The organism is Candidatus Nitrosocosmicus sp. R (genome assembly GCF_054408505.1).
Genome location: NZ_CP167090.1, coordinates 3065445 through 3123115 on the forward strand (window position 1 = coordinate 3065445; position 57671 = coordinate 3123115).

The 57671-nt window shown below is 33.1% G+C and carries 56 protein-coding genes and 1 pseudogene (2 of these 57 cut by a window edge); 32 read left to right on the forward strand and 25 right to left on the reverse strand.

Annotation, left to right across the window (positions count from 1 at the left end; genetic code table 11):
• Positions 1-177 carry the 3' portion of a response regulator gene (locus tag AAGU22_RS15915; protein ID WP_458720073.1) on the forward strand. Its footprint begins 1032 nt before the window's first position, so the window shows 177 of its 1209 coding nt (coding positions 1033-1209); its start codon lies beyond the left edge, outside the window; it ends in the stop codon at positions 175-177.
• A gap of 146 nt (positions 178-323) precedes the next feature.
• Complete coding sequence (locus AAGU22_RS15920; RefSeq protein WP_458720074.1) at positions 324-1991, forward strand: sensor histidine kinase; 1668 nt, start codon at positions 324-326, stop codon at positions 1989-1991.
• Positions 1992-2519: 528 nt separating this feature from the next.
• Here AAGU22_RS15920 and AAGU22_RS15925 read toward each other — a convergent pair.
• Positions 2520-3689 carry a response regulator gene (locus tag AAGU22_RS15925; RefSeq protein ID WP_458720075.1) on the reverse strand — a complete coding sequence of 390 codons (1170 nt, stop codon included), beginning with the start codon at positions 3687-3689 and terminating at the stop codon, positions 2520-2522.
• 1121 nt (positions 3690-4810) lie between these two features.
• Here AAGU22_RS15925 and AAGU22_RS15930 point away from each other — a divergent pair.
• The 3 genes from AAGU22_RS15930 (at position 4811) to AAGU22_RS15940 (ending at position 7264) form a co-directional block, all read left to right on the forward strand.
• Positions 4811-5095 (forward strand): hypothetical protein, encoded by a 285-nt coding sequence (locus AAGU22_RS15930; RefSeq protein ID WP_458720076.1) that lies wholly within the window; start codon positions 4811-4813, stop codon positions 5093-5095.
• A gap of 93 nt (positions 5096-5188) precedes the next feature.
• Positions 5189-5857: a hypothetical protein gene (locus AAGU22_RS15935; protein ID WP_458720077.1), complete on the forward strand. Its 669-nt coding sequence runs from the start codon at positions 5189-5191 to the stop codon at positions 5855-5857.
• 603 nt (positions 5858-6460) lie between these two features.
• On the forward strand, positions 6461-7264 hold the full coding sequence (locus tag AAGU22_RS15940; RefSeq protein ID WP_458720078.1) for a hypothetical protein: 804 nt from the start codon (positions 6461-6463) through the stop codon (positions 7262-7264).
• Between the two features lie 200 nt (positions 7265-7464).
• Here AAGU22_RS15940 and AAGU22_RS15945 read toward each other — a convergent pair whose 3' ends face one another.
• A complete protein-coding gene (locus AAGU22_RS15945; RefSeq protein WP_458720079.1) occupies positions 7465-8772 on the reverse strand; it encodes a hypothetical protein in 1308 nt (435 codons plus the stop codon).
• Between the two features lie 221 nt (positions 8773-8993).
• Between AAGU22_RS15945 and AAGU22_RS15950 the strand changes: the two genes are divergently transcribed.
• From AAGU22_RS15950 to AAGU22_RS15960, 3 genes are all read left to right on the forward strand, one after another.
• Positions 8994-9704 carry a phosphoadenylyl-sulfate reductase gene (locus AAGU22_RS15950; RefSeq protein ID WP_458721807.1) on the forward strand — a complete coding sequence of 237 codons (711 nt, stop codon included), beginning with the start codon at positions 8994-8996 and terminating at the stop codon, positions 9702-9704.
• 125 nt (positions 9705-9829) lie between these two features.
• On the forward strand, positions 9830-10960 hold the full coding sequence (gene sat, locus AAGU22_RS15955; protein WP_458720080.1) for a sulfate adenylyltransferase: 1131 nt from the start codon (positions 9830-9832) through the stop codon (positions 10958-10960).
• 129 nt (positions 10961-11089) lie between these two features.
• A complete protein-coding gene (locus AAGU22_RS15960; RefSeq protein WP_458720081.1) occupies positions 11090-11761 on the forward strand; it encodes a hypothetical protein in 672 nt (223 codons plus the stop codon).
• Between the two features lie 38 nt (positions 11762-11799).
• Here the strand turns inward: AAGU22_RS15960 and AAGU22_RS15965 are convergent, their stop codons facing one another.
• The gene (locus AAGU22_RS15965; RefSeq protein WP_458720082.1) at positions 11800-12441 is read right to left on the reverse strand and encodes an endonuclease III domain-containing protein; all 642 of its coding nucleotides are present in this window, start codon (positions 12439-12441) and stop codon (positions 11800-11802) included.
• Positions 12442-12500: 59 nt separating this feature from the next.
• Complete coding sequence (locus AAGU22_RS15970; RefSeq protein WP_458720083.1) at positions 12501-13232, reverse strand: 50S ribosomal protein L2; 732 nt, start codon at positions 13230-13232, stop codon at positions 12501-12503.
• A 197-nt stretch (positions 13233-13429) separates the two neighbouring features.
• Between AAGU22_RS15970 and AAGU22_RS15975 the strand changes: the two genes are divergently transcribed.
• From AAGU22_RS15975 to AAGU22_RS15985, 3 genes are all read left to right on the forward strand, one after another.
• A complete protein-coding gene (locus tag AAGU22_RS15975) occupies positions 13430-15604 on the forward strand; it encodes a CDC48 family AAA ATPase (RefSeq protein WP_458720084.1) in 2175 nt (724 codons plus the stop codon).
• A gap of 180 nt (positions 15605-15784) precedes the next feature.
• Entirely contained in the window at positions 15785-17152 is a 1368-nt protein-coding gene (locus tag AAGU22_RS15980; protein ID WP_458720085.1) for a diaminopimelate decarboxylase family protein, read from the forward strand.
• Positions 17153-17191: 39 nt separating this feature from the next.
• A complete protein-coding gene (locus AAGU22_RS15985) occupies positions 17192-17479 on the forward strand; it encodes an acylphosphatase (protein ID WP_458720086.1) in 288 nt (95 codons plus the stop codon).
• Between the two features lie 106 nt (positions 17480-17585).
• On the opposite strand, the gene hisF is transcribed toward AAGU22_RS15985, so the two are convergent.
• The 5 genes from hisF to AAGU22_RS16010 form a co-directional block, all read right to left on the reverse strand.
• A complete protein-coding gene (gene hisF / locus AAGU22_RS15990) occupies positions 17586-18386 on the reverse strand; it encodes an imidazole glycerol phosphate synthase subunit HisF (RefSeq protein ID WP_458720087.1) in 801 nt (266 codons plus the stop codon).
• Position 18387: 1 nt separating this feature from the next.
• Positions 18388-19104, reverse strand: a complete 717-nt coding sequence (gene hisA / locus AAGU22_RS15995) for a 1-(5-phosphoribosyl)-5-[(5-phosphoribosylamino)methylideneamino]imidazole-4-carboxamide isomerase (RefSeq protein WP_458720088.1) — start codon at positions 19102-19104, stop codon at positions 18388-18390.
• Positions 19101-19718 carry an imidazole glycerol phosphate synthase subunit HisH gene (hisH, locus tag AAGU22_RS16000; protein WP_458720089.1) on the reverse strand — a complete coding sequence of 206 codons (618 nt, stop codon included), beginning with the start codon at positions 19716-19718 and terminating at the stop codon, positions 19101-19103. Before hisH ends, hisA begins: the two co-directional genes overlap by 4 nt.
• 3 nt (positions 19719-19721) lie before the next feature.
• Positions 19722-20258 carry an imidazoleglycerol-phosphate dehydratase gene (locus tag AAGU22_RS16005; RefSeq protein WP_458720090.1) on the reverse strand — a complete coding sequence of 179 codons (537 nt, stop codon included), beginning with the start codon at positions 20256-20258 and terminating at the stop codon, positions 19722-19724.
• 72 nt (positions 20259-20330) lie between these two features.
• Positions 20331-21311, reverse strand: a complete 981-nt coding sequence (locus tag AAGU22_RS16010) for an HAD-IA family hydrolase (RefSeq protein ID WP_458720091.1) — start codon at positions 21309-21311, stop codon at positions 20331-20333.
• Between the two features lie 140 nt (positions 21312-21451).
• On the opposite strand from AAGU22_RS16010, the gene AAGU22_RS16015 reads away from it, so the two are divergent.
• From AAGU22_RS16015 to AAGU22_RS16035, 5 genes are all read left to right on the forward strand, one after another.
• Positions 21452-21718, forward strand: a complete 267-nt coding sequence (locus AAGU22_RS16015; protein ID WP_144734365.1) for a winged helix-turn-helix domain-containing protein — start codon at positions 21452-21454, stop codon at positions 21716-21718.
• Positions 21719-21863: 145 nt separating this feature from the next.
• Positions 21864-22547 (forward strand): cupredoxin domain-containing protein, encoded by a 684-nt coding sequence (locus tag AAGU22_RS16020; RefSeq protein WP_458720092.1) that lies wholly within the window; start codon positions 21864-21866, stop codon positions 22545-22547.
• Between the two features lie 91 nt (positions 22548-22638).
• Positions 22639-24066 (forward strand): Glu-tRNA(Gln) amidotransferase subunit GatD, encoded by a 1428-nt coding sequence (gene gatD / locus AAGU22_RS16025; RefSeq protein WP_458720093.1) that lies wholly within the window; start codon positions 22639-22641, stop codon positions 24064-24066.
• Between the two features lie 23 nt (positions 24067-24089).
• On the forward strand, positions 24090-26024 hold the full coding sequence (gene gatE / locus AAGU22_RS16030) for a Glu-tRNA(Gln) amidotransferase subunit GatE (RefSeq protein ID WP_458720094.1): 1935 nt from the start codon (positions 24090-24092) through the stop codon (positions 26022-26024).
• A 1-nt stretch (position 26025) separates the two neighbouring features.
• Positions 26026-26361: a hypothetical protein gene (locus AAGU22_RS16035; RefSeq protein WP_458720095.1), complete on the forward strand. Its 336-nt coding sequence runs from the start codon at positions 26026-26028 to the stop codon at positions 26359-26361.
• Between the two features lie 98 nt (positions 26362-26459).
• On the opposite strand, the gene AAGU22_RS16040 is transcribed toward AAGU22_RS16035, so the two are convergent.
• Both AAGU22_RS16040 and AAGU22_RS16045 read right to left on the reverse strand, forming a co-directional pair.
• Entirely contained in the window at positions 26460-26996 is a 537-nt protein-coding gene (locus AAGU22_RS16040) for a 4Fe-4S dicluster domain-containing protein (RefSeq protein ID WP_458720096.1), read from the reverse strand.
• A 115-nt stretch (positions 26997-27111) separates the two neighbouring features.
• On the reverse strand, positions 27112-28437 hold the full coding sequence (locus AAGU22_RS16045) for a serine hydroxymethyltransferase (protein WP_458720097.1): 1326 nt from the start codon (positions 28435-28437) through the stop codon (positions 27112-27114).
• A gap of 140 nt (positions 28438-28577) precedes the next feature.
• On the opposite strand from AAGU22_RS16045, the gene AAGU22_RS16050 reads away from it, so the two are divergent.
• Positions 28578-28730: a DUF5679 domain-containing protein gene (locus tag AAGU22_RS16050; RefSeq protein ID WP_458721808.1), complete on the forward strand. Its 153-nt coding sequence runs from the start codon at positions 28578-28580 to the stop codon at positions 28728-28730.
• A 322-nt stretch (positions 28731-29052) separates the two neighbouring features.
• Complete coding sequence (locus AAGU22_RS16055; protein WP_458720098.1) at positions 29053-29571, forward strand: deoxycytidylate deaminase; 519 nt, start codon at positions 29053-29055, stop codon at positions 29569-29571.
• Positions 29572-29696: 125 nt separating this feature from the next.
• Here the strand turns inward: AAGU22_RS16055 and AAGU22_RS16060 are convergent, their stop codons facing one another.
• Complete coding sequence (locus tag AAGU22_RS16060; protein WP_458718846.1) at positions 29697-30260, reverse strand: methane monooxygenase/ammonia monooxygenase subunit C; 564 nt, start codon at positions 30258-30260, stop codon at positions 29697-29699.
• A 225-nt stretch (positions 30261-30485) separates the two neighbouring features.
• Here AAGU22_RS16060 and AAGU22_RS16065 point away from each other — a divergent pair, with 225 nt between their 5' ends.
• On the forward strand, positions 30486-31181 hold the full coding sequence (locus tag AAGU22_RS16065; RefSeq protein WP_458720099.1) for an HAD family hydrolase: 696 nt from the start codon (positions 30486-30488) through the stop codon (positions 31179-31181).
• On the opposite strand, the gene AAGU22_RS16070 is transcribed toward AAGU22_RS16065, so the two are convergent.
• Positions 31178-31615 carry an HIT family protein gene (locus tag AAGU22_RS16070; protein WP_458720100.1) on the reverse strand — a complete coding sequence of 146 codons (438 nt, stop codon included), beginning with the start codon at positions 31613-31615 and terminating at the stop codon, positions 31178-31180. The genes AAGU22_RS16065 and AAGU22_RS16070 overlap by 4 nt on opposite strands.
• An 86-nt stretch (positions 31616-31701) precedes the next feature.
• Here AAGU22_RS16070 and AAGU22_RS16075 point away from each other — a divergent pair, with 86 nt between their 5' ends.
• Together AAGU22_RS16075 and AAGU22_RS16080 are read left to right on the forward strand one after the other, a co-directional pair.
• Positions 31702-32262, forward strand: a complete 561-nt coding sequence (locus AAGU22_RS16075; protein ID WP_458720101.1) for an ArsR/SmtB family transcription factor — start codon at positions 31702-31704, stop codon at positions 32260-32262.
• Positions 32263-32612: 350 nt separating this feature from the next.
• The gene (locus AAGU22_RS16080; protein WP_458720102.1) at positions 32613-33614 is read left to right on the forward strand and encodes an ABC transporter ATP-binding protein; all 1002 of its coding nucleotides are present in this window, start codon (positions 32613-32615) and stop codon (positions 33612-33614) included.
• 30 nt (positions 33615-33644) lie between these two features.
• On the opposite strand, the gene AAGU22_RS16085 is transcribed toward AAGU22_RS16080, so the two are convergent.
• The 3 genes from AAGU22_RS16085 to purB form a co-directional block, all read right to left on the reverse strand.
• On the reverse strand, positions 33645-37172 hold the full coding sequence (locus AAGU22_RS16085; RefSeq protein ID WP_458720103.1) for a chromosome segregation SMC family protein: 3528 nt from the start codon (positions 37170-37172) through the stop codon (positions 33645-33647).
• 54 nt (positions 37173-37226) lie between these two features.
• Positions 37227-39620 (reverse strand): HD domain-containing protein, encoded by a 2394-nt coding sequence (locus AAGU22_RS16090; RefSeq protein WP_458720104.1) that lies wholly within the window; start codon positions 39618-39620, stop codon positions 37227-37229.
• A 246-nt stretch (positions 39621-39866) separates the two neighbouring features.
• Complete coding sequence (gene purB, locus AAGU22_RS16095; protein WP_458720105.1) at positions 39867-41222, reverse strand: adenylosuccinate lyase; 1356 nt, start codon at positions 41220-41222, stop codon at positions 39867-39869.
• 88 nt (positions 41223-41310) lie between these two features.
• Between purB and AAGU22_RS16100 the strand changes: the two genes are divergently transcribed.
• Both AAGU22_RS16100 and AAGU22_RS16105 read left to right on the forward strand, forming a co-directional pair.
• Positions 41311-42789 carry an RtcB family protein gene (locus AAGU22_RS16100; protein WP_458720106.1) on the forward strand — a complete coding sequence of 493 codons (1479 nt, stop codon included), beginning with the start codon at positions 41311-41313 and terminating at the stop codon, positions 42787-42789.
• A gap of 1 nt (position 42790) precedes the next feature.
• Positions 42791-43252, forward strand: coding sequence for a DNA-binding protein (locus AAGU22_RS16105; protein ID WP_458720107.1), 462 nt, complete (start codon positions 42791-42793; stop codon positions 43250-43252).
• 163 nt (positions 43253-43415) lie between these two features.
• Here the strand turns inward: AAGU22_RS16105 and AAGU22_RS16110 are convergent.
• Together AAGU22_RS16110 and AAGU22_RS16115 are read right to left on the reverse strand one after the other, a co-directional pair.
• Positions 43416-43980, reverse strand: a pseudogene (locus AAGU22_RS16110) (methane monooxygenase/ammonia monooxygenase subunit C).
• A 197-nt stretch (positions 43981-44177) separates the two neighbouring features.
• Positions 44178-45029, reverse strand: coding sequence for a hypothetical protein (locus AAGU22_RS16115; protein WP_458720108.1), 852 nt, complete (start codon positions 45027-45029; stop codon positions 44178-44180).
• A 188-nt stretch (positions 45030-45217) separates the two neighbouring features.
• Between AAGU22_RS16115 and AAGU22_RS16120 the strand changes: the two genes are divergently transcribed.
• The 3 genes from AAGU22_RS16120 (at position 45218) to radA (ending at position 48298) form a co-directional block, all read left to right on the forward strand.
• Positions 45218-46162 carry a hypothetical protein gene (locus AAGU22_RS16120; protein ID WP_458720109.1) on the forward strand — a complete coding sequence of 315 codons (945 nt, stop codon included), beginning with the start codon at positions 45218-45220 and terminating at the stop codon, positions 46160-46162.
• 157 nt (positions 46163-46319) lie between these two features.
• The gene (locus AAGU22_RS16125) at positions 46320-47099 is read left to right on the forward strand and encodes a hypothetical protein (protein ID WP_458720110.1); all 780 of its coding nucleotides are present in this window, start codon (positions 46320-46322) and stop codon (positions 47097-47099) included.
• Positions 47100-47173: 74 nt separating this feature from the next.
• A complete protein-coding gene (gene radA / locus AAGU22_RS16130) occupies positions 47174-48298 on the forward strand; it encodes a DNA repair and recombination protein RadA (RefSeq protein WP_458720111.1) in 1125 nt (374 codons plus the stop codon).
• Positions 48299-48300: 2 nt separating this feature from the next.
• Here the strand turns inward: radA and AAGU22_RS16135 are convergent, their stop codons facing one another.
• The 5 genes from AAGU22_RS16135 to AAGU22_RS16155 all read right to left on the reverse strand — a co-directional run bounded on the left by AAGU22_RS16135 (position 48301) and on the right by AAGU22_RS16155 (position 50359).
• Positions 48301-48873, reverse strand: coding sequence for a hypothetical protein (locus AAGU22_RS16135; RefSeq protein ID WP_458720112.1), 573 nt, complete (start codon positions 48871-48873; stop codon positions 48301-48303).
• A 35-nt stretch (positions 48874-48908) separates the two neighbouring features.
• Positions 48909-49508: a hypothetical protein gene (locus AAGU22_RS16140; protein ID WP_458720113.1), complete on the reverse strand. Its 600-nt coding sequence runs from the start codon at positions 49506-49508 to the stop codon at positions 48909-48911.
• On the reverse strand, positions 49460-49831 hold the full coding sequence (locus AAGU22_RS16145) for a hypothetical protein (protein WP_458720114.1): 372 nt from the start codon (positions 49829-49831) through the stop codon (positions 49460-49462). Before AAGU22_RS16145 ends, AAGU22_RS16140 begins: the two co-directional genes overlap by 49 nt.
• A gap of 21 nt (positions 49832-49852) precedes the next feature.
• Positions 49853-50044, reverse strand: coding sequence for an RNA polymerase sigma factor sigma-70 region 4 domain-containing protein (locus AAGU22_RS16150; RefSeq protein ID WP_458720115.1), 192 nt, complete (start codon positions 50042-50044; stop codon positions 49853-49855).
• 162 nt (positions 50045-50206) lie between these two features.
• Complete coding sequence (locus AAGU22_RS16155; RefSeq protein ID WP_458720116.1) at positions 50207-50359, reverse strand: hypothetical protein; 153 nt, start codon at positions 50357-50359, stop codon at positions 50207-50209.
• A 52-nt stretch (positions 50360-50411) separates the two neighbouring features.
• On the opposite strand from AAGU22_RS16155, the gene AAGU22_RS16160 reads away from it, so the two are divergent.
• On the forward strand, positions 50412-51767 hold the full coding sequence (locus AAGU22_RS16160) for an HD domain-containing protein (RefSeq protein ID WP_458720117.1): 1356 nt from the start codon (positions 50412-50414) through the stop codon (positions 51765-51767).
• A gap of 247 nt (positions 51768-52014) precedes the next feature.
• Here the strand turns inward: AAGU22_RS16160 and AAGU22_RS16165 are convergent, their stop codons facing one another.
• Entirely contained in the window at positions 52015-53034 is a 1020-nt protein-coding gene (locus AAGU22_RS16165) for a hypothetical protein (protein WP_458720118.1), read from the reverse strand.
• Positions 53035-53230: 196 nt separating this feature from the next.
• Between AAGU22_RS16165 and AAGU22_RS16170 the strand changes: the two genes are divergently transcribed.
• The 4 genes from AAGU22_RS16170 (at position 53231) to tgtA (ending at position 56111) form a co-directional block, all read left to right on the forward strand.
• Positions 53231-53413 (forward strand): hypothetical protein, encoded by a 183-nt coding sequence (locus AAGU22_RS16170; RefSeq protein ID WP_458720119.1) that lies wholly within the window; start codon positions 53231-53233, stop codon positions 53411-53413.
• Between the two features lie 63 nt (positions 53414-53476).
• The gene (locus AAGU22_RS16175; protein ID WP_458720120.1) at positions 53477-54052 is read left to right on the forward strand and encodes an adenylate kinase family protein; all 576 of its coding nucleotides are present in this window, start codon (positions 53477-53479) and stop codon (positions 54050-54052) included.
• A gap of 56 nt (positions 54053-54108) precedes the next feature.
• Complete coding sequence (locus AAGU22_RS16180) at positions 54109-54522, forward strand: Lsm family RNA-binding protein (RefSeq protein ID WP_458720121.1); 414 nt, start codon at positions 54109-54111, stop codon at positions 54520-54522.
• Between the two features lie 14 nt (positions 54523-54536).
• Positions 54537-56111, forward strand: coding sequence for a tRNA guanosine(15) transglycosylase TgtA (gene tgtA / locus AAGU22_RS16185; RefSeq protein WP_458720122.1), 1575 nt, complete (start codon positions 54537-54539; stop codon positions 56109-56111).
• A gap of 64 nt (positions 56112-56175) precedes the next feature.
• Here tgtA and AAGU22_RS16190 read toward each other — a convergent pair whose 3' ends face one another.
• Complete coding sequence (locus tag AAGU22_RS16190; protein WP_196817584.1) at positions 56176-56838, reverse strand: proteasome subunit beta; 663 nt, start codon at positions 56836-56838, stop codon at positions 56176-56178.
• A gap of 95 nt (positions 56839-56933) precedes the next feature.
• Between AAGU22_RS16190 and leuC the strand changes: the two genes are divergently transcribed.
• Positions 56934-57671: the 5' portion of a 3-isopropylmalate dehydratase large subunit gene (gene leuC / locus AAGU22_RS16195; protein ID WP_458720123.1), read on the forward strand. Its footprint extends 678 nt past the window's final position; the window shows 738 of its 1416 coding nt (coding positions 1-738); its start codon is at positions 56934-56936; the stop codon falls past the right edge of the window.

Below are 57671 nucleotides of genomic sequence, written 5' to 3' on the forward strand. Positions count from 1 at the left end.
GCGATAGATCCATATTTGAATATTATTTTTGTAACTGCTCTGGATCTGGTTGGCGAGTTCGTTGAAGCATTACCTGAAATCAAAATGACTGAAATTGTGAGAAAACCTTTAAGCGGCGAACAATTTATCTCAATCATAAAAAGGAAGTTATCTGAAGCTAAAATAGATTGCAATTGACAGTATTGAATTCGTTAATTTTTATTGTAGTAGATATTGAAAACAAATTCGGATGGGATATTGTAGCAAACAAACCGATGAGTTTCCACACCTGCCCAATATTACTTCATATTTTTATGATTATTACTAAAAGAGGATGATTTTTTTTGAAAAATCTTACTCATATTTTTTCAGATGATTCGATTTTATCGAGTATAATTAAACTAATTGTTGTGCCTTCTCTACTGCTGTCTCTGTTCTTGGCCGTCTCATTAGATCCTACTTTATGGATTTCTTCAGAAACACATCATTTTTACATCGAATTGATTGCAGTAATACTAGGCTCGGCTCTATCCTTTTATTACATTTTGCGTTATAGGGTTCTAAGAGATGGATTTAGTCTTTTTGTTGGTGTAGGCTTTTTTATTAGTGTTTCTATCGATTTATTCCATGTTATAGTATCTTTTGCATTAATAGAGAATATAAATTTTATAAAATATTTCATTCCTCAAACCTGGTTTGCAGGACGATTCTTCCTTGGTGCGATGCTCTTAATTGCTACCTTAAAATACTCTTCACTATCTGAAAAAGAAGAAATAGGACAACTAACTGACATCAGATCCCAATCGTATACACAAGAGGAACATGAAAAAAAGACTAATATTGCACAAAAAGATGGTATAATTTTTTATATATCAATTTTGGGGATTATCGCAATAGTTACAGCTTTAAGCTCACTCTTTTTGGTTTATCCTGCATCTGTTTTAGATGATTATTCCGTGCATCGGCCGTACGAAATTCCACCTCTAATATTATTTTGTTTGGTATTGTTCTTTTTTTACAAAAAAAAACTCTATCTAAAAAAAGATGTCGTGTATAAAGGACTTGCCTTGTATCTTGTAATAGATATATTTACACAGATCGTGATGGCCTTTTCTGCAATGTCTTTTGATACTGCACACAATATGGCACATGTTCTTAAAGACGTAGGATATTTTGTAAATATTATTGCACTTATTTTATCAAGCATGCAATACAGTATGTATCTAAAAAAGGCCAATTCATTAATCAAAGAAAATCTTAAAAAATTACAGGAAAACGAAAAACTCAAGGATGATTTTATTAATATAGCTGCCCATGAATTGCGTACACCAATTCAGCCCATTCTGGGACTTTCTGATCTGATCAATCATAACCTTCAGAATAACACTAGCGAGATCGATACATCCGAATTGAAAGAAGATATTAAAGTGATATATAGAAACGCAAAGAAATTGCAAAAGCTAACCGACGATATTTTGGACGTCTCCAGAATAGATAGTCATATATTAAGACTTAATATTTCGAGGTTTGATTTTGTAGAGCTTGTTGAAAATACCATCCAGGACTTTACCACAAATTCAGAAAAAAAGGAAGAACATGTATCCATTGATTTTGATTTCCATGATGGAACTAGATTAAATGATGAGTTTGATCAATCAATTTTAGTAGAAGGCGATAAAGCTAGAATATCACAGGTGATACTAAATTTATTAAATAACGCAAAAAAGTTCACTAAGGATGGGAAAATAAATATAACAGTATTAAGGAAAAAGAACGCAGAACAGGTAATTGTAAGTATTGTTGACAAGGGTAAAGGAATTAATTCTGAGGTAATGAATCACCTATTTGAAAAGTTTATTACAAAGTCAGATAGTGGAACTGGTTTAGGACTATACATTTCAAAAAACATAGTAGAAGCTCATGGAGGTAAAATCTGGGCATCAAACAACCAGAACGGAATTGGTTGTACTTTTAGCTTTAGTATTCCTGTTGAACTAAGATCTATTTCATAATCAGACCCCGAACCAAACGCAGGAACAAATCGAATCTGAACCATATCAAAGATCAAATTTTATTTATTGAAACTATTATTTATGAAATAGGTACTTTATCTTTATCTTTATAGAGAGTATCATCGGTATCGGCGTTGGTTTAACAGGTATAAACTTATGAATCTCTTAATTTCTTATAGAACCTAATCTCCATTGAGCTAGTAGTAAGGGTGAACATCATTCACTATTGATAGTCTTTTAATTTTAAATTATTTGCCATATCACCATTATGAATTGTAAAATCATTATTTCCAATTTCATAATTTGCGTCTAGATCTTTTGGTTTAACTGAATATTCTAAGGGTCTTTACCGCAGTAATCAATAGGGTATTAATTACTCTTCTAGAGCCTGAAGGTCGTTTATAACAAAATATAATAATAATATAGATCGTTACTAATATTGCTTACCATCTTACTTCGGAACAAGTTCTAAATAAAAGACCTGTATTATGACTTTTGTTCAAGTCAATTTGTCTTCTAACTAATTTCTTATTGTCTTATTGTTGTATTTATTTTGTCTAATAATTGTTGGGAATCTACAGGTTTTCTCAAGATATCTGAATCACTAATTTCAGGAAATAAGCTTAACAATTCACCAACAGCATCTAATGCCGACATAAAAAGTATCTTTACATTGGGATTCATTATCCTAAATTTAGAGTATAATTTAATACCATTTATTCCCGGCATCCGTATATCCATTATAACTAAATCGTACAGATATGGATTCGTTGTGGAAAAGTCATCAAGTGCTTTGTATGGATTTGAAAAAGATGTTATTGTAAAGCCTTGGCTTTTAATTATCGCTGAATATGTAAAAAGAATGTCTTTGTCATCATCTATCAACAAAATGTTAAAAGACGAGTTATTTTTATTTTGATGAATACGCTTACGTTCATCATGTAATGCTAATATTTTACTTTCTATTTCTTTTTGTTTATTAATATCTTCAAATCGACGAACGGAATAAGTTGTATATACATTTCTATTATTCTCTGAATAGTCGTTAACACTGTTTTTACGATCTAATTCCTCAAATACATAGTCATCGAAATATGGCATTTCTTTCATCACTTGATAAAGATCTCTATGAATTATCATTTGATTCGATGAAGCTAAATGATTTATTTTAGAACATACATTTACAGGTGTTCCAAAAATATCGCCGTTATGAGAATTTGCTACGATAGCTAGTTCTACTTTACCATAACTTGCACTAATCCTATAATTTATAGGTGGTAATCCATTTAAATTCAACAGCAGATCTACTTGATCCTTTGCATCAATCATAGATAATCCACATTCAATTACATCTTGAAAATCCAAATAGTTGCTCTCATTCATTGTACTTGGAAAATAATACAACAAGTTATCGCCAGCGTTTTTAATTACTTTACCCCCATGACGGCTTATAATTGAGGTCATGGTATTGAGAAATACAGAATAGTATTGTTTGATCTTTTTAGATTCTAATATATCATATGTATTGTTTGTAGAATCAATTATATCAATTATGCATACACAATAATTATTGGAAAAATTAACAAAGGTTATTTGATTATCCTGTAGACTGCCCTCTTTTAGGGAAAGATGTATATTATTTTCATCTTTTGTTGTATTATTTTTATTTCCCAAATCATCCACCATCTTCTTATTCATTTTCTACTCGTTTAACTGGATCATTAAATTAATGCAACTTTTTGTAAGGTGTGATTTTTATTGAATCCTGCATGAAAATATCCGGCTTTCACGTTCAATTAATTCACGTAATGATGAGGTATTAATATGTAAATATGTGATCTTGTTAAACAATACCAAAATATCACAATAATTATATTTAAAGGTTGTCAGTAAATGTTTTTAGTTAACTTCCAGTCACATTTGGCAACCACTTGATCTATTTTATGGATGATATCATATCAAACAGATCAATGTTATAATGAAGAGCACTGCTGGTACTCGACATTTTCTAATCTTTAATTGTGTTCTGCTTAATGTGAAGAGTAGGATCCTCTTTCTTCTCTCTAAACCGTTGGGTAAATGGATAAATAGATGAGTATTTATTAACAAACTTAAAGAAATCCAAATCACCGAAGAGCCTCAACTACCTGTTTTAACAATGGCGAGCTGATTTTCGGTAAAACATCAGGTCATTGACATTTGTTTCATTAGGATAAGTGGCAAAAAATGGAATTTCATTAGTTGTAAAGTTCACAAATATATCCGTTCTATATCCATTTCTATATGTAAAAAAACAAAATGTATGTTCTTTAACTAAATGGCATATTAATGCTGTTGGGTGTATTTAATACACCTTTAACACCTACTTGGGAAAATTAGACCATATTTATCAATTAAAACACATTCATTCTCATGCAAATCCATTCTTTTTTTAATTCAAGGATTGAATGCTTGTTTGGGTGATAAAAAACATAATTAGGTAGTCATTTTAAATAAGATAGCAAAAAGACAACAAAAAAGACATCTAGATGCAATATGGTTAACTCGACATTTCCATCTTTGTTGAAACTTTGATTAAATTTCAATAACTTTTTCAATATTGATGAGATATTTTCTACTACTTGAGTGGAATTATGAATTAATTACAACTTTAACCATTATATTTTTATAACTGAAGGGGGAATAAAGTTGTATTAATCTAACAATGTCAAACATCCGTGCTAACAATACTATACCATCAAGGTTATCCTTTTTACACTGCCAAACAAGAAATCAGTATGTTGTTTGGCCTCTACACATATATCATAATGTGAGCATCTATGAATTATAATAATTCTGATATCGATTCTACAATTAGCTATATTCCCTACAAAAATGCTATTGACAACAATATAGATTTATTTCCAAATACAACAATAAATGAATACACAGATATGAAATATGTTTATGAACACTTTTTTGAAGTATATGATCCGTTTCTATTAGATCATAGCTGTGGAGAAAGCCTGTTAGTAAAGTGTGCTAACTGTAGCGATATTTTCTGTAATGGTTGTGGAAAGCGGATTAATCATAGCTATAGGGACAGATTAGTAAAAGTTAATTAAAATTATTACAAATTTTATTACAAAACAGGAAAAAGTTTACAAATTGTGTCGTATCATAATCTTAATATATAGAATAATTGAAACTGTATAGAAATGCAATCAATTGTATATTATTTGATTATAATTACAATAATCTTGACTGCCATACAGGGTAACCATGGACTTGTAGTTGCTCAACAACTAGATGTTGATGTGGGAAACATTAGTGATTCTTCAGACGATAACTTATCACAAACACAAACTGAACCTTTATTTAACGAAAATCAATCTCAATCATTTTTCAATATTGATAATCAATCCGTGATGTTACCTGAACCAATAAAAGATAACATAGAACAGAATATAGCAGAGTCCACGGGAAACGATGAATCAGTAGGACCCCAAGGACCAGCAGGTGAAGTAGGACCCCAAGGACCAGCAGGTGAAGTAGGACCCCAAGGACCAGCAGGTGAAGTAGGACCCCAAGGACCAGCAGGTAACAACTCTATTATCTTAAAGGAAAACATGTATGTTAAAAATGGCGTTCAACAATCTACATCCGAAGAAGATTCTTTTGTAACTGCCACTGCAACCTGTAACGACAATGATATTCCGTTAAGTGGTGGATACAATATCGTAGGAGATGAAGAAGGAGGCGGTAACGGAGAAATAAATGAAATTGGAAGCATACCCAACATTCAAAATAACAGCTGGACGATAAACGTGGAAGGAGAAGATATTCAAATAACTCCTTATGTAGTATGTCTAAATACTAACAACTAATTTTTTATTTCTTTATTATAATCCCGAAAGTAAAAAAAAGCATTGTATGTTATTTTACTTGTAACTATAATCCCTAAGATAACTATATTGAAATTTGTTTTAATCTATACGATTCTGTCTATAACTTTATTGGAGCCTTCACTATGGATTTAATTTGTGATTGTTAGAAATTTATATATAGTTGCTTGGTGATGTACTGTTTCTACCATAGAAGGAAGAGAAGAAAGAAACCCCTCATCCAAATCATGAATATCCTGATGATAAAAGCAATAGATGCTTCATTCAGGTGACCAATATTTCAAAAGATATCAGTAAAGATATTCTTATAGTTAATTGAAAAGTGTTAGGGATAACGAGACACCTGTTAGATTTTTGAATGAAGCCCCAAGTCTTATAATGATACAAGGAATATTAATTGATTTCTCGCAAAATAAACCATAATTTTTTTTATGACTCAAATCAAATAATACTCTGTATGATTTTACATTCAATTGCTTTTACCAAACCATAATTGTGGTCAGTATTTCCCAATAATTCGCAATATTTACAAATCTTGCTAAAAGTACACACAAGGTATAAATATTTCAAAAATAGAACTAGATAATGAATAATCAACTCTTTGCAGCTGTTTCTATGCTATTAATATTAGTATTGTCACCTTTAAGTCTGACATTTGCATCTACATCCTCCAATTCAGAAGGAGGCGGTAATGATGACTTTCTTAACATAAGAGAAGCCACAATTGATGCTAATTCAGATGAAATGAGTGCATTCCTTGAAACCCATGGTCATATTCCCACGAATGGTGATGGTGGTGCATTTGGATACGGTGTGTTAACTACAGAAGGGTTAGATGCAGTAGTAGTTAGCACAACACATGCAGGTGTCCAAGATAGTGAAGAACAAACAGATGCAAATGATCCCGTATGGCATAACCACTTTGTAACATTAGGAGAAAATTCTGATAACTGTGGAAATGACCTTCAGGTCGAATCTATAACATTCGAATCCCCAGGACAAGTAGACATTGAAAATAACAATGCTGACTTGACAGAAATTCCAACATCTTTCTCAGGTACAGATGCATTAAGTAAAAATGATTTGACCATTAGACCTGGAACCGATGTTGAGGATGTAGTATCCTTTAGACTCTCACCACAATTTAATGATAATGATGAACTAAAAGCTGTGTGTGTAACTGATATTAAATCAGCTGATAACATTGCATTTGACAATAACAATAGTGATGATGGTAACGGTAATGGTAACGGTAATGGTAACGGTAATGGTAACGGTAATGGTAACGGTAATGGTAACGGTAATGGTAACGGTAATGGTAACGGTAATGGTAACGATGAAAGTGCAACAACTCAAGGAATAGATCAATCGCAATCAACAACCCAATAATTAATAATCATTATTTATTTATTGTTTTGTCTTAATGATAAATTAGTTAAATAATGAATAGTAATATACCATTTTCCAAACAACTTTTTCAAATACGATACTTCTAATTATAAACAATTATTGACAATAATAGAAAAATTTTCATTTCATGAACCTCTTTTTCTTTTCATTTATAACCTATCCTAAGCCTTTCTGTTTTTTTACTGATGAATCTTATTATTAAAACTAACTCCAGCTTTCCCTGGTTTGTCTCCAATTCTACCTACAATTGCTGGATTAAACTTGTGCTTGGATAACTCATCCATAATGGTTGCTGCAAAGTCTTTTGATACTATTATCATATTTGTATCAGGAGTAGAGGCGCTAACATTTGATAATAGGTGCTCCTTTAATACAAAATTCTTAATATCATTATCTACATATGGAACATTATCAATTATTATTTGATTGTTAATTAATTTCGAGAGTTCCACAAATGAAGTAATACCGTTTTTTGAGATTGGATGTGTTACTAATATATTTGATTGTAAATCGAATTGATTTTCAAAATCAGGCAGATACTTTGATACTATTTTTCCGATCGATACCTTTGGCTCTGTGAGACTTTTAAGAGCCAGATCCTTTAATCGATTTACTTTCTCTCTATCTATGCCATGTTTATTCATTTTTTGAAATACTGTGTCATCTAGATTGGTGATTATGTACAAGCCAAGACATGCCAAAAGTCCCAAACTGTCAGTTGCTATTATTTGCATATCTTGTTCTATTAAATCATACCTGTTTGGTAATTCTTTGTGAGTATTCCCTACTGCTGTAGTACCAAAAAAAAGACCACCCAACTTCAACGAACTATAGTCTTCAAATGTATAATTATATTTTGCTGTAAAACTATCAATATTTCTTCTAATATGGTCTAATAATTCATCATTTGGTGCATCATATATTGGATAAAGTTTAATATCTTTAGAACACCCCAGTAGATTTAAAAGACTAATAGATTCAGTAAAAGATATTTCCATATGAATTGGGGATTCTATAGGTTGAGTAATATCTGTTGCCTGGGTATTAGAATTGGTAACAATTGTATATCCAGTTTTGTTTCCTCTTTGAGTTTTAATATGATCAAACAAAATAAACTGGAAATCCTTTTTGCTATTTGTAGGTATGATGGACACCTTATCTACCTCTATTTTAGTATCAAAAGAGCTAGATATTTTCTTAATCTCACTAACTAATAGGTTGTCGTCATTAACTATGTTTTTATCATACTTTAATATTGAAACGGCTTTTTTAGTTTTCAGATCCTCGTGTCTGAACTCTTCATCTATTTTGTAAATTCTTCTAATTATTTCTACATCTTTTTTTTCTGGATATTGGAAATAGCTATAGTGGTTTGGTATTATTCTTAAATTATTTCTGTTTTTAAATTCATCTGCAATACCATCAAACTTTTCATAGTTTAACTCGCTATAACAATCCGGTAACCATCTCAGTGGATCAAAGCCCAAATTATTATATTCTGCAAATAACTCCCACTTTTCTAAACTCAGACCTTACTTTCACCACGAGTTCTGTTTACTATGGTAACCTCCCTAATAAACTAGATGTCTTTGTAATATCTTCTTATTTTGAGATCAGATCAGATCACATCATGAGCTAAGATAATGTTATATGAGTTATAGCTCCAATTAATAATATGTCCAACACCGATGATAGGAAAATTGAATTTATGAAACTTTATTCTGCAAATCCATCAAAGTATGAAACAGAAACTGCAAAAGATATCTTATCTTTGTCAATCAAGACCTTTTCTCCAAAAATAGCCTTTGCTTCAAGTTTTGGAGCAGAAGACGTGGTAATAATTGATTTGATGTATAATATTCATGGTGACAATACTCGAGTTTTTACTCTAGATACAGGTAGACTTAATCCAGAAACTTATGATGTAATGGACAAAATAAGAAAAAAGTACTCTATATCTATTGAAACTATGTTTCCAGACTTTATGGAAATAGAGAAAATGGTGACAGAAAATGGAGTAAATCTAATGTACAACAGCGTTCAAGAACGGAAATTGTGTTGTGAAATCCGTAAAGTCCATCCTTTAAAAAGAATATTAAAGGATCTGGATGCCTGGATAACCGGGTTAAGACGTGAGCAGACTTTTACTAGGTCTAATGCAAAAAAAGTTGAAATTGATGAATCAAATAACAACATCGTCAAAATCAATCCTATCGTAGACTGGACCAATGACATGGTTTGGGATTATATAAAAAAAAATAACATACCTTATAATAAACTACACGATAAGGGATATCCGAGTATAGGCTGTGCTCCTTGCACCCGTGCAGTAGCAGCAGGTGAAGACCTAAGAGCTGGCAGATGGTGGTGGGAAACTGATTTTCATAAAGAATGTGGACTCCATTGGAATAAAAGTTAAAAAAGTCCAGTTTATGATATAATTAGCCCTTATGAGTTAAGATGAGGTAAGATAAGCAAAGCAAAGCAAAGCAAAGCATACTAGAAAAAGAAGAAAGAAATAACCTCATATCATTTCATAGAAGGATGCCTAGACCACATGGTGGTAGTTTAACAAATAATTTTATAGATCTGTCTAGAATTGACAAGGATTTATTTACAATAGATGTAGATACCGGAGTAAAAAAGGAAATAGAAAATATTTCATTTGGAGTATTTAGTCCATTAAAAGGATTTATGAATGAAGAAAATTTTACCAGCGTAGTAAAAAAAGGGAGACTATTTAACGATTTACCTTGGACCATTCCTATTATTTTAGATGCTAATGAAGAGTTAGCAAAAAAAGTAAAGGATTCATCACAAGTTGCTTTACGTAACAACGGTCAAATTTTTGGAGTAATGCAGGTAGAAGACTTGTATAAATTTGATAAAACTCAAAGCGCTAAATCCGTCTTTCAAACTGACGATCCATCACATCCTGGATTTAATAAATTTGTTACAATGCAGGATATACTTATTGCAGGAGAGGTTAAAATAGTCAATACTCCCAACAAAAAGTTTTTAGACCCACTTCGCTTAACTCCAGCAGAATCTCGAAAAGAGATTGAAGATCAAGGTTGGAAAAGTACGGTTGCATTTCAAACCCGAAATGTTCCACATGTGGCTCACGAAATGTTACAAAAAGCTGCGTTAAACATTTACGATGGCTTATTTATAAATCCTTTAATAGGTAAAAAAAAGGTAGGAGATTTTAAAGACGATGTAATATTGAATTCCTATACGGTCTTGATAGATAATTATTATCCCAAATCTAGGATCATTTTTTCCACCTTACATACCGAAATGAAATACGCCGGACCAAGAGAAGCCATCCATCATGCTATTATGCGTCAAAATTTTGGATGCTCTCATATAATAATAGGCAGGGATCATGCCGGTGTAGGTAATTATTATTCCCCATTTGCAGCTCACGATATTTTTAAAGATTATCCAGACCTTGAAATCGAGCCTATCTTCTTTCCAGCTTTTTATTTCTGTAAAAAATGTCAAAGCTATGTTAACGAACGCACCTGTCCCCATGATTTGAACTATAGAGAAGAATTAAGTGGAACCAAAATGCGAAAAATGTTTTCCTCAGGCGATTTACCACCTTCTCATCTAATGAGACCTGAAATTTCTAAAGTAATATTATCCTATCCAAGACCATTTGTAGATTGATTTACTATATTTTACAAATATATAATCGCATTATGAAGAATTAATATGATAATAAATTATAAATTTTCAACTTATAATTTATCATATTACCACATTTTTTTAATTCTTGGTTTAGGTTTAACTATTGTTATGGTGGTGAGTATTTTTCCCCCGAATTCCGTCTTCTCTCAATTAACTAATAATTCTCAAGAATTTCAAACAGCCAAATCCAATGTCTCAGAAAGTTTTGTTTTGCCTTTTAATGATACTAATAATGATAGACGTAATCCGGTTGAATATGTTTTTGATGAACCAAAGATAAATAATTGGATTATCTCGATATATAATAATCTTAGCTATTACAATAATAATGATTCTAAAACCATCATAAAAATTAAGGAGGCACCTCCTAGTGAGAAATTTATCGAATTGATGTTGTATGGTGATCAGTCAAAGAGATTCATAGTATCTGTGAATACAAATGACACTGGATATATGCGAATGTATGAAAACAATCAAAATGGGTGGTCTACGGATGGTCCGGTAACCGTATCTCACGCCAATGTCCAAGGATTGTCTGTCACTAACGGAAAAAGGATAGTAGTAGATAAACTTGGATTAAACGGATTCGACGTGGGATCTATAGAAGTTTATGGAAAAGATGAACCCTCAATGCCTAATTCTACACTTGGGGGCTCTATCCAATTCGAAGTTCTCAATGGCAGTCTAACTGAATCTGTTCTTTACTATATGCCATTAGTAATGATAGTAGGTGTAGGCGGAACCGTGATATTCTTGTTGTTTTGGAAGAAGCGGAATTAAAGTTATCGAACTAGATGCCCAAAATACTGGAAACTTTCTTAGACCTTTTTTGCTTTTTTGCTTTCTTTATAATATTTGCAAATGTGTCTTAAATTACAGTAATTACATTTTGGTTTTAGCGGCAGGCAAATATTTTGGCCGTACCTCACAAATGCAGAATTTAGTCTAATCCAATGTTTTTTGTCTACCAACGCAGACAATTCTTTTTCTGTTTCTTCTGGACTTTTTGTATTTACTATTCCTAATCTATTGCAAATTCTATGCACATGGGTATCTACAGGTATGGCCGATTTCTGGAATGCATATACGAGTACGCAATTTGCAGTTTTTCTTCCTACTCCTGGTAGTTTTAATAGGTCTTCTTCATCATCCGGTACTTGCCCATGAAATTCACTTTCTATAATGTTTGCGACTTGTTTTATCCTAGCTGCCTTGATATTGTAAAAACCGACGGATGATATCTCCTTTTTAATGTCGTCCAAATTCGCTCTAGAAATCTCTTCTACTCCTTCATATTTCTTAAATAGTTTTATAAGCGCCTGGGTGGTATTTTCGTCTCTTGTTCTAGATGAAAGAATAGTGCCAATCAAAATTTTAAACGGATCTCCTTTTTCATTTTTATGAAGATCCTCCAAAGCAGTTAATCTCAAAAAGTTGTTGGTGTTTAAAGCAAATTCCATTTCACCAAGTATTTTTGAGATATCATACATTACAATAAATTTTTTTTTGATTTCTTAATTTATTGTCTCCTCTTAATTCTTGCTCTTCCTGTCTTCCTGGGTGCAATATTACCTACTTTGGCACCAGGCGGGGTGTTTCTTGCTACAGATGATGGATGACCTATGTGTTGATGTCTTCCTCCACCATGTGGGTGGTATACTGCTGCTTGAGCAATTCCTCTTACTACTGGGTATAATCTTCCTCTGGATTGCATGTATTTTGCTTTATTACCGGCTTTAAGGAACGGCTTTTCCGATTTTCCACCTCCTGCAACAACTCCAATCATTGCACGACATTTGGGATTCATATTTAGGATCATTCCTGATGGGAATTTCACCTTTACGCTATCAACGGAATGTGAAAATACTATTGCTGATGTTCCGGCTGCCTTTATCAATTTTCCACCGTCGCCAATATTTTTTTCAATATTACAAACAAGTGTTCCATCTGGTATGGATCCTAAGTCTAGAATATTTTTAGACAAGGGTTTTGCTCCATTTCCTATCTCAATTTTGCTTCCGACTGTTGTACCTTCTGGGGCCGGAATATATGAATAATTATTGTCATCAAATTTAATTTTAGCAACTGGTGCATCTCTTCCTCTTTCATGTACCAAATCCATTACAATACCATGATGAACTTCATTAATCTCAAAATTAGGATATTTAGTGGGAGCTATTTTTCCAACTATAATTGCTCTAAATTGTTTTCCTCCTTTCCCTCTTCTTCTTACTAATGTCCTCTTTCCCAATTAAATCTAATATATCGATCTCAAAGGCCCGCTATTAAATTTATTCTTGATAGTTCTAGGAATTTTGATAGTATAACATAATTTCTATTATAATGGAATCAGACACATTAATTTGAAATTTTCCAAATTAAAGAATATCTGAGAAATCATCCAACTCTTGATAATAAAGTTATAAAGAGTTGTGTAGTTATATAATTATGAGCCAAAACACCATATCACTAAAGGTGCTAGAAGCTTATACCCGAGATGTAGGCCGTGGTGTTGCTAGAATTGATTATGAATCTATGGATGCTTTGAGCGCATCTACAGGTGATGTCGTGGAAATTAAAGGTAAACGTAGAACAGTTGCAAAATGTTTACCTCTTTATCCTTCGGACGAAGGTAAGGGTATACTCCGAGTTGATGGTCTGGTTAGAAATAATGCAGGTGTAGCTATAGGAGACACTATAATTGTCAGAAAGATTAAAGCTGTTCCTGCAGAAAAAGTTATAGTTGCACCATTAGAAGCTATTCCTCCAATTGATGAACGATATTTAGCTGATGCTCTTGAAAGTGTACCATTAATCAAAGGCGACAATGTGATGGTGCCATATTTTGGTGGTAGACTTACATTTCAAGTCATAGGTGTCACCCCAGGTCCTGGTGTTGATGCCGTTTTAGTTACTCAAAAAACTGTATTTCATATCGCTGAACGGGGAGAAACTCTCCGTGGAGTACCACAAGTTACATACGAAGATATTGGTGGCCTAAAAGAGGAAGCCCAAAAAGTTCGTGAAATGATTGAACTGCCATTACGACATCCAGAAATATTTGAAAAACTGGGTATAGAGGCACCAAAGGGAGTGTTGTTGTATGGACCTCCAGGTACCGGTAAGACCTTGTTGGCAAAAGCAGTGGCTAATGAAAGTAATGCACACTTCGTAAGTATCTCTGGTCCAGAAATAATGAGCAAATTCTATGGTGAATCTGAAGCAAGACTGCGTGAAATATTTAAAGAAACCAAGGAAAAGGCTCCTTCTATAATGTTTATCGACGAGATAGACTCTATAACTCCAAAGCGAGAAGAAGTAACAGGAGAAGTTGAACGTAGAGTTGTATCTCAGTTATTATCTTTGATGGATGGATTGGAAGCAAGAGGTAAAGTTATAGTTATTGCTGCCACAAATAGACCAAATGCCATCGATCCAGCTCTAAGAAGACCTGGTCGATTTGACCGAGAGATTGAAATCAAAGTTCCTGATAAGCGTGGTAGATTGGAAATCTTACAAATTCATACAAGAAATATGCCTTTAGAATCAGATGTAAATCAAGAAAAAATAGCATCTGTAAGTCATGGTTTTGTTGGTGCAGATTTGGAATATCTCTGTAAGGAGGCTGCAATGAAATGTCTTAGACGATTGTTACCTGAACTTAACTTGGAGGATGAGAAAATAAATCCTGAAGTATTGAATAAATTGATTGTTACCATGTCTGACTTTGAAAGCGCTCTTAAAGAAGTGATGCCCTCTGCCATGAGGGAAGTTTATCTGGAATCTCCTGATGTTGAATGGAATGATATAGGTGGATTAGATGATGTTAAACGAGAGCTACAGGAAGCAGTGGAATGGCCATTAAGGTACCCAGATCTTTATACAAAACTAGGTCACTCTAATCCCAAAGGAATTCTGATGCATGGTCCATCTGGTACCGGAAAAACGATGCTTGCCAAGGCAGTTGCCACAGAATCTGAGGCTAATTTCATTAGCGTGAAAGGACCGGAATTATTGTCAAAATGGGTTGGCGAATCCGAAAGAGGAGTCAGAGAAATTTTCCGACGTGCAAGACAAGCCGCACCATGTGTTGTTTTCTTTGATGAAATAGATTCTATCGCACCAGTAAGAGGACTGGGAGGTGATAGCATGGTAACTGAAAGGGTCGTTTCGCAACTATTAACCGAATTGGATGGAATTCAACAATTAACCAGTGTAGTTATTATTGCCGCAACTAACCGATCGGATATGATCGATCCTGCATTGTTAAGACCGGGTAGGTTTGATAAGATAGTGTATGTGCCTTTACCTGACAAGGCTACAAGAAAGAAAATATTGGAAATTCATTCATCAGAAAAACCTATTTCTGACATCGTTGATTTCGATAGAATCGCTGAAATTACAGATGGATTTAGTGGAGCTGATGTATCTGCTGTTGCAAATACGGCGGTTTCACTCGTGTTGCATGAGTATCTTCAAAAATATAGTAATCCTGAAGACGCTGCAAAACATGCATCGGAGGCACATGTTACAATGAAACATTTCGAAGATGCTGTAAAGAAGATAAAAACTCAAAGAGATAGTAAGTCGGGTGAGAAAGTTACAGTACCTTACTATAGGTAATTTTTCTATTTTCTCCCATATTTTGATTTCTTTATTAGTTGAAAAAAGTCATAATCTTATATTTTTTATTAATATTGCATAAAAATTATTATAAATTATTTAACATAATTATTAAAATGAAAATAATTTTTAGGGGCAATGTTTTTAAGTATAATTTCTTGAATAACTTTCACAAAAAGAATGGTTGAAAATGCACTACAGATTATTCAAAACAAAGTAACGTTATCTAAGATTAATCGTTTTTTTACAGACGAAGAAATTAGCCAGTTGGTTGAAAAATATGGTACTCCATTATATCTAGTAGACGAAGAGGCTCTGCATGATAAAGTTTTAGAACTTAACGGAGCTTATGAAAAATTTCATGGTCATGTAAAGATTGCCTATTCAATTAAAGCTAATTTTAATCCATCTATTCTTAAAACATTCATGAAAGACAATATTACTTTTGATCTTACTTCGTTGGGTGAATTGTTTTTTATAAGAGAATTAAACATTAATCCTGAAAATATTGTCTACACAAGTGTAACAGAAGAACTGGATGAATATAAGCAGGTCCTTTCTTATGGGATTACGAGAATTGTCGTTAGTTCTTACTTTGGATTAGTTAATTTGTCTCAAGCTGCTAACATTGTTGGCATTATTCCTAAAGTAATGGTGCGTATGAATCCTGAGGTAGGTGTTAAAGCCGAGGTCCGTGCATCTTACAAAAATGGCAAATTTGGAGTTCCTTTAAACGGTGGAAAAGTTGATTCAGCTTATTTCATTGTTAAATCCATTTTTGATAATCCTTTATTGGAGTTTGAGGGTTTTCATTTTCATCTGGGGTCTCAAATTACCGACTTTGTATGTTATGTTAGTGCTCTAGACCGACTAAATTCATTATTAAATAAACTAAAAAAAGAAATCCCCAATTTTTCATTAAAAACACTGGATATTGGTGGCGGGACTCCGGTATTTTATAACGAGCCCGTTCCTACCCCAAGTGAAATGTCGTCTGTTTATATAGAAAAACTGAATAATCTAGTGTCCTCTCATGGTAAATTTACACTAATGATAGAGAGTGGTAGATACCTAGTTGCAGAATCGTCTATAATGGTATCAAAAATTGTCAACACTAAAGAATACAATGATCATAAAATAGTTATTTTAGATACTGGATATCATCTTTTGTTAGATGCTGCTTTACTTAAACAAGAATATCCTCAGGAAGTGATATCAAATAACACCAACACCAACACCAATAATCGTATTTACTTTTCCAATTCTAACAAACAGTATACTGGGAAGAATATTCATCTTGTGGGAAGGTTGTGTGACACTTTAGATGTTTTTCCTACCTCGAAACTATCCGACCTGTCATATGCGAACGTTGGAAATTATATTTTGTTTTATAATGTAGGAGCTTATTCTCTAGTGTTTAATATGCCCTTTCATTGTCAAACTAAGCCCCCAGTTCTGATGAAAACTTGTGAGGGCGATATAAAATTAATAAGAAAAGGCACCTCTTATAAGGATCTTTATGAAGAAGAAGGCGGCTTAATTCCATAACAATTTTGTATGATTCAAATATCATATGGTGTTTTGACTTTGATAAATTATACTAGGGTTCATATTTTTGTAAGTGGAAAGGTACAAGGGGTATATTATCGTCAAAACACTGCACAAAAGGCACAGGAGTTAGGTATCGTTGGTTGGGTTAGAAATTTGTCAGACGGACGGGTAGAGTCTGTAATGGAGGGTTTGGATGTCGATATTGATAAAATGCTTAGTTGGTGTAAGTCGGGACCTAAGGATGCCGTAGTGACAGATATTAAAATTATGAATGAGGAATATAAGAAGGAGTTTTTCACTTTTGATATCGTCAAAACACTTTAGATAGGTGATTAATGCTCCTCTGACAAGTAATACTTTTAGTTCTAAATTTTAGTATATTGTTATTGTTACTGTTGTTGTATTTTCCCCATACTGCATTAACTTAACATTATGGTCTTACTAATATATTATTTTTCTCTAAATATTTTTTAACCTCTTTTAATTTTGCCTTGTTAAAATGGAACAGAGATGCTGCCAATGCTGCATCGACATCTGTTTTTTTATACACTTTTAGTATATCATCAACCGATCCGCATCCTCCAGAGGCTATTACAGGAATATTTATTTTATCACAAATCGCATTAATTAATTCAATATCGTATCCATTTTCTGTCCCGTCTGTATCTATACTTGTCAAAAGTATTTCTCCTGCTCCCATCTTTTCAACTTTTTTAGCCCATTGGACCGCATCAATTCCAGTAGATTTTTTCCCACCAAAAATCTTGATTTCAAACCAATATTTTTTTCCATCCTTGGAAAAAAAATATTTTCCACCTTGATCATAGTTTCTTTTTACATCCAAAGCAACTACTATACACTGCTTTCCGAAAATACACATCAATTCCTGGATCAATTCCGGGTCTACTACTGCAGCGGTATTTATTGAAACCCTGTCTGCACCACTTAGGAGTAGATTACGTGCATCTTCCAATGTCTTTATGCCGCCCCCAACCGTAAATGGTATGTTTATTACACTAGCTACATTTTTTACAATATCTTTCATTGTTTTGCGATGTTCCTCAGCCGCAGTAATGTCTAAAAATATTAATTCATCAGCGCCTTCGTCGCTATATTGTTTGGCTAATTTGACAGGGTCTCCCGCATCTTTGAGTTCCTTAAAGTTAATACCTTTTACAACTCTACCCTTATTTACATCCAGACAGGGAATGATTCTTTTTGCCACTGCCATATTAAATCAATTCTTGAACATGTTCTATTTTCAATTTCTCGTCATACAATGCTTTCCCTAAGATTACTGCATAACAATTAACGTTCCTTAACTTTAATATATCTATTATATTGCTGACTCCTCCGCTAGAAACTATTTTTACATCTTTAAAGGTGTTATTTATTTTGATTAGTGTTTCTATATCGGGACCTTCCAAAGTGCCATCTTTGTCAATATTTGTCAGCAAGAACTCATTAATACCCAGTTCTTGGTAAAACCGGATGGCATCAAATAATTTTATACCTGAAAATTCCTTCCATCCAGAGATCATTACATTTTCTTTATTATGATCTACTGAAATTATAATCCGATTTAGTCTTTTCTTTGATATCTTTTGTATCATCTCTGGCTGTTTGAAAGCAAATGTTCCTATGACAACCTTTATTGGCTTTTTGATGTCTAAGAATCTATTTATACTGTTAATAGTTCGGATACCGCCTGCAACCTGTACTGGAATGTTTACCGAATCAATTATTTTTAATATTATTTCGCTATTGTTCTTTCCTGTATTCAAAGCTGCATTTAGATCAACTATATGTAACATATCCACCCCTTTGGATTCCCATTTTTTTGCTACTTCTAATGGATTGTCATCGTACACAGTTTTATTTTCTAATTTACCATTAACCAATCTTACTACTTGGCCATCTAATAGATCAATTGCTGCGATGCTTTTCATTTTGATCGTTTGCAAATATTTACAAAGTTTTTAATCATTTTTTCGCCAATTGTACTTGATTTTTCTGGATGAAATTGTGTACAATAAATACTGTTAATTTCTATTGAGGCCGGGATGTGTACTCCGTAATTCGATCTTGATGTTATTATGTCGCTATTTTTAGGTGTAGTATAATAAGAATGTACAAAATAGACCCAAGATTTATTTGGTATTCCTTCAAATAATTTACTCTTCTTATCTGTTATCTCCAAACTATTCCATCCTATATGAGGGATTTTTACTAAGTTTTTGGGGAGGGACAATACTTCTCCTTCAATTATATCAAGTCCTGCTAATTGTCCCTCTTCACTTTTCTCAAATAACATCTCCATTCCCAAGCATATTCCCAAGACTGGAATGTTTTTTTTCATAAATCGGGAGAATCCCGTTTTACATTTGTTTATTGAAATAATTGCTGGATCAAAATTTCCAACACCGGGTAATACTATTCCATCCACTTCTGATGATTCTTCAAAATCATTTATGATTGATACCTGTGCTCCGTTTCTTTGAAAGGATGATTGAAGACTAAAAATGTTTCCGGCTCCATAATCAAAAATTGATATTTTCACCATATACTACATCATCCCTTTGGTGGTAGGATCTCCATCGCTATTTGGATCAATCCCTATGGCATTCCTTAATGCAACTGCGGTGGCTTTTATGGCCGATTCGATTTTATGGTGATCATTTGTTCCATAATGTACGATAACATGCATGCAACAATTAATATTTCCAATGAATGATTGAAAAAAATGAATAATGTCTTCTTGCGAAATATTCTCAATCTTTTCTCTTTCTAATTTCATATCGATGTGACTATATTGTCTCTTTATCAGATCTACAGCGACGCTTGAAACGGATTCATCCATTGGAACTGTGGCATTTCCAAAACGATTAATGTTCTCTCTCTTGCCGAGGGCCTTATCAATGGCTTGGCCTAATACGATACCTGTATCTTCTATTAAATGATGCTTGATACCGTCCTCACTTTTTGCTTTCAAATCAATGTCAATCTTACTGTGTTTTGAAAAAGATACTACAATATGATTTAAAAAATCGATCCCTGTATTAACGTTTGAGTTTCCTTTTCCGTCTAAATTGATTTTAGTCACTATATTTACTTCCTTCGTCCTTCTTTCAATTTCACACGTACGTTGATGATCCTCAATAATCACTATGTGCTTTTAATTTTTTGTATTATTTAATATATTTGGTAAATCGTTTACATTTTTAATGATTACATCTGCATTATTTGATTTTAGCAGTCTTTTCTTATCAATTGATCCTTTTTTATTTTTGCCATCCCCATCCCCATCCCCATAGACTCCACAAAAAAATATTCTATCCTCTGTTGTTTGCTTCCTAAAATTTTCTACCATCAAAAGATCTGCAATGGAGTCTCCTACATACAATGCACTAGTCAATTTTAAATTATCAAATACCTTGTGTAGGGAAAATGCGTTAGGTTTGGAAACTTCTCTATTTTCATCCTCTAAAAACACACAAGCTTTTTCATCAAAGTAATCTATGAGACTGTTAAGAGTGAAATAAGAAGCAATTTTGCTCCGTCCGGATATCAATCCCAAATTTCCATTAAATTTCTTTGAAAGAAGACGTATTGTACTCTCTTTAATTATTAGAATATCCTTGTTTATGAGTGGCTCGTCAAAATAATATATTGGCTCCTTATTGAACCGCTTTTTATATAAAATTGGACCATAAAAGATTTCATTAAAAAGTGTGGAAATCGTATCGCCATCACTTGGATATCTTAATTCTTTTGTTATGGATGTTATATTTCCGATCTTCTCGAGCTCTTTTTCTACCGAATCTTTACCTCTGTCATCTAATTTCTCCAATATACTACGAAAAACTTGGATGGTCTTGTCTGTATTCATTTTATTAATTAAGATACAATATAAAATTATTAGGACTATTGAATAAGCGGTATCGATATCATTATTAAATCCGCCCGTATTTCGAAGTTTAGAAATCATGTCCTGAAAAGGAAAGTTATCTAAATTTATGTTAAAACTCTTAATTAGAATAAACTGGGCTGTTTTTATTATTGCTTCATCATATGATTTCTTTACGTCAACTAATACACCATCTATATCAAAGATAATCGCTTCACATTCTGAAAAATTGATTTTCTTATTAGTCAACTTTATAGCTATAGTTAATCAATAATCAATAATTAATATCCTGTTATAATCTTGTGTATTTATAATTAAATCGACTATAGTATATTAATATAGAATAATCAACAATATAAGTTATATAATACATTCTTCTATATTATTGTGTGAAATATCGGAATAGGACCGAAATAATTTCTAATATCCTAAATGCCGCTAATGGGGGCATTTCAAAAACTAAAATAATGTACAAGGCCTTTCTATCATATGCTCAGATAAAGGAATATTTGCCTATACTATTAGAGAATAACTTGTTGGCTCTTGGCACCGACGGTAAATACAGGACCACTGAAAAGGGTATTAGGTTCCTAAAGATGAATGAGGAGATTCAAGAATTAATCGAGTCAAAATCACTTCAGGATGATTTTACCTAAATATCATATTCCTATTTGAATAATTTACTAAAATATAGTTTGATCTTAATTAATTGGGGCTTTAGCTTATCAAATAATCCTATTTTTAGCTTGAATATAAAAAACAATATATTGTAATGGTAAGAAATATAGATGGATTTAGGAAATGCTAGTTTTTAAAATTTTTCATCTAGGAATCTTATTTACTGTTTTTATCTTTACTATTCATATTAATTCTGTTTATGCTACAGTTGATGCCAAAAACAACAATAGTTCTTCAACCGGTAATAACACCTTATCTGTAAAGCCTGATAATTACGCTATTAAGGTGGGCGAAGGAAATAATACTGTATCCTTTACAAAGTATTTTCCTAATTATGTAGAAATAACTGCCGGGGACAGTATAACGTGGTATAACGGAGTTGATGTTCCAAATCCTCATACTGTTACCTTTATAAGGGATTTAGATAATGCCGAAAAGATCGGAGTTCCCTTCTACGTTTCTAATAACACACAATTTGTCCCTGTATTAAATAATCTGGGAGAGCCATTAGAAGAAACGACTGGTAATGGAACACGGATTGTTATGGTGTTAAATGCACGAGCATTAACTCCTACCGTAATTACAGCAGATGATAATGTAACGGAACTAAAAAGAGACTCTATATATGCTTTTAATGGAACTGAAAAATTCGTTAACTCTGGGCCATTGCTAGCTTTGGATAAGAAACAGAACTTTGATTACTCTTTTAGCAGCTCCTTCACTGTTGTTTTTAATAAACCCGGATTTTATGAATATACTTGTCTATTTCATCCTTGGATGATTGGAAAGTTATTAGTGAAACCCTAAGTAGCTATACTATATACTGTATACTACTTTCTTAAAATTTACCTTTCATGATCTAACTATATATTTTCAAACCTTTTTCATACTTCTATATTTGACACGAAATATTGATCTCGATTCTCACGAGAGCTCTGATAAAAGCTATAGTAGAAATTCTCAAAAATTTTTAAACAAATTTAAAGTTAGCGTAGGTGATGAAGTGAAAATAGTTACTAAAAAAGCAGAATTTTTTGGCATTATTCTGCCCCGATATGAAACTTTTAGTGACAAATATATCGTACTAAAATTGAAAAGCGGTTACAATATTGGAATTGAAATAGAAAATATTATAGAAATTATCAATAAAACTAAAAATATTGATCAATTATCCAAAAAACCTGTAACAAAATCCGATCCAAGTGATAATGCCCGTGCTAACGATGATAATAATAGCCACAATTTGTTCGATAAAATGAATAGTTCTAAATTATTACCAAAAATATTGCTAATTAGCACAGGTGGCACTATTGCAAGTAAAATTGATTATAGAACAGGTGGTGTAACTTCACTTTTGACTGCATCAGAATTATATTCTGCTTTTCCAGAACTTTCTGACTATGGATACATTTATCCTGAATTCTTATTCAACGAATATAGTGAAAACATGAATCCTCATCATTGGTCTGCCCTAGCGGATAGAATTTCATTTGCTATCAACAACGAACACTATGATGGAATTATTGTATCCCACGGTACGGATACCATGCATTATACTTCCTCTGCATTAAGTTTCGCGCTCCAAAATATCCCAATTCCTGTACTTTTGGTTGGTTCTCAGAGATCATCCGATAGACCTTCTTCAGACGCATTCAGCAATTTAGTTGGTGCAATAAGATTTATCAAGGATGCAAGATATTCAGGCATTTTTGTTTGTATGCACCATAATACTTCAGATGAAGTAATTGCATGTCATCTTGGGACACGAGTGAGAAAAAACCATACCAGCAAACGTGATGCATTTAAATCGCTCAATGGGGTGCCTTTTGCCTTAATTGAGAATTCAGACATAAAATACAACAAGTTATTACACAACGGAAGAATAGAACGTGCGAATATTTCAAAAAATTTTACTTCAAGGACGGCTTTTAGCGATAAAGTGTTTCTATTGAAATTCTATCCTGGATTTAGTTCATCATTTCTTGAGAACTTTTTTCAGATGGATTATAAAGTCATTATATTGGAGGGCACTGGGCTTGGACATGTGAGTAAAGACTGCTTTCCTATTTTAAAAAAACTAATAGATTCAGGCATTTTTGTTTTTATGACTTCACAATGTATATTTGGTACGGTACAGATGACCGTCTATGATACCGGCAGAGACCTTTTGGGTTTGGGTATTATCTCTCTTTCAAATATGAGTTCAGAAACCGCCGTCGTTAAAGCAATGTGGGCATTAGGTAATAATACGGGTGCCGAGGATTTTGTTAGGATCATGAAAACTGATTATTCTAATGAAATTTCTAATATGTTGCCACTAGTTTAATAGGTTTAAAGAGGACGAGTTTGATGAATCCAGATATCGACAAATTAAACGTAAAGGTTGGCTTTGAAATACATCAACAACTAAGTACATCGTCTAAACTCTTCTGTAATTGCAAAGGCGATGGATCCAACGACGAGGGTTATGATTTCAACTTTATTCGAGTTTTGAGACCTACAAAAAGTGAGTTGGGTGATTTTGACAAAGCTGCATTATTTGAACACGCCAAAATGAATTCAATCAAGTATTATTCTAAAGTAGGATATAGCTGTTTAGTAGAAGCTGACGAGGAGCCCCCACATGAAGTAAGCAAAGATGCACTTGAAACAGCATTGTTGTTTTCACTCGCTCTAAATTCAAATATTGTTGATGAAATTCATGTCATGAGGAAATTAGTGATAGATGGCTCTAATGTCAGTGGATTTCAAAGAACTATGTTGATATCAACAGGAGGTTACTTAGAAGTCGATAATTTCAACAAGATAGGTGTCCAGGGTATATGTTTAGAAGAGGATGCAGCAAAATTAATTTCTACCAATCCTCTATTAAAGGAATACGGACTCGACAGGCTTGGGATCCCGCTAGTCGAAATCGCACTTGACCCCATATCTGGTACTCCTGCAGAAATTGTAAACGTCGCATTAACTCTAGGTAGATTACTTCGAAGTAGTAAAAGAGTGACTCGAGGAATTGGGAGCATAAGGCAGGATGTGAATATATCTGTCAATGATGGTCAAGTAGTCGAAGTCAAGGGAGTACAGCAATTATCACAACTTATCAAAGTTTTAGACTACGAAACAAAAAGACAGTACGGATTAATCAAAATTGCGGAAGAATTTAGAAATAGAAATATTAATGATTCCTTTATTGGCGATAAAATTGAAGACATAACTTCCTTGTTCTCAAATTCATCATCTAAGGTGATAAAAAAAATATTAAAAGACCCAGACCCAGTCATTAATTGTATCCGTTTGAGGGGTCTACGTGGTTTGATTGGCTATGAACCTATGAAAGATGTACGACTAGGTAAAGAGTTAGGAGAGTTTGTTAGATTTTTTGGATTGGGTGGCGTCTTTCATTCCGATGAATTACCTAATTATGGGATCACTATCAATGAGATAGATAGCGTTAAGAAATCTGTTGATGTTTCTACTGACGATGCCTTTATAATAATAGGCGGTAACAGGGAAAAAATAAGCAACCTTCTTGAACCATTGATTAAAAGGGTAATCCAATTTAAATATGGTGTCATTGCTGAAACCCGTTCAGTTACTTTAGACGGAACTACCATTTTTTCACGACCTAGACCAGGTTCATCCAGAATGTATCCTGAAACGGATATAATGCCAATTCCTGTTGATCGTAACTTACTTGATAGTTTGAAAAATAAAATACCTTTGCCATGGAATGAATTAATCAAAGGAATCATGAAAAAGTATGGATTGAATATGAAATTATCTGAACAAATTTTTGATTCTGATTATTATAATTTATTTGAAAGACTCTTGATAACCAATCCCACTATTTCACCCACCTTTGTTGCATCAAAACTTACTGAAGATATCGTTAGTCTCTCCAGAAATAATCTTGATAAGGACCTCTTGACAGATGAAATGATTCTAGACATTTTCAATAGGCTTGATAAGGGATTTATTGCAAAAGAGTCTATAATATTAATTTTTGAAAAATTAATGAAAAAGGATTGCATGACGGTAGAGGAAGCAATAAATTCCCTCAACCTAACTAAATTAGATGATACGGACTTATTTTCTACATTGGATAAATTGTTTGATGATAATTTGAGCGTTATAAGAGAGAAAGGGCCCAATTCCATGGGTGTATTGATGGGGAAAAGTATGGCAGTTCTGAGAGGTAAGGTAGATGGTAGCAAAATTAACGACTATTTGAAACACAAATTAGAAACATTTCTTAACGAAGGATCTTCTCCTTCCCCTTCTTAGCATGACTCGAGTACCTAAATCAATCAAGAATCACTATATCGATTCTTTTCTAATAAATTCAGAGAACTTGAAGTCATTCCTCTCATCTCACGAGATTTCAAACTCTGAACTGGAGTATGTGTCATTTACAATTTCCAAACTATATAATCAAAAGGTGGATACTATTTTAGAATCGTGCGGAAATGATTGGACTAGGCTAGATTCTGCTTCTTCTCCTTTAATTTTATTCGTTCAATGCATTGATGAATCACTCCGTGATCACTTGAATATTTCATCACGATGTAGGTTTATTCTAAATTCATTCTCAAAAACGTTAGAGTCTTGGATGATCTGGTAGTTTATACTTTGATATGTTGATTTACTGTATCTACTTTTGTATTTCTAACTTTGAATAATCTTGTTTTAGTAATTATTGTTGATTCTAAAAAAAAATATTTAGTGTGCGTGAGGTGGTGGTGCACTACCTTTTGATAATTCTTCGTTAAATGTTCCTGATGCTTTTTCGTGGAATTCCAATGCGGCCTGATCTACCTTAATTGCTTGAGGTGGACATACCGACACACATGCCATACACCAAATACAATCATGTTCTCTGATTGGATCTGCTTTATCTGTATAGTCTTTTCTTTCTTCTTTAACTGAAGAACCAGTGCCTTCAAACACTTCATTTACTGCCTCTTTAGCTGATACGTCATGTTCAGTTCTGTACCATTGAAAAACTTGTACAGGACATGCTTCAATACATGCTCCATCTGCTACACACGAATCCCAGTCGACTGCTACCATAGTTCCACTTACACCTAAAGGTCCTATTTCTTCTCCTTTTGCTTGGAATGCTTCTTTAACTTCTGTATTTTCTGCTGCCTCTTTTAGTGAACCTGGACCCCATAAATAGTGAAAATGTTCATCGTCTGATGTTTTTATCTTTCCAATTACTTCATGATTTGCTGGAAAATCTGGATCGATTGGCATATTTTTTTGCAGAGATATTTGATCCTTCTATATTATATAAATCATGTGTAGAAATATCTATAGGAAGGCTAGATATTTCGAGTAATTTTGCACAATTCCTCTGATTTGGGTTGATTTATTCTTTCCTATTCACCAATTGAATATACTGATATGCAGAGGTTTCATTGTCAAAAGCATAATGTACCTTTTGAAAGTTCTTTTTGAACTCTGTTACATTTTGCAAAACTTTAGGAATATCTTGCTTGTCTATTACAACTTTTTTAATAAAGGTTGCTATTTCCTGCATTTCGTCTTCCTTCATTCCTAGTCTGGTTACTTCGGGAACTCCTATTCTAACGCCACTGGGATGAAAATAATTTCTTCCCTCTTTTATGTCCCCAGGTAGCAATTGTCTATTTAGGATTATATTACATTTTTCAAGGTCCTTTTCTATAGTTCCACCATCACCATAATTTGAGACGTCGACGGCAAGTTGATGTGATTCAGTATAGCCTCTCTTTTCCCCTAAAACATTGAATCCATGATTTGCAAGGGAGTAGGCAAGCATTTTTGCATTCTTGATGACCTGTTTGGCATATTCTTCTCCAAATTCTAATGATTCAGCCAATGCTACTGCTTTGCCAGCAACATGATGTAGGTGATGACTACTTGTATTTCCCGGAAAAATTGCCTTCTTTATAGACTCCGAATATTTTTCAACCGATACTATGATGCCTCCTTGGGGTCCCCATAGTGTCTTATGCGAGCTCATGGTCATCGAATCAGCGCCTTCTCGTAAAGGGTCTTGAAATTGTCCACCAGCGATTAGACCTGCTACGTGGGCTCCATCGTAATTTATATACACATTTCGTTCATGCAAGAATTCTGATAATTCTTTCACAGGATGAGGGAACAAAAAAAGACTGCCGCCAAACATCGCTATTTTCGGTGCTTTTCCTTCGGCAATCATTGTATCTATTTTTTTCTTGGTCAGTTCAACATCGATGGTCATGTTTTCTTTTGAAAATGGAAAGTGTTCTATTACTAATCCGTGAACCAAGCCGGCCGTTCCTGAGTGCTCCTTTTTTCCGTGTGAAATATGTCCACCGGTAGGAATCGACGAAGCTATCATAGTGTCTCCAGGATTTGAGAATGCAGAATATATTGCCAAATTTGCGACAACTCCCGAAGTTGCTCTACAATCTGCAAATTCAGCATTAAATACTGATCTTGCTAAATCATTGCAAATATTTTCAACTTTGTCTATAAAAGTGCACCCTGCGTATACCCTTTCTCCAGGCCAACCCTCTGCATACCTATTTCCAAAATCAGACGCCACTGCTTCCCTGACGGCTGGACTGGGGATATTTTCACTTGCTATGAGGGGAATTGAGTCATTGAACCAGTCATGATGTTCTTTAATTAATTTTAGAATGTTATCCTGAATTTCTTTTGCATTCAATATTATTTTTTGCAATAATTACTTATATAAAATATCGTAATCTAGCAAAATAGTGATATTTTAGTGATGATTTTTTAGTCATTTATAACAATAATTTTATACTACATGTATTTTATCTACTCATGCAGAAGGTTAAACAGATGGAAGGATATTGTGTTAAATGCAAAGCAAAAAGAGAAATGAAAGATGAAAAAGAGGTAACCATGAAAAATGGAAGACCTGCTACTCAAGGTATATGTACTGTGTGTAATACGAAAATGTTCAAGATAGGAGGAAGTAAAAAATCTACATAAATACTAAAAATTGCAACAATCTAGTCGATTTATATCGATATTTTCTATATTTACCTTTTTGATATCATTTGCTATCAATAAATTGATTGATTGATTTTAACTTCAGTGTTTGAGAATGCCTTTTCAACTTGTTCTAAGTTGGAAATAAATGCAATTGAAAACAAAATTCTTTGGCACACTATATATTTATTCTTTAATGTTCTTCAAAAAACTATTTAATATTTTTATATGTGTCATTATTTTATGTTATTACAGTAATGATGACAACCTTCTAGCTCTGAACTGTTGTATTTTAATTAATGGCTATTATATATAGGAATTTATGGATGGATTAGACAGGGAATTTGAAAGACCCGATTGGGACGTTTACTTTATGATACAAGCTTTTTTGGCAAAGCTACGATCCAACTGTCTTACTAGGCAAATAGGAGCTGTAATAGTTAAGAATAATAGACAAATATCAACTGGTTACAATGGTACCCCATCTGGATTCCAAAATTGCTTTGAGGGTGGGTGTAAAAGATGTACAGATAGGATTAAAGGTATTGTTAAATCAGGTGAATCTTTAGATAGGTGTATTTGTGTGCATGCGGAGGCCAATGCAATAATGCAATGCGTTATGTTTGGAAATGCTGGCAGTACCAAAAATGCTACTTTATACTCTACTCTTGCTCCATGCATAGAATGTAGCAAGATGGCTATTACAGTAGGGATCAATAAAGTGGTCATTTTATCTAAATATGACGAGGACGGAACCGAGATCTTAAGACATGGAAATGTACAAATATTAGAAATGAATCCAGCTAAATTGCAACTTTGGATCTCAAAGCTATTTGGATGATACTGCTTAAGAATACAATTTCTGTCTAATCAAACCTGTCTAATCTAATGTATCTAAATAATTAAGTAAAATTAACTAACTAAAACAAAAACAAAGCAAAACTAGAACAAAAACAAAAAAAAAGATTATGGAACTGATCTGCTGTAGAGTTTTCCTTCTAATGCTAGTTTGTACATTTCTGCTACATAGGGGTTCCTTGCAGGAGTTTCAGCGCCAAGTTCTACCAAACGTGCGTATACCCTAACTACATAGGCCAAAGCACCCATGAAAGCTACTACTACACCCATGTTAAACATCCAGTGGTTAGGTACTGAAAATATTTCTTCAACAAACCAAAAGTGCCACATTTCATTGATACCAATTGTGAACATGGTAGCTAAATAACCGATAATGGTTATCTTTAGACCCGTATTCATTGAATTGTTTGGTCCTCTTAATGCTGGTACTCTCCTGTCATACATCGCAACAAATCCCCAACCTAGTGGGAGTGCAATAAAGTGACTGTATAACCACCAATGAGCTGGTGTAAATGCACTGTCTCTGATGGCTGTTTGGTGCAATGATCCATCAACAAAGTTGTCTACTTCTACTGATGCAGCAATAGACCCTAGCATAATGACCATTATATAGATCTTTTTTAGCCTCTGGATTTCTACTTCCTTTGGAATTAATGCAGGCATTTGTGCCATTTTACTATCACCATATCTTCGTTGATTAAATATATAAGATGTGAACTAAAATATTTATAAATAATACTAGAAATTGATGGAATATTATTAAATTATTAGATGAATGTTTAATTAATTAACTAAATTTCTGATGTTTTGTCAATGTTGTCAAGCTTATCGTCGATGATTATCATCTCTGATAAAATAATCTAAACTATAAATAATTAATGGCTTTAAAAATACTTGGTGAGACCATTAGTCTTCTTTGACCTTGGGCAAACGCTCATTGATGAATGGAATTACGTTACTTATTTTGATAAACTATTATTCCAGACACTTAATGACTATGGGGCTAGGATAGATCAAAGAAACTATTATACGTTGAGAAATGATTTAGTTCGAAACAGAAAATTTGGTTCATCAGGATTTCTGGAAATTATTTCCCTAATGGTACGTCTTATCCTTCCTAAGGGATATGATTCTGTGATTTTCGATGTTTTAGAGACGGATTTGCTAGAAAATAAAAGAAAACTAATCAAACTATTTAGTCAAGTTAACTACCTCATCCCATTATTATCCAAGAAATATTCATTAGGTATAATCAGCAACAATTCATCCGGTTCAGCCAATCTATTGGTTCTAAACGATCTAGATAAGCATTTTAGAATAGTATGTTTAGCAGAAGATATTGGATCTAAAAAACCAAATCATGAAATATTTCATAAGGCGTTAATTGGCTGTAATTCAAGTATTGACAATTGCATCATGGTTGGAGATAGATTAGATATCGACATTTTACCTGCCAATGAGCTCGGAATGAAGACCATAAGAACTTTGGACTCTTTATACAAAATTCAAGAGCCTATGAACAAAAAAGAGACACCACTTTTCACTATACACACTCTCTCTGAATTACCTGAAGTATTGTCTCGTATTTCTTAGATTCTTTGTATCTCCTTGGATATTTTTCTCCATTGTTCATCTAAATCACTTCCTTGAGTATCTCGTTTATTAAAAAGAGAATGAATTGAAATCTTTTCACTTGATTCTGCAATTGGAATAATATGAATATGAAAATGGGGAATTTCTTGTCCAGCATCCCTTCCATTATGTATACCTACTAGTGAAGAATTACAGTTCATTGATTTTTCTATTTTTTCAGTCAATAGGTGCAATGCATCAAAAATGTCTCTGTTTTCTATAAAGCTCAAATCTTGAATTTTGGGTTTATGTGATTTGGCAATTATAAGTGAATGTCCATCCTTGAGGGGAAATGCATCTAAAATTGCTATTGAATGTTCGGTTTCATGTATCTTTCTAGCTTTAATATTTCCATTAATTATTTCGCAAAACACGCATTTGTTCATCGAATTCATAATCATATTTCGTGCAACTGTTCAATAAATGATTATTATCACTATATTTAATCAAGATTAATAAAATTGGATGAAAAAAGTATCCTATGGGAAAAACTATAGTTCATGAAAGACCTTTGACTACAATTTTGATGAATGAAAATGTTGCAAAAGTACTAAGCGATCCCCACAGACTAAAAATTTTAGATTTTCTTTATCATAGGAACCTCTCGACTAAGGATTTATTTAATTTATTAAAAAGAGCAAAATTTAACATTGCCATGACTACTTTGAGACACCACATAACCATACTGAAAAAAAACGGTTTGATAGGTGTTTATAAAACAGAAGAGGTTAAAGGGACCTTAGTAAAATATTATAAAGCTAATGTAAAGATGCTGGCTTATGAAAACTATCCATTTGTTTCGATCGTGAGAGATAACAGGGAAATTATTGATATGCTATATCCAAAATTCTATAAAGCCATCAAGAAGATCATGATAACTGAAAAAAATTTAATGGCAATTATTTCATCCGAATCAAAATCTAAATGCCGAATTTGTAAAACTTCTCATTATGCCGAATTTTTGATTTTCATGATTCTGAATATGATAATAACGAAAGTTTTACGAAAGTTATTGAAAACTAGGACCAATGTTGAGATGTAATTGATTTTCTTTCACAATAATATAATATGCTTATGATATTCCCATCATCATCAATTCATCATGATATATTTTCTTACATTCTTGATCGAGGTAAAAAAGTAAAATGCAATTTACAGGTACAAAAAAAGTCTATAGTTGACATGGTTTACAATGTCTATGTACCTACAATAAGGTTGGATATTGCTTAATTGTTAGGAATGTCTATAAGAATACAAATTAATATCTGACTCTAATCGTTAACCATTTTTGACTATTAATCATAAGAAAATGAGTTCAATCTGGGACATCAAATCAGTGTCCTGAACACTAATAGATATATTTTAAAATACCAATAAGCTCATATTTTATTTATGTCGCCTTTGCTTCAGGTCAGGAATGTAAACAAAACCTTTCCAATTCATAGGAATATTTTCCATCTTTTATCTTCATCAAATCCAGCCAGAAAGGCAATCGATAATGTGTCCTTTGATTTGGGACAGGGTGAAGTATTGGTTATAGCCGGCGAATCTGGTTCTGGAAAAACTACGCTCGCTAAACTCATAATGGGTGCTATAATCCCCGACGATGGTACTATATCCTTTGAGGGGAATGACGTTCACTCTCTAAAAAAAAGGAAAGCATTTTATTCAATGATCCAGATGATCCATCAGGATCCCTATAGTTCCTTAAATCCCCACATCAAAATAAAAGACATAGTCATGGAGCCACTAAAAATTCATGAGAATAAATTAAGTCGTAACGAAAAAGATGAGAAAGTGCGTCTTGCACTACGTAGAACAAGACTTGAACCCGTTGAAGAGATTTTGGAGAAATATCCAACCATGCTTTCAGGTGGTCAAAGACAACGTGTTTCAATTGCGAGATCAATTGTAAAAATCCCAAAATTAATAATAGCTGATGAACCTGTTTCGATGTTAGACATTTCTGTTAGAGCTGAAATCTTGTCGTTATTAAATGAGTTGAGAAAGACTCTGAATATTTCTATTATTTATATCACACATGATTTAGCAACCTCGCGATTCATTGGTGATAAGATTGGGATTATGTTTGCTGGAAGCATCGTCGAATATGGAGAAATTGATGAAGTGTTACATAATCCACTTCATCCGTATACTTGGATGTTACTAGATGCAGTTACTTTTTCAACCGATGAATCTAAATTCTATAAGAGCTTCGGTGGCATAAATTTATCTGAATTGCCATTAAAGGGATGTAAATTTTATAATAGGTGTAAATTATCTTTTACTGATTGTACTAATGATATAGAACAATTTGATATTAGCAAGAGACATTCTGTTTCTTGTTTCTATTATAGAAACCTAAACCCAAATCAAAATCAAAATATTAATTAGGATTCAACTTATATATCGTTTAATTATGTGTCACTCTACTTCTACTTTGACTTTGCTTGGATGATTGTACTTTACCACTTGAGATAGTCCATTCTTCGGATAAACCCCAAATATTAAATCTGATTTTGCTACTGTGGAATCTTTGAGTGTTACCATTATAATTTGATTATTGACAGATCTAAGTAGTAGTATTTTTGATAGCCTTTCAGTGTTTTGAGCATCAAGATGGGCATCTACCTCATCCATTAAATAGAATGGAGATGGTTTTAGCGATTGTAATGCCAGAAGGAATACTATTGCAGCCATTGTTTTTTCGCCTCCAGACAAGGATGTAGATTCCCTGGCAGGTTTATTGGGAAATTGCACCATTAATAAAATCCCGCCAGAAAAAATGTTATCGGGATCCTCAAGTTCCAAATAAGCATTACCTCCGGTAATATCGGAAAATGTTTTTCTAATGTCATCATCAACTTTCTTGAAAGCATCCGTAAATAGATTTTCTTTTTCTTTACCTATTTCTTCTATGAAATTCACAATTGAATTTCTCTCTTCTTCAAGATGGTTTCTTTTATCAGATAAACCTCTGTATCCCTCTATTATCTCTAAATAAGTTTCATCTGCTCTAAAATTTACTTTATCTCTTATATTTTCATACTCTTCTTTCAGTTCGCGATATAAGTCGTCTACATCAAAACTTTCCAACAAGGATTTGTGACCTAATCTAGCAAGATCGTTAGTTTGATTCATTTTTTGATATTCCAGATCTAGAATATCTTTTCTTAAAAATCCAATATCTTTTTCTAATTGATTTGATTCTTTACCGAGTTTTTTTTCTAGTTCGGTTAATTTCTTGATCTCTGTTTCATACTCTTGTAATCTTGAGTAAGTGGTGCTTGTTGCTTGAATTATTTCATCTTCCTTTTCCCTCAGAGTTCTTAATTCTGATTCTATATCCTTTCCATCTGATGTGGCTTTTTCTAGAATCTTATTCCTCTCAACCTTTTCTATCCTGATTTGATCATCTTCTTGTATGGATTTATTATGTGCCCGAGTAATATTTTCTATATTATTCTTTACCATCGAATGTGTTAATTTCATTTGATTTAATCTGGTGTTTATGATATCTAGTTCATCAACAATTTTGCGTCCGTCTTCTTCAATTTTCATTATCTTTTGCATGTCAATTCTTTCATCCGTATTTTTTATTTCAATATTCATTCTACTATTAGTATTAGTAATAATTTTGAACCTCCTTTTAGAGTAGCTAAAATTGCGAAAAAGATCATCCACATGTGTGCTATGTTCCTTGTTTATAGTATATAGTATATTCAAATTTTTAAGATTTGTTACTAAAAGATTTTCTAACTCATTGATGTTTTTTGTGATATTGGACTTTTCTAAAGTAAATGTATCCAGTTTCCCTCCCAAGAATGTTCTCTCCTTATTTAGCAAATCAATCTCCGTAATTCTTATTCTTGTTAATTCTTGTAATTTTTCTATATTTTTTCTTAAATTTTCAATAGAGTCAGAAAGTAACAAATCCTTCGTAACATCTGCAATTTTTGATCCGTAATCGAATTGCATTAACGACAAGTTAGGAAAAAAAATTTCTCCACTCGTTGATACGGCTTTGAAACCATTATTGGATAATAAATATGCTGTCAACGGATTCTTCGTAAGAATCGTGTTTCCAAATAAAAATTCGGGTAAGTGTTTTACTTTGCTTGAGACAAAATCTGAGAGAACTCCCAAAATCGATGGATTGTCTTCAATATCTTTTATCTTCTCTCCACTAAGTAGTTCGAGTGGAATTATCTTTAGAAAATGTATTCCTTTATTTTTTGAGAATTCTGCAAGTGTAATCATACTTTTGATGTCTTTTACAATTACAGCTTTCATCCATTCGTTTCCGGATGCAACTACAGCTTTTTGATATTTCTCGTTCCATGTTATTAAATTAAATACATATCCTATTACATCTAAATTCTTAAAATCTTTTAATAGGGTTGCAATCGCATAATCCTCAGTTAAACTATTCTTTGCTAGGTTTATTTTCTCTTCGTATTTAATGATCACTTTTTCTGCATTTTCTATTACTCTTTTTGAGATATTGGTTTCGGCGGTAGCTTTGAATAATTTATTATCAATTGTTTCTTTCTCGTCTTCCAGCTTACCTATTCCTGTATCAAGCTCTTTAATTTTTGATTTTGAACTGAGAATAGCACTTTCAATTTCCTGATTCTTTGCAAGGACCTTGTGGATTTGTGAGTCATTTTCCTTTATCTTTTCGGAATAGTTTTTAATGTTTTCTTCAAATCTGGCTATGGTTATTTCAATTTTTCCTTTTATGGGGATTAATTTATTTATTCTATCTGTCAAGAAATTCTTGTATGTTATTTCACCCGAGTTTATCTTATTAATTTCATCTATTTCTTTGGTTTTCTCAGATTTTTTCTTTCTCAACTCATTTAGGTTTTCTTCATCTATCTTGATCTTGGATTCAATATCTATTAATTGATTGTTTAATTCGATCTCTTTTCCACTAAAGGTTTTTTGCTCTATCTCATTGGTTTTCGCCTTTTGATTTAATTGGTCAAAATAATGTTCTGCTTCTTTTATCGTAGCTCTATTTCTTTCGTACTCATAGGCTACTGTTGATAGTCTTTTCTCATTTTTTGTTCTTTCACTGCTTGCAGAATTGGCCTGAACCAAAAATAACTTTTTCTCTTGACTAATGTTTTCGATTTGAGTGGTTACTTCTCCTAGTTTTTTTGAAACCTCTTGGCTTTTAATTTCCTTAGTTTTTTGCTCTTCATTGAGTTCTGATATTTTTCCAGTTAGATTATTTATGCTTCCGGACAGTTTTATCGCTTTTAGCCGGTTAATCTCTGATTCTATTTGTAAATATCTATGTTGATCGTTTCTCTCTTCTTCTAACTCATCAATCCTATTCCTTACTTCGTCCATTTTAGCCAATGCTATTTCAAGCCTTCTGTCTGATTCCTCGAGTTGTTTATAGGCCTGATCTTTCTTTTCATCAAAATATGAGAGTCCAACTATATCTTCGATTATTTTCCTCCTTTCTTCCGAATTCAGTTCCGATATTCTAGTAATCATCCCTTGTTGGACTATATTCAGTTTATTAGGAGAGGCGACCACTATCTCTAGTAATTCCAAGATATTATTTCTCGATACTCTCTTTTTATTCAAATAGTATTGACTTTCTCCAGTGTTGACTCCGGACATTTCTCTCGTTATGGTAACAAGATTGGCATCCACTGGAATTCCTCTATCTTCATTGTCAAAAGTTACACTGACCTTAACTATTTTATTAGAATCATTTGAACTACTATCATGAAAAAGTGATTGAAATTTGTCTACACGAAGGGCTTTTGGACTGTTCTCCCCTAAAGCGAATATTATTGCATCAAGAATATTGCTTTTGCCCGACCCATTTGGTCCAGTTACAGCTATTAGACCTTTTTGAAAGTTTAGTGAAATGTTCTTTGATCCAAACGATTTAAACCCAAAAACATCTAATTTTTTAATATAGACCAAAATTATATTATATTTGGATGTTTTCTTTCTTTATTATTTCTTTTTTTTATGGGGTCATTTTTGTATATTATTGTCATTATTTTGTTGCTTTTGTATAGTTATTATTTTGACATTTTTAGCATCATTGGTGTGTCCAGATTTATCTAGATTCAGTGCTCTTAATGCAACCTTATCGGACATGTTATTTGTTTTAAAGTCATGTTCAGGTATTAATGACAATATTTTTCTAAAATCCTGTTCGTTCTCCACAATAATTTGAATAGTTCCATCTTGGCTTAATTTAGACTTGTAAGAATGAAGTAGATTTTTTAATATCCTTTCTTTATTGACTCTTTTTTCAGAATTATCACAAAAGATTGTTATCATGAAATTATCAACGGATTTATCTTTTATGAAAGGGAGAATGTTGTCTGGGTTGCCTGGAAGAATCTCTAAATTCTCTATTTGAAGTCCTGATAATTTTGTTTGTGCCTTTATTATTTCGTCTTTATCTTTTACAATTCCTATATGATATTCGTTCTTATTATGAAGAGCAGTGTTAATTAAATAATCGCAATTACTGACCGACACATCCATGTTAATTTTTTCATATTTTGTTTTAGCATCCAAGATTAGATTGTTTATTTTGTTTGATGGATTTCCCTCATGAAAAAATTGATATACATTATCCCATTTTTGTCTGAAAACATCTGGAAAGTTTTTTCTTGATATTATGTCCTTAAATAATGAACCTTCTGAAAATAAAGACAAGAATCTATCAGTTCTAGAAACAGCTTCTACCAATGGAAAATCTAGTTCTTCATACAATTTTACTACTCTGTTCCATGCTAAGAGAGGATCAGAACTAAGATACGTTACTGACAGATCAGCTAATGATAGAATTTCTGCGATTAGATTGATTTTCTCTACGGAAAAGTCTTGACCATCTATTTCTTTTAGTAACCGATTAAAGTTGTTATACGCATTTTCATTAAAAGGATAGTCTGTTCTCCATATTAAAGCTTCAACTATTTTGCCTTCGATTTTAGCTTCTCTACCATTTAACATTTCTGGATGAGTGGTAGCAAACTCCTGTGCCACTACCAAAGGAGAAGACTCATATTTTCTAAAAAATCTAACTAGTTCTTCACTATTTAGCAAAAAATATGCATCATGAATTCTTTTATTTTTTATTTCCGCTATAGTGTTTGCTACTGTGGGAACTCTTGTATACTTTAAATCATAATGCGAGGTGCCTTGGTCCGGATCGTAATCATGTAACAATGCTGCAACTAGCATTATTTCATAGTCTCTATTGGTAATCGTGTAACCATGAATTTCCTTTGGTAACATGCTTAGGCTCATATATGCGACTTCTAGGGAGTGATGTAGATTGTGATATTCACTCGATCCTTCTCCTAAGCCTAGCTTATCATATTCTTTTTTAAGATATTGGGTCAATAAATTCAATTTAGTCAATGATTCCTGATTGATGCCTGTGGGTCTGGCCTTTAACAAAATAGATTCAATTAGATAATCTAGAGATAAACTCGAAAGATTTTCATTCGTGTATTGTATTTGACGCTTTTTTGCACCCGGAAGTATTTCTTTAATTCTATTATACACTATCTTTATGGGGAGACTCTTGTATAGGTACGTGGAGAAGGATGTCAAAATATTTCCAGAATCTTTCAGAAAAGGTTCTTCTTTGAAAATTATTTCATCAATTATTTTGGGTATGTTTTTATTAACATCTGAAAGTATGTTTGTTACTGTATTTATTTCTGTTTGAGAGAAAATGTTAAATCTTTTATATTCTGTGTTAATTACTAGCCATTGCGGAATCATAACCTTAAATATTGCATTCTTACCATCAGTTAATTTATTTTTCTTACTCGGAGAATCAGCCTGATCGAATTTTTTTAATATAACTACTATGTTACCCTTTCCTCTTTTAAAAGGGAGATTTGCATCCTTTGTCACTTCCAGCCTTACGTTCTTGTTTATTTTCCACAGCTCCAATAATATCTTCCAGTATTTTCCCTTGTCAAGCCAGTGGGGTACCTCGTTTTCCCTATCCCAAAAATCTACTAAACTATGATAGGTATATCCGTCTTCCAAATGATTTGTTTCCGGGTTGAATGTTTTATCGTCATATTCTCCTATAAATGGGTCTAGTTTACGACATAAATGCCAGGTATTCCTTACCATTTTTGTAGAAATATCAAACTGTGAATGTGCCATTAGACCCCATATAAAACCCAGCATACTAGTTGTAGTGAATAGTACGTTGGTCCAATCTCTATTCCAATCAAATTCCTTTTCTGAAAAAAAATCTGATACTAGCGGGATGGCGAAAATACCTGTTGTGATCATCGAGACAAATGATAATGAAATGAAAAAGCAACTCGCATAATCATAATAGGACAAATTAAAAGTCCATTTCTTGATCGACTCGCCTACATTCAAATCAATTTTCCACCCCAAATGGAAATTGGGTTCTGTTTAATTTTCCATTTATTAATATTTAACTTGAATTATCCCTCTTTCTATCTTATGAATGTTATTTTTGTATTACCTCGTATTGATACTAAAAATTATTATATCAACATGTACATATAGCAGAATACCATAAAAAGTTAGGAAACTGCTTTGAGAGGTTGAACTAGTATTCGAAATTGGTAGAAATACTTTGAAAAAACATTGTAGATGTGGTTAGGAAATATTCATTTGTTTGGCTTTATTTACTATATTTCTTATAATGTTCTTCGATGCAGAAAGTTGACTTTGGGGATTAAATATCACTTCTAATTCCTCTTTGCTTACATTATTGATAATTTCTTCTTCTTTTATTAAAGCATCAAAAAAGTGTTCTTGTTTTTCAGCTGCACTAAAGGCTACTGATTGAATATCTCTATATGCTTTGAATCTTGAAATACCTTTTAATACCAAAACTTGTAGGACAAATTCTGCAAATATTTGACCCTTGGTCAATTCTATGTTATTTACTATTTTTTCCTTGTTTATTTTTAAACCTGCTATGATCTTTATCATTGTGCTTATCATATCATCCACCAGGATGGATGACATTGGAATAATAAAACGTTCGTTAGCCGAATTTGATAAATCTCTTTCATGCCATAATGCTATATTTTCTAAAGAAACGTTCAGATTTGATTTGACGATTCTGGCCAAAGACGAGATTCTTTCGCTCTTTATTGGATTTTTTTTTACTGGTACTGCGCTACTTCCCATCTGTCCTTTCTTAAATGGTTCTTGAACTTCTCCGATCTCAGTACGCTGCAAGTTTCTAATTTCGATAGCTATTTTGTCTAATGTTAATGCTATTAGTGTAATTGTGAATAACATTTCTGAATATCTCTCCCTTGGAATCACTTGGGTTGCAGCTTCGGTGGGGAAGAGGTCTAGTTTCTTTGCAACTATTTTTTGAACCTCTAATGCATTCTCTCTCATCAAAGATCCTGTTCCCACAACTCCTAGGGTTTTGCAAAGTAGAAATCTTTTTTTCCCTTCGTCAATCCTTATTAGGTGGTCAAGTAATTCATTTGACCAAATAGCAAATTTAAGTCCAAAGGATGTAATACTTGCATGTTGGCCATGAGTTCTACCTACCGCAGGCAAATCTTGATAATCTGTTGATTTTTTTAGTAATTCTTTGATTAGCTGGTGCAATTTTGATTCCAGTATCTTAAATACGTCCCGCATCTGCATTGAGGTACTACTATCTACCACATCATTACTTGTCAAGCCATAATGAATCCAAGGTTTTGAACTTTCTGAACATAACTCGCTTATTGCTTCTACTATCGCAGCAGTATCATGATCACTTATACTTTCTAATTCTTTTACTCTTTGTACTGATATTTTATTAGAAGAAACAACCTCTTCTATATTTTTAGAAGCTTCCATCGGAATTATCTGTAATTCCGCCTGTGCATTTGCAACCGCAGATTCAAAAATTAATTCATAATTTAGTTTTCTATCTTCTTCAAAAATGTCTTTCATTTCTTTCGTTCCGTATCTTCCGCTATCAATAGGTAAAATAGGCATTAGTCTAAAGTCAGATATTGATTATCTAATTTATTATTTAGGATGATTAATATTTGACAAAATTAAAATATTTATCATAAAGGGAATAATGTCTGGTTCATTAGTAACAAAAAATGGTAAGCATTTGGTTAATAAAATTTCTGACTATCAATTTCAGATATATAAAGAAGATTCGCGTGGGATGAATGTTCCTGTAACAATATTTGCGAATGATCTATTGATATCTAAAATGGCCCTTGATCGAACACTCGATCAAGCTGTCAATGTCACGACCCTGCCTGGGGTAAAAAAACATGTAGTTGTACTTCCTGATGGTCATGAAGGATATGGATTTCCTGTGGGTGGCGTGGCTGCATCAGATTTTGAAGAGGGTATCATTAGTCCTGGTGGAGTAGGTTATGATATTAATTGTGGAGTCAGACTGATTAGAACTAATCTTGTAGAATCTGATGTTCATTCTAAACTCAAAATTCTAGTTGATTCTCTATTTTCCTCTATTCCCACAGGTGTTGGAAGTGAGGGGGCTATTAAGCTGACCAGCTCAGAGCTGGACGATCTACTCATTGACGGCGCAAAATGGTCTGTAGAGAATGGTTATGGAATAGATACCGATCTTGAATCTTGTGAAGAGAGTGGAAGAATGAAAGGGGCAGATCCTATAAATATTTCAACTAACGCTAGAAAACGCGGTTCAATGCAACTCGGGAGTTTGGGTTCTGGAAATCATTTTCTAGAGATCCAAAAGGTGGACAAGATATATGATGAAGAAGCGGCCAATACCATGGGAATTAGAAAAGAAGGAGAAATACAAATTTTAATACATTGTGGTTCTCGTGGATTTGGGCATCAAGTTTGTTCTGACTACTTACGGTTGTCAGAACAAGCTATGAAAAGATATAATCTAAATGTTGTAGATAGAGAATTGGCCTGTGTTCCTAATACCTCAGTGGAAGGAGAGAGTTATAGAAAGTCCATGTTTTCTGCGCTAAATTTTGCTTGGGCAAACAGACAAATGCTCACTCACTGGACGAGAAAGACATTTCAACGAGTTCTTCAATTAAGCGAACAAGATCTCGGCATGGAATTAGTATACGATGTATCTCATAATATTGCAAAGGTAGAACGTCATAGAGTTGATGGGGAAGGAACTCGTGATTTAGTAGTACATAGAAAAGGCGCAACACGTGCATTTCCTTCGGGAATGGAACAACTACCCGATAAATTTCGTTCTGTAGGACAACCTGTAATTATTCCAGGGTCCATGGGTACCGCAAGTTGGGTTCTTTTGGGTTCACCTAAATCAATGGATCTTAGCTTTGGATCAACGGCTCATGGGGCAGGAAGAACTATGTCAAGATCAGAAGCAAAAAGAACTTATACGTTAGATGATGTGAAGAAAAAGTTAGAATCACGGGGCATATATGTTAAATCTTTAACTAAAAATGGATTGATCGAAGAATCTCCCGATGCGTATAAGGATGTCGATATGGTTGCCGATGTGTCACATAAGGTTGGGATTGCCACAAAAGTTGTTAGATTGGTCCCACTAGGAGTTATTAAAGGTTAAATTGGGCGCCGATAAAAAATCAGGCATGGATGATCCAGATCTTGAATTAATTAAAGCAAGAAAGATGAAAAAGCTACAAGAGCAGTTAGCCTCAAAAGAAAAAGACAAGATCAATTTGGAACTCCAGAATAAAACAAATAAAAATAAACCAGAAGGAATCGATTCTGAAAGGAATTTCTTGTTGCGCTATCTGTACGATAGAGGTGACGAAGTTTTAAAACTCGCTGAACAGCAATTTCCCTTGCAAACTAAAATTATTATAAAAAGGTTAAATGAATTGATTCGATTTGGGGAGATTTCTAAAATATCTGGGGGAGATCTGCTTGCAGTATATAGATCATTAGGTTTGAACATTCGAGTTGATACCCAAATTTCCATATCTGATCATGGTAAAACGATAAGTTTCTCTGATAAACTAAAACAATCTAATGATGCAGATCCGGATTCTGATGGGTTACTATAAGTACCACCTTGTTTATTTTAAGATGCATTTCCTATAAAGAAAGATTGGACTTTTAGGGAAATTAACTATATCGATTTCTAATCTAATGTATCTAAATAATTAAGTAAAATTAACTAACTAAAACAAAAACAAAGCAAAACTAGAACAAAAACAAAAAAAAAGATTATGGAACTGATCTGCTGTAGAGTTTTCCTTCTAATGCTAGTTTGTACATTTCTGCTACATAGGGGTTCCTTGCAGGAGTTTCAGCGCCAAGTTCTACCAAACGTGCGTATACCCTAACTACATAGGCCAAAGCACCCATGAAAGCTACTACTACACCCATGTTAAACATCCAGTGGTTAGGTACTGAAAATATTTCTTCAACAAACCAAAAGTGCCACATTTCATTGATACCAATTGTGAACATGGTAGCTAAATAACCGATAATGGTTATCTTTAGACCCGTATTCATTGAATTGTTTGGTCCTCTTAATGCTGGTACTCTCCTGTCATACATCGCAACAAATCCCCAACCTAGTGGGAGTGCAATAAAGTGACTGTATAACCACCAATGAGCTGGTGTAAATGCACTGTCTCTGATGGCTGTTTGGTGCAATGATCCATCAACAAAGTTGTCTACTTCTACTGATGCAGCAATAGACCCTAGCATAATGACCATTATATAGAATCTTTTTTAGCCTCTGGATTTCTACTTCCTTTGGAATTAATGCAGGCATTTGTGCCATTTTACTATCACCATATCTTCGTTGATTAAATATATAAGATGTGAACTAAAATATTTATAAATAATACTAGAAATTGATGGAATATTATTAAATTATTAGATGAATGTTTAATTAATTAACTAAATTTCTGATGTTTTGTCAATGTTGTCAAGCTTATCGTCGATGATTATCATCTCTGATAAACAAGATGTTCTTTTCTATGAAATAATTGTGTCAACTCTCTGAATGGTTAGTGCGTGATTATCTGTCAATGTATCTGAGATAATTTCTGTATCCTTAAGTAATATTTCAGAGCCATTGATATCAATTTTCTGATTTGTATTATTCTCTGAAATCTTATTCTTGATAATTGACAATGGATCAACAATTTCATCGGGATCAATATGGAAGACCGCCGTGAAATTACTTATTCTATTCTTATCTTTTGATAGAACTGAAAAGTCTGTTTTCAAGTATAACACTTCTTTGTTTAAATCATCCAAAGTATTCACTGTGTGAAGTACATCCACGTTAATTAGATTACCAATATCGGATTCGTTTACCATAATATTCGCATTCTGATTATTTAGAAAGTTATTTACCAATAGCCCGTTATCAACACTGATTTCTAGTTTTATAATACCTTCTGTGAATTTTTTAGATAATGCAGAAGGGATAGAATTAGTAGTATTTTTATCTTGAATTGGAAATACTTTTGAGCAATTAATGTTAGCAATATTTTCTGAAGGAATATTTAGAATATTGAAATTATTCTTGACTTGCTGATCTATTGCAATAGCTTTCCAAATTACGGTTATTGGATAGCTTTTCTTGTTGAATATCGTAATATCTGAATCATATTTTCCGGGTCTCAATGGACCACTATCGTCACTGATTGTACCGCAATTAAATCTTGCATAGTAGTTTACTGTTTTGTAGCTTCCTAGATCCTTACTTGGTTGACTTTGTTGACTTGAGGCCAATTCTATAGTTAACGTTCCACTCGATCCTAAAACAGTAGATTGAAGAATAAAAATGACTAATGTTATGGTAAATATCAATCGAATCATGATATAGACGAGATCATTTCGTCGATATAATTTTTTTTATTATCTTATCAATAATAATTATATAGCCAAAATTCCTACTTTATTTTATGAAGCTTCTCCTGTCTATAATTTTGATTTTTAGTTTGATATCTAGTCCTTTGTTAACTTTTTTTGTTTTTTCTAAGAGTGTATATGGTGACGGACTTTTCATGGAAGAATTAACAGCATCATTTGGCGATAGAAACGCAGATCTGCTTATAAAAATGAATCCCCCTGCAGTAACCACAGAGACGATTCAAGATCAAGCCCAGAAGCCCACAGTGCAGTTTCAACTACTTGATTCAAAAACAAACCAATCTTTCAAAGAAGTTACTTATTTTATTACAATCGAAAAGGATGGGAAACCTTTGCTGTCTGACTGGTTTTTTAATCCAAACGGAAATCTTACCATTGAAATGCAGCCCAGAAACCAGAATCAAATATCAGTATATGGGGAACTTGATCCTATACTTGAAGCTTATAGTAGCAGAGAGGGATCTCCAGTAGTTGCTGCTGGACCCATATTTTTGGATGGAGGTTTATATCACTTTATCGTCAGAATTGTAACAGTAGATTATTCTCGCACAATCTTGCCAGATGATCAACAACCCGTCTTTGATGGTTGGCTCAGTATTGGAGCAGCAAAAAATGCAAACTTGACTGTAGACGGTAAAACAATTCCAACCAAAGTTCTTTCTTATTACGATGAAATAGGGAATATAACATACAATCAACCATCTGATTCCATCAACTTTACAATGCCGTTTAATTATGACCCTAAGAGACTAGATGATCCTAAGAATACCGTATTTATACATCAAGAGGTAGAAGTCCCTAAACCTAGTGTTCTATCCGCTGACGGTGCATACCAAGGTTATACCAATGGAAAAGATGTTACAAATGTTTTAATGGTAGATGGAAATAACCAAACAAAGGATACTATACATTTTATGCTTGCTAAACCAATTGTACAACAAATTTCCAACGAATACTTGAATAAAACAAATCAAACATCTTCAGAAGGACTCATGACATTCTCGTTGGTTCCATCTAAAAATGGATTTATGGCAATGGGAGGAGCCATGAATCACACAATGCCGATGATGACACAATAAAAATAGTTTTGTTTGGTTTTATACAACAGTTGGAAAAAAATTGATTAACAATCTGCAAAATTTTATCTCATACTAGTCATTGAAAATATAGATTCAAGATAATTAATCAATTCAGTACAATAACAATTTATATTATGAATTTTATTAAAAAATAAATTTGGGTAATCAATTCTCATTTCTTCCTTTTTTGCTTGAATTATTTCCACTTGCCTTGATTTTTACTTTTTTGCTATTGTTTTTTTCTTCTGATCTTGGGTTAGTTGCACCATCTGCAAATCAGGAACTTAAATTCTGGAATTATGTGGGATTGGGATTGGCACAAGGCATGAATTACAATAATTTACTCTTATCCATTGATACTGAAACAATCAGAGTGGGAATTGATGAGGCATTACCACCCATCAACAATTCTAATACCTTTAATACAAAAGGATTATTGTCCACTGTACTATTCCCTGATTATAGTAAGATAAACCAAAATTTATCTGGATCTCCTTCTACATCTCTGAATCAAACTTCTGAATCCATTGTACTCCATAATTTTCAAAAGCTGGTTTCTGGAACTTGGTCTTTGAATGTATCAAGAGGTTTAGTTACAGATTTTCATGCCAATTTTAAATTGCTTACCGTAAATGGTATCGATAAACATTTTATCGAACTACTCAATTTTCAAAATAGCAATGGTTCTTCTATTACTTTTAATCAATTTTCCAATACTCCGATAAACGGATTTGCTGACATAAAAATTGACGATGAGCTATTCCAAAGTAAGTTTCCTTTGACAATTCAAATTTTTAATATTAATACTATTGTCTTGACTATCAAAGACGAAACAGTAAGCAAAATTTTCTATAATAATAATTTGTTGGGCATTACTGATTCCTTTAAGAATTTCGAAGGTGATGAACTTTTGATTTTTGAGGAAGATGAAAAATAACAATAGTTTCAAATGGTCGCAGTCATTTGTCGTAGTCAATTATTTAATATAACAGAAAGTACATATAGTAGAATATGGTCGAAAAAAGAAATAGTGAAAGAATAAAAGACGAGGATGTTGTAAGTGCTCTTTCCAGCGAAAGCCCTGAAATTTCTGAAATTTCTGATAATGATTTAGAAGAATCAAAACCTATCCCTACTATTATTGATGATTTAGATATACAAGATATTCCAGGTATTGGACCAACTACTGCAAAAAAATTACGTGATGCCGGTGTACTGACTGTGATGGACCTCGCAGTTACAAGTTCAGAAGAACTTTCTGTTGAGATTAACTCTTCAAAAGAAAGTGCAGCAGCGTTCATTATTGCTGCTCAACAACTTTTACGAGATTCTAATCTTTTAGACAAGGAATTTGTTACTGCAGATGTTGCATTAGAAAAAAGAAAATCATTGTTGCGATGTACAACTGGTTCAAATGCTTTGGATAAACTTCTTTTGGGGGGTATAGAGACCCAGGCTGTTACTGAATTTTATGGTGAATTTGGTTCTGGCAAGTCTCAAATCTGTCATACTCTGTGTGTGACGGCTAGTCAACCAGTCGAAAATGGTGGATTTGGAAGTGGTTCCATATATATCGATACAGAAGGGACATTCAGACCTGAAAGAGTAGATCAAATAGCTGTGTCTAGAGGACTTGATCCAACTAGCGTTTTAAAAAGTATCGCAGTTTGTAAGGTTTACAATAGCTCTCATCTTGAATTGATCATAAAAGATCTTGGAAAATATATTAATGATTTTAAAGCCAGACTTGTTATCATAGACAGCATTATATCTTTGCACAGGGCAGAATTTGCAGGAAGAGGCACACTAGCTGATAGACAGCAGCGACTCAATTCTATGCTACACAAAATCATTAGACTTGCTGAGATTTATAATATTTCTGTAGTTATTACCAATCAGGTTCAATCTTCACCAGATACCTTTTTTGGAGATCCCACAAAAGCTGCAGGAGGAAATGTATTAGGTCATGCCTCAACCTATAGGATTTATCTCAGAAAGTCAGGTGAAAATAGAACTGCCAAGATGATCGACTCTCCCTATCATCCATATTCTGACACTAAATTTACTGTAACTGAGAAGGGTGTAGATGATTTGGAAGAAGAAACAAGTTCAAAGAGAGGGAAATTAAAGGAATAGATCTACTCTCTTTCTTTATCTTCATCTTTATTGTTGTTATTATTTGAAGACATAGCAGTGTCACCCTTTGTGTCTTTTTCTTTGCTATTCTGACCTTCTTTTGGGGAATTATGAACTAAAATAATAATAGGTATTGACATCCGATCAGCCACCACAATACTAACACCATTCTTTTTATGATAATGATCAAAAAATCCTTTATGATAGAAATAGTGGTTGTTTAACATATTCATTAAAATAATAGCCTTTTGACATAATGCCAACAAGGTCTTCATCTGTTCAATCAAATCTGAATTTTTGTTTTTTATTTCATCAAGGAGATGGCTTTGGTATTTGATTGCGGCTTTGATTCCGCCATATTTTTTTAACTCATCTATAAAAATTTGATAGCCTCTGTCTATATTGAGAGGATTTTCAACATTCGTGTTTGATTCATTTTTACTATCCTTATTATTATTTGTCTTTGCTGTTTCTAGCATATAATTTTGAAACAACTGATTGATATCTGTAATCTCTTGTTCGGTAATACCTTTCTGATAAAGGGAAAGCAATAAAGGTCCTATAATTGGCTGCATGGAGAGATTTTGTCTGCTTATGTTAAGTTGCTCATTTACCAGTACCAATTCATTTCTTTTTTTCTTGACTCTGTCTTCAAATTTGAGTTTGTCATAATAGTTTTCTTCGACATCTTTAATAAAAAAAGCAAAACAGGATCTTCAATCATATCAAAATCCTTTAAAGGATCACCTATATCTCTTGCAATTTCTGAAACAGTCAACCATAGTTGTTGGAGATCGTCAATTCCAAATTTCATTGTCTCTAATTGCTTATATATTTCAAAATTTTTTTTATGAGCATCTAAAATAGATTGATGGAAACTAATATCGCTATGTAAAATGGCTAGCCGTTTTGATTGATCTCGAATCTGGGTCTCGTTCTGTGCTATATCCCACCTTAGCTTTACGGCTTTATTGTATTCCGCTACTATACTGGTAACATCATATCCATTTTCCTTAAAGTCGCTAAATAACTTGGTGAATGACTCTAGATCTTTTTTTAAATCAATTTCACAATCTTCCCATAATATTTTATCAAGTTTCATAAATGTATTATGGAGTACTATTATAGACTGTCTTTTTTGTTCTAATATCCCAATTTTTTCTAGTAGGTCTCTCTTTTGGTAATCATATACATTGATTTGTTCTCCCATCTTTTTTCACTTTCGGAGAGATCTCCAAGTTCCTTCTTCTTTTGTTCAACAAAATCTGAAATGACCGAAACAAATGTCAAAGGTGTTTTTTCACTATTTTGATTTTTCGTTGATACTCTTTTCATACTCTTTTCACTATTTTCATACAGGTATCCATAATTCTCCGTCGAGAAATTAAGTAGGTCATCTATCCACGCAGTAACAACAGTGGGATTCATGCCAACCTCGTTACATTTTATATATATTTCATTGACAAAATAAGATAAACTATCTAAATCTGAATCAATATCTTCATTTTCAATTGCTATTCCTAATCTTTTCAATAGTTGTAAAATCTGAATCCTTTAGTGCACTGTTTTATAGTCATTCCTGATTTTCTCATGTTTACAGCAAATCGCCTCAATTCTTCTCTTCCACTCAATGATTCTATTAGACACTGATCCAGGTGCTACGCCAGTTTCTGTAGCGATTTCATCTCTGGAAAGTCCAAATATGTAATCCTGTACGATTAATTCTTCAACCTGTCTACTAATCAATTACTTTTATCCGAGGTCACGAGATTTATGCTTTCGTCATTTTTGTCAATTTTATCGTCATTTTTGTCAAAAATTCGTATATCATCACTTTGCGGAGGAAATTCTGATAGCGCAATTATGAATTATGCTATAGATATTGGACTATTTGTCTGCCTACCTTCCCTAACAATTACAGGAAAGTCTATCGTTTGATGATGACAAATTGTTAGCAAGAAGATTCGTCCCTTCATGATCCAAGAGAATACTCATGAATCCAAGAGAAGACCCTTTTTGTTGTATTTTCTTAACTTTTTCATTGGCTAAGGTAAAATGCATTGCAAAGGATAAAACATAGAGTTTTTAAAAATTGGCTAATCATTAAGCATTATTGCCAGTATATCATCCGCTCTTAAACTTTACCAGCAGTATAAGGCTTCCTGAATATGGATATGTTGGAATTACAGATATCGAGAAAAATATAATCAATACAAAATATTTTCAACGCCTTCGAAGAATAAAACAAAGCTCCAATCTCTTTATGGCTTTTCCAGGGGCATCTCATTCAAGATTTGAACACTCTTTGGGTGTCATGCATATTGCCGGTGAGGCTTCCACACATATAATCCTGAATTCCAATAACAAGATCAATTCTACATCTATAATCGATTTGATGGATTCAATTAACTGCAAAACCGAAATCAAAAAACAAATTCAACTAACAAGGCTGGCAGCCCTATTGCATGACATAGGACACGCCCCATTTTCTCATACCTTTGAAGAATTTCTAAAACTAGTCAACCCATCTCTAGATTGGAAACACGAATACTTGAGTTTGGAAATAATATACAAGAAATTCACTAATTTGGTTGAAGAGTCCTCTGAAAACAAAATCGAGTGTTATGAAATAATGGCATTATTATGCGATCTATCCCCTAATTTTAGAATTATTGAAAATACAAAAAGGATCCTAGGAGGAATAGGCGTTAGTAAAGAGATTATTGCTAGGATGGATGCTTTTTTGGAGTCAAATTGGTATTTGAACTATCTTATAAAGGAAGATCCGTACAATGTTGACAGATTTAACTACCTAATATTGGATTCTAATAGAACTGGGGCAAAAGAGTATGGTTTTGTAGATGTAGGGAGAATTGTTCAAAATTTGTACTTCTTAAAAGAAGATAGACTTGTAACTGTTTCAACCCAAGCCAGAGAAGCAGCAATGAGATTCTTTGAGGCGTATGCCCAGATGCACAGGTCAATTTACTTGCATAAAATATCCCAAGGTGCTGATGTCCATTTGTCTTATATAATGAAGGAATCTGCAAGGGAATCCAACTCGGTCTTTCAGAAACTATCTAATCCAGAGATGGAATCTATATTAGAATTATCTGATGATGTCTTGATACATGAATTAACAAAAGTAGAAAATGAAAAAACAAGGAAACTTGTAGACGATTACTTGAATAGAGATATTTTGTCACTCGTTCACGAATTTGATCTGAGTGACAAAAACAGGATTACAAAGATTATGGATTCAAAAGGATCAAAGGGATTACAAGATGAAATTAGAAAGGAAGCGGGGTTGCCTGATGATGGGGTAGTGTTGGTAATAAATATTACAAGAAAGAAGGTAACAAAACCACCTGTCGATGAGACCACTTTGAAAAGACTGATGTTTTATAATACTAAATCTAAAAAAATTAGAACCATTAGATCTCGATTTTATAAGACAATTTTACCCTAACAAGAAGTATAGAATATTCGCCGAAAAAGGACACAAGGAAAAAATCAAGAGTATTATTTCAACGTGGACGGATACAAACATGTGAGATTTTTGTTGCCTGATTTAACGAATATTTTGAATAACTAGATAATTATGAGAAAGTCGAGTAGAGAATAGCCACATAAACTTTGACTAATTTTATTGAGGATTGGACAAATAATAGTGAAAAAATTTAAAAGGAATTGATTAAAAGTAAGAATAATTACTATTAATCAAAACTAAAGTCTATTCCACTGTCTCTTATGGTGTCTTCTATGGAGTCCATCATGCTGCCTCCACCATCGTTATCATTGTTGTCACCATCATCATTACTGTTATCATCATTATTCTCCTCGTCATTCCTGTTACTGTTATCATCATTACTGTTATCATCATTATTCTCCTCGTCATTCCTGTTACTGTTATCATCATTACTGTTATCATCATTATTCTCCTCGTCATTCCTGTTACTGTTATCATCATTATTCTCCTCGTCTTCATTAGTGGTAGCAACATCTGTAGCATCAGTTGTGGGGACGTCTGTACCGGCAGTAGATGCACTCACCTGTCCTGGACTGCTTCCTGCTATCTTACAACATATTGGACCATTTCCTGTATCTTGATTGAATTGTTGAATTTGTGCAAAAGGTTGTAATCCACCTGATGCTGCCTGACTCATATTACCACTATTTGTCGTTGAATTTGAAGACTCTAACATCATGTTATAGCTAGATAACTGTGCTTGTGTAAAGTTAGTAGCTGTAATATTTACAGAGTAAAATGCTTGTAATGTTTGTGGACCATCTAAACAAAGAATCTTAGATGTTATTTTGTTGTTTCCTTCATTGATGTTTGTATAATTGCTTGCTACTGTGTATTGCCAGTTAGAATAATCATTGTCTCCTTGAACACCTGTAGGATTAACATTCTGATAGGGTTTTACATTATTTATGATGACAGAAACATCACAATCTGATGTTACATTATCCTTTGAAACTCCTTTGATTACTAGTGAATTGTTTGAATTTAATGGGACTAGATCTCCTTTATCTGGAGAAATTATCTTTACACCGCCTGAAAGCTTTGTAATATTTGATACTGTGTCAGAAACAGTGGGAACAGAAGAGTTTGTCGTACTTGCCGAAGTATTTTGCTGTGCTAATACTTGGATGTTTGCATTATAGTTGATGTTTGATAATAATAATACTATCAATAGTCCTGAAAAAATAATACCAAGCCTTTTTATCATGATTATTTTGATATTTATATGTATATTAAAGTTTGATTAGATTTTTCTATATGATAAAAACTATTGATGTGTTCTTATTACTGTTCTTATTAAGGTAAGCCTTTCCCTAATCTCATCTCCCTCTCACACGTGATCTGTTCTTTTCTTAAATCGATTACACCATAAACTTTAACAATTCCGAAATAACATTATCGACGTGGAAGAAAATACTGACAGAAATCAAAAGACTCTGCTTACTTTCTCAAACATCCAATACTTGGTTGAGGGTTTAGACGTATTACTCCATACAAATCTAGATGGTGATAAAAGGACAAAAGTAATAAAATTAAGAGATGATCTTAGAGATTACATCAATAATTTCTTCAATGAATATTCTTAGAACCATGTTTAATTCCTTCTTTAGATTGAAAAATTAAGAATATGATACAATGGTAATAGTATTTTGAAAATAGTACTTTCTGGAACACCTGGTGTTGGCAAACACACCATCGCTACAATCCTCTCATCTTTGTTTGATAAAGTACCCATTGTTGACATTAATAAGATAATTTTATCTGAAAACTTTTTAATTTCTTCCCAAAGAGGCAATCATGATGTAGATATTCAAAAGTCATTTGACTTTTTGACTTTGTTGCTTTCTAAGAAAGAATATCAAGATAGTATCATTGTTGGACATCTTGCACCTTATGTAATAGATCCGCTGTTAGTAGACCTTGTGGTAATATTAAGAAGGTCGCCATACGAGCTAAGAAAAATATATGAAGACAGATCATATTCACAAACTAAAATTAGTGACAATATGGTTGCTGAGATCTTGGGCATAATATCTTATGATGCATTAAAAAACTTTGAGTTTTCCAAACTTTCTGAATTAGAGATCGCAACTAGTATTTTACCGTCCTTATCGGCTCAAAAGATTGTCGATATGTATGGGGATAGGAAGCAAAGAGTTTTCGGAAACATAGATTGGTTGCCACTTATCCAAAATGACACGGATATGTTGAAATTTTTGAATTAAACCTAATTTGAACTGACTTCATATATATATACCTTAAGACATTATCCAAGAGGATAATGTCTGCTTTAATTTCAAGAAGATTTGCTGAAGAAAGTGTACAATTTTTAGGAAAAAAAGTTTCAATTGAGACTTCAGACAATAAAACTTATGCCGGTATTTTGACTGGTTTAAACGAAAAATTTGACTTAATATTGGACCATGTAGAATCTCAACAAATCCAAAAATTAATGATAAACGGTTTATTCGTTAAAGAGGTAAAGCTCTTAGAGAGGCCATTTGATTTGAAAGCTCTTTCTGAAAGGTTATCAAGAGTATTCCCTGGATTAGTAAAGATTCGAGAGGACGTAGGTGCAATCATTGTAATGGACAAAATTAAGGTGACCGAATCTGGAATCGAGGAAGGATCTGGTTTGGCTGCTTCACGTGTAAAAGCGATTTACGATGAATTCCTTAGGGAGTCCAAGAATTAATCTTGGTATTTGAGGTGAAATGTACTGATTTAGCTGCTCGGATCGGTAAATTAACCACTCCTCATGGTTCTTTTGAAACTCCTTCGTTTATACCTGTAATTCATCCAGTCAAACAACAAATCAGTCCAAGTTTTTTAAAAAGTCTTGGCTTTGAATGTATAATAACAAATGCCTATATCGCTTTCAAATTTTATGGTGAAAAGGCCGAAAAACAGGGAATTCATCAAATCGTTAATTTTGACGGTCCTATCATGACAGATTCAGGAGGTTACCAAGTGCTCGAATACGGTAAAGTCAACGTAACACCTTCAATAATGGCCCAATTTGAACTTGATATTGGTAGTGATATTCCCGTTCCATTAGATAAACCAACAGGCTATGGTTTGCCTTATAATACGGCAAAATCCTATGTAAATGAAACTATTTCAAATATAGATGAAACAATCGATGTCATACGAAAAAGTAGAACTTACCAGAATGGGGATAATAGCAATGATGATATTTTATCATCAAAAGGTGAAATATGGACTGGAACAATTCAGGGAGCTGAACATTTTGATCTCGTACGGTATTCCGCCTCACTCTTAGATAAAAAGGGTTTTTCATTTTTTGCAATTGGTAGCCCGGTTGAACTGATGGAAGCTTATGAGTTTTCTACACTTGCTCGACTTATAGAAGCTACCAAATTATCTATACCAAACAAACCTATCCATTTATTTGGTGCAGGTCATCCATTAACAATACCTCTTGCTGTTGCATTAGGTTGCGATACATTTGATTCTGCATCGTATATCTTGTATGCAAAAGCTAATCGTTATATGAGTTCTTCAGGAACACTGAGATTAGAAGATCTCTCGTATTTGCCCTGCTGCTGTCCTGTTTGCTGCGATTATTCAGTTCAAGAATTGATCGATGAAATCCCACAAACCAGAATTATTAATCTTGCTAAACATAATTTGTATATTCTAAAACAGGAGATGTCTGCAGTAAAGCAATCAATTTACGATGGTAGGCTTTGGGAATACGTGCTGCAAAAAGCAAGATCTCATCCCAAATTAATGGATGCAATTCATACAATTAAGAATTTTGAATATATTCAGCAAAATACTCCGGTCTTTAAGCAAAAAGCAATCTATTTGTTTGAACCAATAGATCAGTTTAGACCAGAACTAAAAAATTATCGCAATATGCTAATTGATAACTACAAATCTCCAAATAATAATATCTTACTTTTATATCCAGATCAGGGGATAAGGCCTTTTTATTCCTCCTCTGTATTACGAAAACTTTCCAGTACTTTTCCGGAGGCTTCAATTTGTCTTTATAATCCTTTTTTTGGCTTGATTCCGGTTGAAATATCAGATATTTATCCAACATCTCATAATATATTTACAAAACACTTTGACGAATATGATCCTAAAAGTTATACTGAATTCCTGAAATTATTAAACTCCTTCCTAAAAAATAATACTTTTAAATCAATTCATATAATTGCTAATAAGTTCATTAAAAGATTACTACCTATTATTGAAATCCCAAAGGAGACCGAAGTCATAATTGAAGATTTTATTGGTTATAAATTAGATTAAGTTAGAATAAATTTAATGATTTTTGTTTTTGTTTTTATTTTATGACTATATTACAATAAAATGATTAAAATTTAGCACCGACGCTATCTTTAATTTCCTTAGATAATTCTGTATATCCGTTTTTATCTATTATTACCGCATTTATGCTGTCTCCAGTACCTGCATTTCTTCTAATTGCTGCTGCAATGGCTTGAATTGCTACTTTATAAGCTTCATTTACGCTCATTCCTTCCTTAAATTCTGACTCTAAATATCCATATGCAACAGGGGACCCACTACCAGTTGAAATAAAACTTTCCGTAGTCATCGAACCGAATAAATCTATATTATAGATTTGTCCTTTTTGCTGACGAAAATCAAATCCTCCCATGATAATCTGAACATAAAAGGGAAAATATCTTTGATTAAATAGAATGTTAGAACATAACCTTGCAGCGGAACTGACTGGAATTGGCTCTTTTTTAGACAATCTGTATATATTTGAGTTGTATCTCATTGTATCAACTAGATTTTGGGCGTCTGCAACACCACCTGCAATTGTCATACCTAAATGATTATCCACTTTTTGTATTTTCATTACATGCCTATCTGCAATAAATAATCCTGCACTTGCTCTTGTATCTGCAGCTAATACTACACCATCACTACAGGTAAGAGCACAAGTAGTTGTTCCCTTTTTAATCTGATCTAAAATTTGTTGAGGATATCGATCATCATTAACATGCATTTATATCAAATGATAAAAGACTACATTTAAGCATTGTTAATTCTCAATTAATTATAAAATAATTATTATAGTCGTTTTGTTATTATATATTATAGTTGGCACAAACTCTATACGACAAGATTTGGGATAATCACCTAGTATATTCTGATGAAAGTAGTAATTTGTCCCTTTTATACATTGATAGGCATTATGTGCATGAAGTAACTTCGCCTCAAGCTTTTGATGGCCTTAGGATTAATGAGAGAAATGTTAGAAGACCCGATCTTACATTTGCTACTGTAGATCATAACGTTCCCACTACTAACAGATCCTTGCCCATTGTGGATCAAATCTCATCGTTACAAATACAAGCATTAAAAAATAATTGTAAAGAATTCGGAATAAGACTTTTTGATATTCATGATAAGTATCAAGGGATAGTTCATGTAATCGGTCCAGAATTGGGATTGACACTTCCCGGTAGTACGATTGTTTGTGGCGATAGCCATACCTCCACTCATGGGGCATTCGGATCCCTGGCTTTTGGTATAGGTACCAGTGAAGTAGAACATGTATTGGCTACTCAATGTCTATGGATGAAAAAGTCAAAAAATTTTGAAATAGTTTTGAATGGCGGTTTAAAGCAAAACCAGGCTATATCGTCTAAAGATGTTATATTAAACATTATTAGAAAAATAGGTACATCTGGTGGTTCAGGATCAGTGATTGAATACAAGGGAAACTACATTTCATCCCTCACAATGGAAAAACGCATGACTATTTGTAATATGTCTATCGAAGCAGGTGCTCGAGCGGGTCTAGTTGCTCCAGATGAAATTACTTTTAAATATTTA

What these genes read in the sequence shown, in the direction of transcription:
- AAGU22_RS15925 (WP_458720075.1), bottom strand. Translation starts at nt 3,689, where the DNA reads ATGAATAAGAAGATGGTGGATGATTTGGGAAATAAAAATAATACAACA.
- AAGU22_RS15930 (WP_458720076.1), top strand. Translation starts at nt 4,811, where the DNA reads ATGAATTATAATAATTCTGATATCGATTCTACAATTAGCTATATTCCC.
- AAGU22_RS15935 (WP_458720077.1), top strand. Translation starts at nt 5,189, where the DNA reads ATGCAATCAATTGTATATTATTTGATTATAATTACAATAATCTTGACT.
- AAGU22_RS15940 (WP_458720078.1), top strand. Translation starts at nt 6,461, where the DNA reads ATGAATAATCAACTCTTTGCAGCTGTTTCTATGCTATTAATATTAGTA.
- AAGU22_RS15950 (WP_458721807.1), top strand. Translation starts at nt 8,994, where the DNA reads ATGAAACTTTATTCTGCAAATCCATCAAAGTATGAAACAGAAACTGCA.
- sat (WP_458720080.1), top strand. Translation starts at nt 9,830, where the DNA reads ATGCCTAGACCACATGGTGGTAGTTTAACAAATAATTTTATAGATCTG.
- AAGU22_RS15960 (WP_458720081.1), top strand. Translation starts at nt 11,090, where the DNA reads ATGGTGGTGAGTATTTTTCCCCCGAATTCCGTCTTCTCTCAATTAACT.
- AAGU22_RS15965 (WP_458720082.1), bottom strand. Translation starts at nt 12,441, where the DNA reads ATGGAATTTGCTTTAAACACCAACAACTTTTTGAGATTAACTGCTTTG.
- AAGU22_RS15975 (WP_458720084.1), top strand. Translation starts at nt 13,430, where the DNA reads ATGAGCCAAAACACCATATCACTAAAGGTGCTAGAAGCTTATACCCGA.
- AAGU22_RS15980 (WP_458720085.1), top strand. Translation starts at nt 15,785, where the DNA reads ATGGTTGAAAATGCACTACAGATTATTCAAAACAAAGTAACGTTATCT.
- hisF (WP_458720087.1), bottom strand. Translation starts at nt 18,386, where the DNA reads ATGGCAGTGGCAAAAAGAATCATTCCCTGTCTGGATGTAAATAAGGGT.
- hisA (WP_458720088.1), bottom strand. Translation starts at nt 19,104, where the DNA reads ATGAAAAGCATCGCAGCAATTGATCTATTAGATGGCCAAGTAGTAAGA.
- hisH (WP_458720089.1), bottom strand. Translation starts at nt 19,718, where the DNA reads ATGGTGAAAATATCAATTTTTGATTATGGAGCCGGAAACATTTTTAGT.
- AAGU22_RS16020 (WP_458720092.1), top strand. Translation starts at nt 21,864, where the DNA reads ATGCTAGTTTTTAAAATTTTTCATCTAGGAATCTTATTTACTGTTTTT.
- gatE (WP_458720094.1), top strand. Translation starts at nt 24,090, where the DNA reads ATGAATCCAGATATCGACAAATTAAACGTAAAGGTTGGCTTTGAAATA.
- AAGU22_RS16035 (WP_458720095.1), top strand. Translation starts at nt 26,026, where the DNA reads ATGACTCGAGTACCTAAATCAATCAAGAATCACTATATCGATTCTTTT.
- AAGU22_RS16040 (WP_458720096.1), bottom strand. Translation starts at nt 26,996, where the DNA reads ATGCCAATCGATCCAGATTTTCCAGCAAATCATGAAGTAATTGGAAAG.
- AAGU22_RS16050 (WP_458721808.1), top strand. Translation starts at nt 28,578, where the DNA reads ATGGAAGGATATTGTGTTAAATGCAAAGCAAAAAGAGAAATGAAAGAT.
- AAGU22_RS16055 (WP_458720098.1), top strand. Translation starts at nt 29,053, where the DNA reads ATGGATGGATTAGACAGGGAATTTGAAAGACCCGATTGGGACGTTTAC.
- AAGU22_RS16060 (WP_458718846.1), bottom strand. Translation starts at nt 30,260, where the DNA reads ATGGCACAAATGCCTGCATTAATTCCAAAGGAAGTAGAAATCCAGAGG.
- AAGU22_RS16070 (WP_458720100.1), bottom strand. Translation starts at nt 31,615, where the DNA reads ATGAATTCGATGAACAAATGCGTGTTTTGCGAAATAATTAATGGAAAT.
- AAGU22_RS16075 (WP_458720101.1), top strand. Translation starts at nt 31,702, where the DNA reads ATGGGAAAAACTATAGTTCATGAAAGACCTTTGACTACAATTTTGATG.
- AAGU22_RS16080 (WP_458720102.1), top strand. Translation starts at nt 32,613, where the DNA reads ATGTCGCCTTTGCTTCAGGTCAGGAATGTAAACAAAACCTTTCCAATT.
- purB (WP_458720105.1), bottom strand. Translation starts at nt 41,222, where the DNA reads ATGCCTATTTTACCTATTGATAGCGGAAGATACGGAACGAAAGAAATG.
- AAGU22_RS16100 (WP_458720106.1), top strand. Translation starts at nt 41,311, where the DNA reads ATGTCTGGTTCATTAGTAACAAAAAATGGTAAGCATTTGGTTAATAAA.
- AAGU22_RS16115 (WP_458720108.1), bottom strand. Translation starts at nt 45,029, where the DNA reads ATGATTCGATTGATATTTACCATAACATTAGTCATTTTTATTCTTCAA.
- AAGU22_RS16120 (WP_458720109.1), top strand. Translation starts at nt 45,218, where the DNA reads ATGGAAGAATTAACAGCATCATTTGGCGATAGAAACGCAGATCTGCTT.
- radA (WP_458720111.1), top strand. Translation starts at nt 47,174, where the DNA reads ATGGTCGAAAAAAGAAATAGTGAAAGAATAAAAGACGAGGATGTTGTA.
- AAGU22_RS16135 (WP_458720112.1), bottom strand. Translation starts at nt 48,873, where the DNA reads ATGCAGCCAATTATAGGACCTTTATTGCTTTCCCTTTATCAGAAAGGT.
- AAGU22_RS16140 (WP_458720113.1), bottom strand. Translation starts at nt 49,508, where the DNA reads ATGGGAGAACAAATCAATGTATATGATTACCAAAAGAGAGACCTACTA.
- AAGU22_RS16155 (WP_458720116.1), bottom strand. Translation starts at nt 50,359, where the DNA reads ATGCATTTTACCTTAGCCAATGAAAAAGTTAAGAAAATACAACAAAAA.
- AAGU22_RS16165 (WP_458720118.1), bottom strand. Translation starts at nt 53,034, where the DNA reads ATGATAAAAAGGCTTGGTATTATTTTTTCAGGACTATTGATAGTATTA.
- AAGU22_RS16180 (WP_458720121.1), top strand. Translation starts at nt 54,109, where the DNA reads ATGTCTGCTTTAATTTCAAGAAGATTTGCTGAAGAAAGTGTACAATTT.
- AAGU22_RS16190 (WP_196817584.1), bottom strand. Translation starts at nt 56,838, where the DNA reads ATGCATGTTAATGATGATCGATATCCTCAACAAATTTTAGATCAGATT.